General features: G+C 57.3%; 56 protein-coding genes and 2 tRNA genes (1 of these 58 cut by a window edge). 33 read left to right on the top strand and 25 right to left on the bottom strand.

What is annotated here, in order from left to right:
* Positions 1-55: 55 nt before the first annotated feature.
* A complete protein-coding gene (gene eno, locus L8V01_RS05295; RefSeq protein WP_269946096.1) occupies positions 56-1,333 on the top strand; it encodes a phosphopyruvate hydratase in 1,278 nt (425 codons plus the stop codon).
* Here eno and L8V01_RS05290 read toward each other — a convergent pair.
* Together L8V01_RS05290 and L8V01_RS05285 are read right to left on the bottom strand one after the other, a co-directional pair.
* Entirely contained in the window at positions 1,323-2,489 is a 1,167-nt protein-coding gene (locus tag L8V01_RS05290; RefSeq protein WP_269946095.1) for an HNH endonuclease signature motif containing protein, read from the bottom strand. The two genes, eno and L8V01_RS05290, sit on opposite strands and share 11 nt — an antisense overlap.
* Before the next feature lie 242 nt (positions 2,490-2,731).
* Complete coding sequence (locus L8V01_RS05285) at positions 2,732-3,259, bottom strand: ribonuclease (RefSeq protein ID WP_269946094.1); 528 nt, start codon at positions 3,257-3,259, stop codon at positions 2,732-2,734.
* Positions 3,260-3,357: 98 nt separating this feature from the next.
* Here L8V01_RS05285 and L8V01_RS05280 point away from each other — a divergent pair, with 98 nt between their 5' ends.
* The 7 genes from L8V01_RS05280 to L8V01_RS05250 all read left to right on the top strand — a co-directional run bounded on the left by L8V01_RS05280 (position 3,358) and on the right by L8V01_RS05250 (position 9,569).
* Complete coding sequence (locus L8V01_RS05280) at positions 3,358-3,918, top strand: FtsB family cell division protein (protein WP_269946093.1); 561 nt, start codon at positions 3,358-3,360, stop codon at positions 3,916-3,918.
* An 8-nt stretch (positions 3,919-3,926) separates the two neighbouring features.
* A complete protein-coding gene (locus L8V01_RS05275; RefSeq protein ID WP_269946092.1) occupies positions 3,927-4,475 on the top strand; it encodes a DUF501 domain-containing protein in 549 nt (182 codons plus the stop codon).
* 10 nt (positions 4,476-4,485) lie between these two features.
* Positions 4,486-5,451, top strand: coding sequence for a Ppx/GppA phosphatase family protein (locus L8V01_RS05270; RefSeq protein WP_269946091.1), 966 nt, complete (start codon positions 4,486-4,488; stop codon positions 5,449-5,451).
* Positions 5,452-5,487: 36 nt separating this feature from the next.
* A tRNA-Leu gene (locus tag L8V01_RS05265) sits at positions 5,488-5,561 on the top strand.
* A 283-nt stretch (positions 5,562-5,844) separates the two neighbouring features.
* Positions 5,845-6,612 carry a Bax inhibitor-1/YccA family protein gene (locus tag L8V01_RS05260; RefSeq protein WP_269946090.1) on the top strand — a complete coding sequence of 256 codons (768 nt, stop codon included), beginning with the start codon at positions 5,845-5,847 and terminating at the stop codon, positions 6,610-6,612.
* 364 nt (positions 6,613-6,976) lie between these two features.
* The gene (locus L8V01_RS05255) at positions 6,977-7,687 is read left to right on the top strand and encodes a DUF3558 family protein (RefSeq protein WP_269946089.1); all 711 of its coding nucleotides are present in this window, start codon (positions 6,977-6,979) and stop codon (positions 7,685-7,687) included.
* Positions 7,688-7,994: 307 nt separating this feature from the next.
* Positions 7,995-9,569 carry a hypothetical protein gene (locus L8V01_RS05250; protein ID WP_269946088.1) on the top strand — a complete coding sequence of 525 codons (1,575 nt, stop codon included), beginning with the start codon at positions 7,995-7,997 and terminating at the stop codon, positions 9,567-9,569.
* A 47-nt stretch (positions 9,570-9,616) separates the two neighbouring features.
* On the opposite strand, the gene L8V01_RS05245 is transcribed toward L8V01_RS05250, so the two are convergent.
* The 3 genes from L8V01_RS05245 to L8V01_RS05235 form a co-directional block, all read right to left on the bottom strand.
* The gene (locus tag L8V01_RS05245) at positions 9,617-9,892 is read right to left on the bottom strand and encodes a thiamine biosynthesis protein X (protein ID WP_269946087.1); all 276 of its coding nucleotides are present in this window, start codon (positions 9,890-9,892) and stop codon (positions 9,617-9,619) included.
* Positions 9,893-9,932: 40 nt separating this feature from the next.
* The gene (gene greA / locus L8V01_RS05240; RefSeq protein ID WP_259886391.1) at positions 9,933-10,454 is read right to left on the bottom strand and encodes a transcription elongation factor GreA; all 522 of its coding nucleotides are present in this window, start codon (positions 10,452-10,454) and stop codon (positions 9,933-9,935) included.
* A gap of 120 nt (positions 10,455-10,574) precedes the next feature.
* Positions 10,575-11,045 carry a DUF4307 domain-containing protein gene (locus L8V01_RS05235; protein WP_269946086.1) on the bottom strand — a complete coding sequence of 157 codons (471 nt, stop codon included), beginning with the start codon at positions 11,043-11,045 and terminating at the stop codon, positions 10,575-10,577.
* A 94-nt stretch (positions 11,046-11,139) separates the two neighbouring features.
* On the opposite strand from L8V01_RS05235, the gene mca reads away from it, so the two are divergent.
* Genes mca through L8V01_RS05220 form a run of 3 tightly spaced genes read left to right on the top strand, consistent with a single transcriptional unit; the run spans position 11,140 to position 13,134 of the window.
* Positions 11,140-12,030, top strand: coding sequence for a mycothiol conjugate amidase Mca (mca, locus tag L8V01_RS05230; RefSeq protein ID WP_269946085.1), 891 nt, complete (start codon positions 11,140-11,142; stop codon positions 12,028-12,030).
* Positions 12,031-12,033: 3 nt separating this feature from the next.
* Entirely contained in the window at positions 12,034-12,345 is a 312-nt protein-coding gene (locus L8V01_RS05225; RefSeq protein ID WP_259886387.1) for a hypothetical protein, read from the top strand.
* A gap of 12 nt (positions 12,346-12,357) precedes the next feature.
* Positions 12,358-13,134 (top strand): isoprenyl transferase, encoded by a 777-nt coding sequence (locus L8V01_RS05220; protein ID WP_274707317.1) that lies wholly within the window; start codon positions 12,358-12,360, stop codon positions 13,132-13,134.
* Between the two features lie 3 nt (positions 13,135-13,137).
* On the opposite strand, the gene coaA is transcribed toward L8V01_RS05220, so the two are convergent.
* Positions 13,138-14,064 carry a type I pantothenate kinase gene (gene coaA / locus L8V01_RS05215; protein ID WP_269946083.1) on the bottom strand — a complete coding sequence of 309 codons (927 nt, stop codon included), beginning with the start codon at positions 14,062-14,064 and terminating at the stop codon, positions 13,138-13,140.
* Positions 14,065-14,182: 118 nt separating this feature from the next.
* Between coaA and glyA the strand changes: the two genes are divergently transcribed.
* Positions 14,183-15,466: a serine hydroxymethyltransferase gene (glyA, locus tag L8V01_RS05210; RefSeq protein WP_269946082.1), complete on the top strand. Its 1,284-nt coding sequence runs from the start codon at positions 14,183-14,185 to the stop codon at positions 15,464-15,466.
* Here glyA and L8V01_RS05205 read toward each other — a convergent pair.
* The gene (locus tag L8V01_RS05205) at positions 15,463-15,792 is read right to left on the bottom strand and encodes a DUF5997 family protein (protein WP_274707334.1); all 330 of its coding nucleotides are present in this window, start codon (positions 15,790-15,792) and stop codon (positions 15,463-15,465) included. The two genes, glyA and L8V01_RS05205, sit on opposite strands and share 4 nt — an antisense overlap.
* Before the next feature lie 71 nt (positions 15,793-15,863).
* On the opposite strand from L8V01_RS05205, the gene L8V01_RS05200 reads away from it, so the two are divergent.
* The 5 genes from L8V01_RS05200 (at position 15,864) to L8V01_RS05180 (ending at position 20,703) form a co-directional block, all read left to right on the top strand.
* A complete protein-coding gene (locus tag L8V01_RS05200; RefSeq protein ID WP_269946080.1) occupies positions 15,864-16,538 on the top strand; it encodes a LysR family transcriptional regulator substrate-binding protein in 675 nt (224 codons plus the stop codon).
* Positions 16,539-16,685: 147 nt separating this feature from the next.
* On the top strand, positions 16,686-17,330 hold the full coding sequence (locus tag L8V01_RS05195; RefSeq protein WP_269946079.1) for an LGFP repeat-containing protein: 645 nt from the start codon (positions 16,686-16,688) through the stop codon (positions 17,328-17,330).
* 181 nt (positions 17,331-17,511) lie between these two features.
* A complete protein-coding gene (locus L8V01_RS05190; RefSeq protein WP_269946078.1) occupies positions 17,512-18,876 on the top strand; it encodes a PhoH family protein in 1,365 nt (454 codons plus the stop codon).
* 77 nt (positions 18,877-18,953) lie between these two features.
* Positions 18,954-19,523 (top strand): GNAT family N-acetyltransferase, encoded by a 570-nt coding sequence (locus L8V01_RS05185; RefSeq protein WP_269946077.1) that lies wholly within the window; start codon positions 18,954-18,956, stop codon positions 19,521-19,523.
* Between the two features lie 67 nt (positions 19,524-19,590).
* Positions 19,591-20,703 (top strand): CAP domain-containing protein, encoded by a 1,113-nt coding sequence (locus L8V01_RS05180; protein ID WP_269946076.1) that lies wholly within the window; start codon positions 19,591-19,593, stop codon positions 20,701-20,703.
* A gap of 33 nt (positions 20,704-20,736) precedes the next feature.
* On the opposite strand, the gene L8V01_RS05175 is transcribed toward L8V01_RS05180, so the two are convergent.
* The 5 genes from L8V01_RS05175 to glpX form a co-directional block, all read right to left on the bottom strand.
* The gene (locus L8V01_RS05175) at positions 20,737-21,030 is read right to left on the bottom strand and encodes a DUF2316 family protein (protein WP_269946075.1); all 294 of its coding nucleotides are present in this window, start codon (positions 21,028-21,030) and stop codon (positions 20,737-20,739) included.
* The gene (locus L8V01_RS05170) at positions 21,030-22,598 is read right to left on the bottom strand and encodes an MDR family MFS transporter (RefSeq protein ID WP_269946074.1); all 1,569 of its coding nucleotides are present in this window, start codon (positions 22,596-22,598) and stop codon (positions 21,030-21,032) included. The genes L8V01_RS05175 and L8V01_RS05170 overlap by 1 nt, the downstream gene beginning before the upstream one ends.
* On the bottom strand, positions 22,592-23,215 hold the full coding sequence (locus tag L8V01_RS05165; protein WP_269946073.1) for a TetR/AcrR family transcriptional regulator: 624 nt from the start codon (positions 23,213-23,215) through the stop codon (positions 22,592-22,594). Before L8V01_RS05165 ends, L8V01_RS05170 begins: the two co-directional genes overlap by 7 nt.
* A 173-nt stretch (positions 23,216-23,388) precedes the next feature.
* Complete coding sequence (locus L8V01_RS05160) at positions 23,389-24,789, bottom strand: class II fumarate hydratase (protein ID WP_269946072.1); 1,401 nt, start codon at positions 24,787-24,789, stop codon at positions 23,389-23,391.
* Positions 24,790-24,874: 85 nt separating this feature from the next.
* Positions 24,875-25,888, bottom strand: coding sequence for a class II fructose-bisphosphatase (gene glpX, locus L8V01_RS05155; protein WP_269946071.1), 1,014 nt, complete (start codon positions 25,886-25,888; stop codon positions 24,875-24,877).
* A gap of 188 nt (positions 25,889-26,076) precedes the next feature.
* Between glpX and L8V01_RS05150 the strand changes: the two genes are divergently transcribed.
* A complete protein-coding gene (locus L8V01_RS05150; protein ID WP_269946070.1) occupies positions 26,077-26,646 on the top strand; it encodes a DUF4245 domain-containing protein in 570 nt (189 codons plus the stop codon).
* On the opposite strand, the gene L8V01_RS05145 is transcribed toward L8V01_RS05150, so the two are convergent.
* The 3 genes from L8V01_RS05145 to xseA are packed head-to-tail and all read right to left on the bottom strand — an operon-like array spanning position 26,630 to position 28,530.
* Positions 26,630-26,998, bottom strand: a complete 369-nt coding sequence (locus L8V01_RS05145) for a hypothetical protein (protein WP_269946069.1) — start codon at positions 26,996-26,998, stop codon at positions 26,630-26,632. The genes L8V01_RS05150 and L8V01_RS05145 overlap by 17 nt on opposite strands.
* Entirely contained in the window at positions 26,998-27,267 is a 270-nt protein-coding gene (locus L8V01_RS05140; RefSeq protein WP_269946068.1) for an exodeoxyribonuclease VII small subunit, read from the bottom strand. The genes L8V01_RS05145 and L8V01_RS05140 overlap by 1 nt, the downstream gene beginning before the upstream one ends.
* Positions 27,268-27,288: 21 nt before the next feature.
* Positions 27,289-28,530 (bottom strand): exodeoxyribonuclease VII large subunit, encoded by a 1,242-nt coding sequence (xseA, locus tag L8V01_RS05135; protein ID WP_269946067.1) that lies wholly within the window; start codon positions 28,528-28,530, stop codon positions 27,289-27,291.
* Positions 28,531-28,671: 141 nt separating this feature from the next.
* Between xseA and L8V01_RS05130 the strand changes: the two genes are divergently transcribed.
* Entirely contained in the window at positions 28,672-29,622 is a 951-nt protein-coding gene (locus L8V01_RS05130; protein WP_269946066.1) for a 4-hydroxy-3-methylbut-2-enyl diphosphate reductase, read from the top strand.
* A 67-nt stretch (positions 29,623-29,689) separates the two neighbouring features.
* On the opposite strand, the gene L8V01_RS05125 is transcribed toward L8V01_RS05130, so the two are convergent.
* The 3 genes from L8V01_RS05125 to L8V01_RS05115 all read right to left on the bottom strand — a co-directional run bounded on the left by L8V01_RS05125 (position 29,690) and on the right by L8V01_RS05115 (position 33,132).
* Positions 29,690-30,493 carry a DUF6542 domain-containing protein gene (locus tag L8V01_RS05125; protein ID WP_269946065.1) on the bottom strand — a complete coding sequence of 268 codons (804 nt, stop codon included), beginning with the start codon at positions 30,491-30,493 and terminating at the stop codon, positions 29,690-29,692.
* A gap of 62 nt (positions 30,494-30,555) precedes the next feature.
* Entirely contained in the window at positions 30,556-31,626 is a 1,071-nt protein-coding gene (locus L8V01_RS05120; RefSeq protein ID WP_269946215.1) for a DNA recombination protein RmuC, read from the bottom strand.
* Positions 31,627-31,662: 36 nt separating this feature from the next.
* On the bottom strand, positions 31,663-33,132 hold the full coding sequence (locus L8V01_RS05115; protein ID WP_269946064.1) for an AI-2E family transporter: 1,470 nt from the start codon (positions 33,130-33,132) through the stop codon (positions 31,663-31,665).
* 47 nt (positions 33,133-33,179) lie between these two features.
* On the opposite strand from L8V01_RS05115, the gene ychF reads away from it, so the two are divergent.
* The 4 genes from ychF (at position 33,180) to L8V01_RS05095 (ending at position 37,504) form a co-directional block, all read left to right on the top strand.
* The gene (gene ychF, locus L8V01_RS05110) at positions 33,180-34,265 is read left to right on the top strand and encodes a redox-regulated ATPase YchF (protein ID WP_269946063.1); all 1,086 of its coding nucleotides are present in this window, start codon (positions 33,180-33,182) and stop codon (positions 34,263-34,265) included.
* A 129-nt stretch (positions 34,266-34,394) separates the two neighbouring features.
* A complete protein-coding gene (locus L8V01_RS05105) occupies positions 34,395-34,928 on the top strand; it encodes a type 1 glutamine amidotransferase domain-containing protein (protein WP_269946062.1) in 534 nt (177 codons plus the stop codon).
* Between the two features lie 226 nt (positions 34,929-35,154).
* Positions 35,155-36,066, top strand: a complete 912-nt coding sequence (locus tag L8V01_RS05100) for a cation diffusion facilitator family transporter (RefSeq protein WP_269946214.1) — start codon at positions 35,155-35,157, stop codon at positions 36,064-36,066.
* 517 nt (positions 36,067-36,583) lie between these two features.
* Positions 36,584-37,504, top strand: a complete 921-nt coding sequence (locus L8V01_RS05095) for a PRC and DUF2382 domain-containing protein (protein WP_269946061.1) — start codon at positions 36,584-36,586, stop codon at positions 37,502-37,504.
* 70 nt (positions 37,505-37,574) lie between these two features.
* Here L8V01_RS05095 and L8V01_RS05090 read toward each other — a convergent pair whose 3' ends face one another.
* Entirely contained in the window at positions 37,575-38,936 is a 1,362-nt protein-coding gene (locus L8V01_RS05090; protein ID WP_269946060.1) for a dicarboxylate/amino acid:cation symporter, read from the bottom strand.
* Positions 38,937-39,211: 275 nt separating this feature from the next.
* Between L8V01_RS05090 and L8V01_RS05085 the strand changes: the two genes are divergently transcribed.
* From L8V01_RS05085 to nrfD, 5 genes are all read left to right on the top strand, one after another.
* Complete coding sequence (locus tag L8V01_RS05085) at positions 39,212-40,297, top strand: thermonuclease family protein (protein WP_269946059.1); 1,086 nt, start codon at positions 39,212-39,214, stop codon at positions 40,295-40,297.
* Positions 40,298-40,482: 185 nt separating this feature from the next.
* Positions 40,483-41,070: a pyroglutamyl-peptidase I gene (gene pcp, locus L8V01_RS05080; protein ID WP_269946058.1), complete on the top strand. Its 588-nt coding sequence runs from the start codon at positions 40,483-40,485 to the stop codon at positions 41,068-41,070.
* A gap of 47 nt (positions 41,071-41,117) precedes the next feature.
* Complete coding sequence (fdnG, locus tag L8V01_RS05075) at positions 41,118-44,384, top strand: formate dehydrogenase-N subunit alpha (protein ID WP_269946057.1); 3,267 nt, start codon at positions 41,118-41,120, stop codon at positions 44,382-44,384.
* Entirely contained in the window at positions 44,385-45,443 is a 1,059-nt protein-coding gene (locus L8V01_RS05070) for a 4Fe-4S dicluster domain-containing protein (RefSeq protein ID WP_269946056.1), read from the top strand.
* The gene (gene nrfD / locus L8V01_RS05065; RefSeq protein ID WP_269946055.1) at positions 45,440-46,555 is read left to right on the top strand and encodes an NrfD/PsrC family molybdoenzyme membrane anchor subunit; all 1,116 of its coding nucleotides are present in this window, start codon (positions 45,440-45,442) and stop codon (positions 46,553-46,555) included. Before L8V01_RS05070 ends, nrfD begins: the two co-directional genes overlap by 4 nt.
* Here nrfD and L8V01_RS05060 read toward each other — a convergent pair.
* Positions 46,552-46,902 carry a hypothetical protein gene (locus L8V01_RS05060; protein ID WP_269946054.1) on the bottom strand — a complete coding sequence of 117 codons (351 nt, stop codon included), beginning with the start codon at positions 46,900-46,902 and terminating at the stop codon, positions 46,552-46,554. The genes nrfD and L8V01_RS05060 overlap by 4 nt on opposite strands.
* Before the next feature lie 240 nt (positions 46,903-47,142).
* Positions 47,143-48,126: a selenide, water dikinase SelD gene (gene selD / locus L8V01_RS05055; RefSeq protein WP_269946053.1), complete on the bottom strand. Its 984-nt coding sequence runs from the start codon at positions 48,124-48,126 to the stop codon at positions 47,143-47,145.
* Positions 48,127-48,296: 170 nt separating this feature from the next.
* Here selD and L8V01_RS05050 point away from each other — a divergent pair.
* From L8V01_RS05050 to selB, 3 genes are all read left to right on the top strand, one after another.
* A tRNA-Sec gene (locus tag L8V01_RS05050) sits at positions 48,297-48,391 on the top strand.
* A 25-nt stretch (positions 48,392-48,416) separates the two neighbouring features.
* A complete protein-coding gene (selA, locus tag L8V01_RS05045; protein ID WP_269946052.1) occupies positions 48,417-49,733 on the top strand; it encodes an L-seryl-tRNA(Sec) selenium transferase in 1,317 nt (438 codons plus the stop codon).
* Positions 49,734-51,506, top strand: a complete 1,773-nt coding sequence (gene selB, locus L8V01_RS05040; protein ID WP_269946051.1) for a selenocysteine-specific translation elongation factor — start codon at positions 49,734-49,736, stop codon at positions 51,504-51,506.
* Between the two features lie 17 nt (positions 51,507-51,523).
* Here selB and L8V01_RS05035 read toward each other — a convergent pair whose 3' ends face one another.
* Positions 51,524-52,585, bottom strand: a complete 1,062-nt coding sequence (locus L8V01_RS05035; RefSeq protein WP_269946050.1) for a hypothetical protein — start codon at positions 52,583-52,585, stop codon at positions 51,524-51,526.
* Positions 52,586-52,716: 131 nt separating this feature from the next.
* Entirely contained in the window at positions 52,717-52,851 is a 135-nt protein-coding gene (locus L8V01_RS05030; protein WP_269946049.1) for a hypothetical protein, read from the bottom strand.
* Between the two features lies 1 nt (position 52,852).
* Here L8V01_RS05030 and L8V01_RS05025 point away from each other — a divergent pair, with 1 nt between their 5' ends.
* Together L8V01_RS05025 and zupT are read left to right on the top strand one after the other, a co-directional pair.
* Positions 52,853-54,718, top strand: a complete 1,866-nt coding sequence (locus L8V01_RS05025) for a BCCT family transporter (RefSeq protein WP_269946048.1) — start codon at positions 52,853-52,855, stop codon at positions 54,716-54,718.
* 34 nt (positions 54,719-54,752) lie between these two features.
* Positions 54,753-55,550: a zinc transporter ZupT gene (zupT, locus tag L8V01_RS05020; protein ID WP_269946047.1), complete on the top strand. Its 798-nt coding sequence runs from the start codon at positions 54,753-54,755 to the stop codon at positions 55,548-55,550.
* Between the two features lie 18 nt (positions 55,551-55,568).
* Here the strand turns inward: zupT and L8V01_RS05015 are convergent, their stop codons facing one another.
* On the bottom strand, positions 55,569-56,516 hold the full coding sequence (locus tag L8V01_RS05015; protein ID WP_269946046.1) for a DUF808 domain-containing protein: 948 nt from the start codon (positions 56,514-56,516) through the stop codon (positions 55,569-55,571).
* Between the two features lie 3 nt (positions 56,517-56,519).
* On the bottom strand, positions 56,520-56,618 hold the end of the coding sequence (locus L8V01_RS05010) for a ribonuclease FAU-1 family protein (RefSeq protein WP_269946045.1). Its footprint extends 438 nt past the window's final position; 99 of the gene's 537 nt are visible here — the last part of the coding sequence; its start codon lies beyond the right edge, outside the window; its stop codon occupies positions 56,520-56,522.

Below are 56,618 nucleotides of genomic sequence, written 5' to 3'. Positions count from 1 at the left end.
CGTAGCTGGGCCAGCTGGTCCAGAGCGAACATTTTTATGAGGAGTGAAGAACAGCATGGCTGATATCATCCACACTTTCGCCCGCGAAATTCTCGATTCCCGTGGCAACCCCACCGTTGAAGCAGAGGTCTTCCTTGATGACGGTGCTCGCGGTGTTGCCGGCGTTCCTTCCGGCGCTTCCACCGGCGTGCACGAGGCTCACGAGCTGCGCGACGGCGGCGAGCGCTACCAAGGCAAGGGCGTTCTGAAGGCCGTGGAAAATATCAACGAGAAGATCGCCGATGAGATTGCTGGCTTCGAAGCTGATGACCAGCGCCTCATTGACCAAGCGTTGATTAAGTTGGACGGTACTGACAACAAGTCCGAACTCGGCGCCAACGCCATCTTGGGTGTATCCATCGCCGCAGCTAAGGCTGCCGCCGAGTCCGCTGCGCTGCCGCTATACCGCTACATCGGCGGCCCGAACGCACACGTACTGCCTGTGCCGATGATGAACATTCTCAACGGTGGTGCACACGCTGACTCCGGCGTTGACGTTCAAGAGTTCATGATTGCTCCGATTGGTGCTGAGTCCTTCGCCGAGGCCCTGCGTATGGGTGCTGAGGTGTACCACTCCCTGAAGGCCGTCCTAAAGGACAAGGGCCTGTCTACCGGTCTCGGTGATGAGGGTGGCTTTGCTCCTTCTGTCGACTCCACCAAGGCTGCCCTTGACGTCATCGTTGACGCCATCAAGAAGGCAGGCTTCGAGCCAGGCAAGGACGTAGCACTCGCACTCGACGTTGCTTCCTCTGAGTTCTTCAAGGACGGCAAGTATCACTTCGAGGGCGGCGAGCACACCGCTGAAGAAATGTCCAAGGTCTACGAGGAACTCATTGACGAGTACCCAATCGTCTCCATCGAGGACCCACTGCAGGAAGATGATTGGGATGGCTACACCACCCTGACCGCCGCTATCGGTGAGAAGGTACAGATCGTCGGCGATGACTTCTTCGTCACCAACCCTGCTCGCCTGCAGGAAGGCATTGACAAGAAGGCCGCTAACGCTCTGCTGGTAAAGGTCAACCAGATCGGCACCCTGACCGAGACCTTCGACGCTGTCGAGCTCGCACACCGCAATGGCTACCGCACCATGATGTCCCACCGCTCTGGCGAGACCGAGGACACCACCATTGCTGATTTGGCTGTGGCCCTGAACTGCGGCCAGATCAAGACTGGCGCACCTGCTCGCTCCGAGCGCGTAGCCAAGTACAACCAGTTGCTCCGCATCGAGCAGGAGCTTGGCGACGGTGCAGTTTACGCCGGCCGCTCCGCCTTCCCTCGCTTTAAGGCTTAATCGCCTTCTTCCTTAGCGCCCTCGCATCACTGCGGGGGCGCTTTCGCATGGCCAAATACTGTTCCCAGGTTTGCTTCCAATTTACGTTGCGCGGTGCCAAAGGACCTTCAGCTCGGTCAATCTCGAAGGTGCCGTCCGAAAAGAGCCAAGCAACATCCCCAGTGATAGGATCCATAATGTAGCGTGCGCGGCCATCAGTCTTAACGTTGTGATGGTGCTGGCATAAGCACACTAGATTATCGACACTCGTCGGTCCTCCGTCGGCGTACTCCACCCGATGATCGAGCTGGCAATAATGTGCCGGCATGGAGCACCCTGGCCATCGGCACGTGGCATCGCGGCCGTGGACCCACGTTCTGATTTGTTCGGTGGGAATGTAGGAAGACGATTCTTGCGGAGAAAGCTCGCGGGTTATTGAGTAGTTGCTCAAATGCTCGGTGAGAACACACCATCCAGCCGAAGGCATATACACCTGAGAAGCATCGCCGTAGGTGTTAATGACTACTTTTGTCTGGGTACGATTGAAGATCAACGCCTCCAATGCTTCTGGTTTGGAAATGTGCTCCTTTCGCGCTGCCTTATCAATATGTCGCGCAATGGCACCGGCGGTTGCCTTGTCCGTCTTTAGGGTTATCGTAGCTTGGCCTTTGGAGTAAGAAATGGACACGGCTCGCTCGATCTCTTTTTCAATATCTGGCTTGAGGATTCCATCGATGAAATCGCGTAAGAATCTGCGTATCTCGGACTCTGTAGGCACATGTTGAGCTGGTTCTTTTGGCGTGAGGAAATCTGCCAGAGCGGCGTCTACTAGTTGGATGTTGCCGGCTTCGTCGCCAAGCGGGGCAAGCTCAGCATCAATGACATGCAGGCGCGGAAGGTCTAGGATCCAATGCTCGGTTTGTACTGCGGTGGTAAGCGGTAACTCACGCATGCGCAGATGAGACCTCAAGGCGGATAGTACCCGCCAGTAGCTCAACCCCACGCGTTTAGCCAGAGCTGTGGTAGTGCATTCGACATCATCTTCTAACTTTGGGAGTACCGCTTGGTACATTTGCCAAGATTGAATTCGCTGGATCATGGCAAGGGCGCAAACGGTATCGTCGAGGTTATTGGTGGAAAAGTAGGCCTTCTTCGGTGGTGCGTCGCTGTTCGTCACGGAATGGTCCCCCTCTAAAATAAATCGCACACCCAATCGAATATATATCCCACAGCATAAACTACCCCGCCGACATCCACAAGGTCAATCTCGAATAAATGTGCGAATCTATTACTGGCATGGCGCGAAGACCTGAAAGTAGGAAGCGGTGACAGCCTTAAGCTCCTGCGCCTACAAAAGTGGCAAGTCGTGGCACCGCTGTTGCGCATAGAGGGCAGTTTGAGATGGGTGGAGTTAGTGCTCTAGCTTCCGTGAATGGTTTCAGAGACCTTATCTAGTTCTTCGTCGCTGAATTCATCGCCACAAGTCATGATGGCGCCCAATGGGGACATCGTGGCTGCCATATATTTGTCTTTATCAGGGGCGTCGTCTGGAACGCCCAGCTCATCAAGCACGTCGCCGAACTTTTCCTCGGGGCCGCTATCCGACATGAGTGCCTCTCCGAATTTCTCCGAATCGCCCACTAAGTAGCCTTTGGAGATCTCGAACAACTCGTCATTCTTGCAAGTAGCCTTGCCTGCCTTCTTTAGGTTCTCTGCGTTTATTTCGAAGCTTTCGGGCTTGTACTCGCTTTCGAGCTGTTCAACGTCGTGCTCCATGAAGTCATCGGGCAGGGTTTTATATTCCTTAAGGTATTCAGCCATGCCATCAGTGGTGCTTAAGTCGTAGTCATCGCCATAGACGGGATACTCGCCATCTTGGGCGGAGGGGCCGCATCCGGCAAGAAGTAGACCGGCGGTCAGGAGGGGGAAAATGCGCTTGAGGGTCATAAAATTTCCTTACTGAGAGGGAGATTTTGTTTTAGTGTATCCAACTTGCGCGTGCCACGCCGCTGTTACAGGAGTGACGGCGCTAGGATAAAAAGCCTATGGCACGCGAAAAGAAGACGCAGCGAAACCGGAGCCGCACTAGGGTTCCGGTAGCTTCGCGTGCTGCGGATATTCGCAAAGCTCAACGTGCTCAGCAGAAGAAGACACAGAAGCCGGATCGGATGAGCATCGCTGGGGTGGGCGTCATTGTGGTCATTGTGCTCATCGTCTTACTGGCTATCGCTGTACCGTTGCGCAACTATTACCACGGCCGTTCCGAAATAGCTCGTCTGCATGAGTCGATTGCTGCGAAGCAGGATGAAAAGGCGGCCTTGCTGGAAAAGATTGATCAATATAAATCCGATGAGTACATCAAGCAGGAAGCCCGACGCCGATTCGGCGTTGTGGACGAAGGTGAAACTGCGTACCGCATCATAGACCCGCAGATTAAGCCGGATAACCAGCTCACTACTGACGGCCAGGAGGAAGAAGATTCCCGTCAGTGGTACGAGGTGCTGTGGGATTCGGTGGCTGAACCGCCTGAGGAGGAAGCTCCTTCCGAACAGGTAAATCATCTTCCGATTGAGCCGCCGCCGGAAGAGAAGGCGGATGTGCGATAATTATCCGCATGACCGTCACTGATGCAGATATCGCTGTAGTAACTGAGCAATTGGGCCGCACCCCGCGAGGGGTGCTGGAAGTTTCCTATCGGACACCAGATGGGCAGCCCGCGGTGATTAAGACTGCACCCAAGCTTGCCGACGGCACTCCATTTCCCACCCTTTACTACCTCACTGACCCACGGCTTACGGCCGAGGCTTCCCGCTTGGAGGTTGCGCACGTCATGAAGTGGATGGAAGCCCGCTTGGGTGAGGATGAGGGATTGGCCGCCGACTACCAGCGTGCCCACGAGTACTTCTTGGCCAAGCGTAATGAAATAGAAGACTTAGGAACCGAGTTCTCCGGCGGCGGCATGCCGGACCGCGTGAAGTGTCTGCATGTCCTAATTGCCTATGCGCTTGCGGAAGGCCCAAAGCATTTCCAGCTAGGAACTGAAGCAGTGGCTATGGCCGCTGATCACGGCCAGCTGCGGGGAACTGCCATCCCTAAGGATTGGCCTACCGTAGAAGAGCTGGGGATTGACCTAGTGCAGTTCGACTTTTCTAACGCGGAGTAGGAGGAGAACGATGACTCGCGTTGCTGCTATTGATTGCGGTACCAATTCAATTCGCTTGCTTATTTCTGAAGTCCAGGATGATGGCAAGGTCCGCGATATTACTCGTACGATGGAGATTATCCGCTTAGGCGCGGGGGTGGATGCCACGGGTGAAATCGCTCCAGAGGCTTTGGAGCGGGCGCGTGTGGCATTGGAAGGCTACGTGCGGCAGATGAAGTTTGAGAAGGTCACCCGCGTACGGATGGTAGCTACTTCAGCTACGCGCGATGCGAAGAATCAGCAGGAATTTTTCAATATGACCGCTGAGCTGCTCGGCCAAATTCAGCTAGGTGCTCAGGCTGAGGTCGTCTCCGGTGAGGAAGAAGCACTGCTGTCCTTCAATGGGGCAGTAGCCGATCTTGAGCCAGACCGCGGCCCTTTCTGTGTGATTGACTTGGGCGGCGGCTCGACTGAGTTCGTGGTGGGCACTGCCGACGGAGAGATCTTGGGAACTCACTCGGCTCGCATGGGGTGCGTCAGACTCACAGAGCGCATTATGCGTACCGATCCGCCAACCGAATCCGAGATTGAGATCGCTACGGAGTACGTTGCTGAGCGCACAGCCGAAGTGGAAAAAATTGTGCCCATTGATAAGGCACGCACCATCGTCGGTTGTGCTGGCACTTTCACTACTTTGTCAGCGCTAGCGCAAGGCCTTGAGCGTTACGACGCCGATGCCATTCACGGCTCTGAACTTCGTTTTGAGGCATTGCGGGTGCTGTTGCAGCAGCTTATTGGCTTGCCTTCCGACGTCCGTGCCCTCAACCCGGTCATTCACCCCGGCCGTGCCGATGTCATCGGTGGCGGGGCAGTAGCTGTGGAAGGCATCATGCAGCTTATCGAGCGCAATGGCGATGCACGTAGCTTTTTCATTAGCGAAAAGGACATTCTCGATGGCATTATCGCTGGTCTAGCCGCGGAGGGTACCCCTCGTTAACTCTTGTGGGGTGCGGTGGCCTAATATATTTCTCGCGCCCCCATAGCCCAATCGGCAGAGGCAGTCGACTTAAAATCGATTCAGTGTGGGTTCGAGTCCCACTGGGGGCACTTTGTGAAGTCTCGAGACATCGTTCCGGTCGGTGTCTCGAGTTTCTTCGTTTTCAGTGGCAGCTCAAATATGGTGGTGCCGAAAGCATGAATATTTTCCGCATTTGCGTCATACATGCAGGTACTAAGGTCAAGGGCTCGAGGCAGGCATCCTCCACAGTGCCCTTGTGGGGGCTCCACACAGAATTTCTACTCAAAAGTAAAAATTGTGGAACTTAATGCTGGGCTATCTCGTTGATCGTATTGAGAAAGCTAATCTGCACCTCTCTTAGAAAGGACAACCGTGCGTTCAAGCAATCCGGTAATGAGTTCTCTGACTGAAAGCAGTAACCGCCAGAGCTCTGGTTACGGTGATGATTCCGCCCGCCCCATGACCGTTGATGATGTAGTCACCAAAACGGGAATTACCCTCGGCATTATCATTGTCGCCGCAGCTATTAACTTCTACCTTGGAACGGTAAACCCTGGTATTGCCATGGCTTTGACTTTGGTCGGTGGCATCGGTGGGTTCATCACTGTGCTTGTAGCCTCTTTTGGCAAGAAGTGGGGCTCCGCTGCAGTGACGTTGATTTACGCCGTGTTTGAAGGCCTGTTCGTCGGTGGTTTCTCCCTGATGTTCACCAACGTGAACTTCCAAGGTGAGGGAGGCTCAGCCATCATTGGCCAGGCCATCATCGGCACCATTGGTGTATTCATTGGCATGCTAATTGTGTACAAGACTGGCGCAGTGAAGGTGACTCCAAAGTTCACCAAGATTCTCTTTGGCCTAGTTGCCGGCGTCGCGGTTATGGCACTTGTTAACTTCTTGGGCGCGATTTTCTTTGACTTCAACCCGCTGCGTGATGGCGGCCCGATTGCCATTATCTTCTCGCTTGTGTGCATCGTACTCGGTGCATTGTCCTTCCTGACTGACTTTGATCAAGCTGACCGCATGATTCGCGCTGGTGCACCTGCTAAGCAGGCGTGGGGCGTGGCTCTCGGCCTTGCGGTGACCTTGGTCTGGCTCTATACCGAAATTCTGCGTCTGTTGAGCTACTTCCAGCGCGACTAACCTTTCTGTTTGTCCTTGGCCCGCATCTTGGTGCGGGCCTTTTTCATTGCCCAAAACTGCTTACATACCTGTAATTAATGGGGTAATGCTGGGGGATAAAGTAAGGGTTTAGCCTTGGGCTGGTGGACAAATCCGTCTCAGGTATGGCACAGCTAATGAGCAGGAAACTTCGCCTTTTGTCTGTTATGCGTGTGACGTATGGGACGAATAGTTTTGTTAAATCGCTGTTAACCTTCGTGGTTGCGTAGAAAATTCTTAGAGGATCATGCATGCTGTGTACCGGAACGGGAGATACGAAGTGAAAAGTTCTCTGTTTCACTCATCCTGTTCCTCTCGTCAGAAAGTGAGTGCGCGAAGGATTGTTGTGAAGCGTCAGGTCACCGTAGCAACGTTGATGGTCAGCAGTATCGTTATGCTGAGCAGCTGCGCTGCGGACATCGGTACGAGGAGCGCGTCAGAGGAAACCACGAAAGTGGATGTATCTGGCGGCAATAGTTCGGCCGACGGTGCAGGGGGAGCCAACGGTGATCCGGGGGATGATGCGGACGGCGATCGGGGGGAATCGGCACTTGCCGCTGACGAGAAAGATGCGGAAGGCGCCGGCCACTCGGGGGAGGCCGGCGCCACGGGGACGGGGAAATCATCCGGCGTCCTGCCGCCGTTGGGGGAATTTGATCCGGCTGATCCAAATTTCGAGCTTTTTGATCCTTGTACGGAGATCACCAACGTTCAATTGCAGCAGCATGGATTGGAGCGCTACGAGGGGCAAAGTGTCGCTAGGTCAGGACATAAGATATGTAGTTTCAAAAGAGTTTCCGAGGAGATAGTGCTGTCTATTGGCTCCACATATAAATCTTTTGACGTTTCACGGGTAAATCCAGATTTAGTGGTCGACAACTCGGATGAGGAATTGGATGGAGTTGTCATCCATCGAGGTGAAGTTTTCTCTGATTTAGCTTGTAGTGCGACGTTTTCTACCGTGAGGGGAGTAGTTACGATCTCGGCCAATAGTTTCGGCAAAACTAAGGGCAGTGCTTGCACACTCGCTAGCAATATGACGAAAGAATTAATTTAACTAAAATTCGGGGGAATAAATGAAAATTAATATTTTTAATGTTGGCAGGAATATAAATCAAATTGAGCAGATGAGCCAGTTTATTGGAGCGCCAGGCGTGGCAGCGCAAAGTCCTCTAACGAGCAGTTTTTCTCCTGTTACTGGGATTGACCATGTCGGAGCAATTCACGAGCGAGTATTGAGCTCAGACCCGGGATCAGCGCACAACTCTATCGCGAGCTTTGTCGAGCAGCTTGAGTGGCTATCTGATTCTCTGGCCCGAGAAGCACGCGGTTTTCAGGCTCAGGAGGACGCGAATAGCCGGGGAATGGAGATAGCAGATGCGGGTGGCGATATTGGTATCGAGTCGATGCCGATTATGAACCAGCCGGAGCCAGGGTATAGCCCGTTTGGCTTTTCTATGCCAGTGGTGAATGTGGGCACTGACATCGTGAAGCTAGCAACAGACTTGATGTCGACACAGATTTGGAGCGTCTCGGAGGCGAATGCTCGGTGGAGTTCGCTGGCGTCGGAAGTAAGCGAAATTGTCAGCGGGCTTGAGGCAGCAGCGGGGTCTTTGGAAAGCGAAAATGACAGTGAGGCCACGTCGCGGGCGGCGGCGAAGATTCGCGAAGTGGCGGCGTCGGGAAGCCATTTTGTGGCAAACGCTGAGGTTATGGGGGCAAAGCTGACTGGGTTTCACGCCAAGCTTATGGGAATGCAGCCTACCGCGATGGCAATGGCGATGGAGGTGATGGCCATCCCAGAACCGGTGGAACGGGAGATCGCGGAGAAGGCGGCCTTGGCCACGCTACAGCCGGACTTGCAGCGCTTTGCGGTAGAAGCCATGCCGTACCAGCATGCCTTAATGGAACAATCGCCGGCGTCGGGTGGCGGCGGAGTTGAAGCGGGCCTTGCTGGTGTCGAAGGCGATGGGCAGCGATATAACACCGAGGCAGTGGTATGGCCTAAGAAGATTGCAGAGGCGATTGCGCGAGGAGACCTGGGGCCAGGAAACTTTGACGTTGCTAATGGGAATGTGCAGGGGCTAGAAGCAGTGGGGATGAGCCCGCAGGAAATCAGCGATTTTCACGATGAGATGCGTACCAGCGGTAGGAATGAATTAGAGAAGCTGGCATTGGGGGACAAAGTCAATGTCGGAGGGCATGAAGTTGCGACCCAAGGAGCCTCGATGCCGGGCATGACTGGGCAGACTGGTGCGATGGGGCAGCTTCCTAGTGGTTTGTCGCATCCCGTTAATGCCAGCCTCAATGGTGGAGCCCTCAATGGTGGAGCCGTAAGCGGTAGCGGAACAGTTGCACCAGCAAGTACCGCGCAACCCGTTGTTGGAGGAATGGCTCCGACGATGGCAGCCGGAGGAACGGCAGAGCCGAGTCGCGGTGTCCAGGGAAGGCATACGGTCCGCGGTGGGTTTGCCCCAGCCACAGGTAGTCGAGGAAGCAGTGGCGAAATGATCCGGGGAGGAAGAAGAGGAACACACTTGGGACAAGGCCTCGGACGCGGAGCGAGAAGCGGAGTCCCCTTTGCCGGTGTTGGCTCAGGAGCAGGTGCGGGGATGCGCGCTGGTCTGAGCGGTGGCGCGGGTGCTGGTGGCGGTATGAGCTTTCGTAGCGGCGGGGGAATTGGGTCTGGTATAGGATCCGGTAGTAGCGAAGGCGCTACGGCATCCCGAGGCGGGAATTCCGGCCGTGCCATTGGTGGTGCTCGAGCATATGGGCCAATGATGGGTATGCGCGGCAAAGACAACGAGAAGAAGAGAGTAAAGTCCGTGACTACGCAGGTAGAGAGGGATCCGAATAAGCGTGACCTTCTGGGCGAGCCGCCGGCTGTGGTGCCCGGTGTTATCGGGGACTGGGTAAGGGAAGCAAACCCAGAAAAATAGCAACAAAAAGGGGCCGAGGAAATCCCTCGGCCCCTTAAATCAGCCTTTTACTGCTGCGGCAGCTCGGTGGCGGTACCGTTCAGATGCGGTTGAACCGGCTCTTCTGGAGCATCGGACTCAATCACAGGTGCTTCTTCAACGGCGTGATTGGGTGCAGAAGAGCTGGTCTCAGCATCCTTCTGCATTGGGGCTTCACCGGTGAAAGTGGAGGCGTTTTCTACCTTGGAATCAGAGTCCTGCTGATTCGGCGGGTGGCAGGCAGCGAGGGAAAGGCCAGCGGTGAATACGAGGCCGGCAGCGGCATAGCGGGAGAACTTTTTCATGGGGTTTGCTCTTTCTCCAGAGTGGTAAATGATTAAAGAATTAGGACTCGCGCGGAGTGGCGGCCTTAGCAGAATCGTACGGCGCAGCGGATTCGATGGTGACCGAAATGGTCTTGCCATTTGGGGCGGTGTACTCGCGAGTCTCTCCCTCTTGGGCGCCGAGGATGGCAGCGCCCAGCGGGGACTGTTCGGAGTAGGTCTCTAGATCCTTGTTATCGGAAGCAGCAGCTCGAGTACCGATGAGGAAGGTTTCCTTATCTTCCTTGTCACCGTTGTAGTAAACGTGGACTACGGAGCCGGTGTGTGCAACGCCTTCTTGAACAGCGCCGCGCTCGGTGGTGGCATTCGCAAGAACCTCAGAAATCTGCTTAATGCGAGCCTCTTCTTGGTCCTGCATTTCACGAGCGGCGTCGTAGCCGGCGTTCTCTTTGAGGTCGCCTTCCTCACGACGCTCGTTGATCTCTGCCGCGACAACCGGGCGGTGATCAATGAGCTCCTGCAGCTCGGCCTCGAGCTTCGCCTTAGTTTCTGGGGTGATGTACTGCTTTTGCTGCTCAGCCATTCTGCAACCTTCCGTAGATAGGAATTGTGGTCAAAGCCCCTGCTTTTATCTGGGGCCAAAAGTTAAAGTGGAACTTGGCAAATGCCCGGTTCTAGGCGCTACAAATCCTAGCACACGCGGCTAGCGGCTTTCCGCGTAGTCAGGATTATCCATATCCAAATATGCTGGAATATTGCCGGAGCAGCCGTAGGCACCCCCAGCGACGGCGCGAGCATTGGTGGGAACATCGACGGCGATGCGCTGGGTTTCATTTCCACCGGCGGGGACAGGAAACTCGCGGCGGCCTACTTCGGCTTTGGAATAGTCAAAGGCCTGGACAATGCAATAGGCATCTTCATCAGTGTGATTGCGGGTGACATCGACCCACACGCGAGTGGAATCATCGCTGAGGACTTTCTGGGTCACGATAGACACCTGTGCGTTGACACTTTCCTTTTGCTGGAAGTACCGGAAACCAAAGAAGATAAGCGCGATGAAAATGGCGACAAAGATGAGCACCAATGCTCTATTAGTCCAGCTACCAGAGTTCTTTTCAGAGGAGCCGCGGGAACCATAGCGGGCGGCTGAGCGAGATTTTCCGGCGGAAGTCATGTCCTCTACTCTAGTCGAGGACTACTGTTTTCCAATTATCTACTAGGATATTCATCTGTTCAAAGAACCTAGAAAATAAGGGGATGGATTTTCAGTGAGCGATTTTCGCCTACTAGCTATCCACGCGCACCCAGATGATGAGTCTTCCAAGGGTGCGGCAACCACCGCGCGCTACGCTGCTGAAGGTAACGACGTCTTGGTGCTGACCTGTACGGGCGGCGAGCGCGGCGATGTGATTAACCCCGCCATGGACCGCCCTGGGATTAAAGAAAATATGGGCGAGGTTCGCCGTGAAGAAATGGCTCAGGCGGCGCAGGCGCTGGGCGTAAAACATCGCTGGTTGGGCCACGTCGATTCGGGCTTGCCTGATCCGGTTGAAGGTAAGTCCATGGAGGAACTGCTTCCGCAAGGTTGTTTTGCCTTGCTGGGAGATGACGCCGTTGCCCAAGAATACGTGCAGGTAATCCGCGAGTTCCGTCCGCACGTTATCGTCACCTATGACGAGAATGGTGGCTACCCACACCCGGATCACCTGATGGTGCATCGTGCTTCGATGATCGCATGGGATAAGGCAGGAGACGCTGAATATCACCCTGAGTTGGGCGAGCCGTGGTCTCCATTGAAACTGTACTACTCGCATGGGTTTGTCTACCAGCGCATGAAGATGTTCCATGATTTGCTCCTTGAGGAAGGTAAAACCAGTCCCTATGGGCCGATGTTGGCGCGCTGGGATACCACTTTTGGCGATATCATGGCCCGTGTGACCAGTCAGGTGGAATGCGCGGAGTACTTCAGCAATCGCGAGGAGGCCCTGCGGGCTCATGCCACACAGATCGATCCGGCAGGCGCTTTCTTGGCTACACCGGTGGAGGTGCAGCAGCGCCTGTGGCCTACCGAAGAGTTTGAGCTGGCCAAGACTCGCGTTTCCACCTCATTGCCAGAAAACGATCTATTTGCAGGCATCGAAGAGAAAGAGGAGGCTTAGGACATGAGCATGTATAACTCTTTCGTCCTTGCCGCGAACGACGTATTTGTTCTCGCCCAAGGAACCGAGGGCGCGGAAGGCGGCCCAATGGGGCCAGAGTTTGGCAAGGCATCGCCCATCGGCTTGCTTATCTTGGCACTTATGGGCGTCGGCGTGCTAGTCGCAGGGTGGAACTTCCATCGCCGCTATTCGCGCTTTCGCCGCCGCATGATGTTTGCGGAGGACCACGGCATTGATCCCTTTGATGAGGAAGCCGTGGATGAGGCGATGAAGGAAGCCGGAATTTACGATAACCGCAAGAAGTCCATTTTCTAGGCGGATACACTGATGAGCGTGAGTTCTCTCAAACAGCTGGCCTACCCAGCCTATGAAGCCCGTCTAGCGCGCCTAATCAAAGGTAAGCCACAGCCCAAGCACGTGGCCATCATGGCCGATGGCAATCGCCGGTGGGCACGTGAGGCAGGTTTTACCGATATCAGCCACGGCCACCGCCAAGGCGCGAAAAAGATCGGCGAGATGATCTCATGGTGCCGCGATACCGATATTGAAGTAGTCACCATTTACCTCTTGTCCACGGAGAATTTGAAACGTAGCGAACAAGAGGTCAAACTTCTCTTTGACATCATTTCAGATGTGGTCACTCACTTATCCCACAGTGATGTGGGGTGCCAGGTGCGCCTAGTAGGGCACCTAGATTTGCTTCCGGATGATATTCGTCAACGCATGGTTACGGCAGCGGAAAAGACTAAAGACAACACCGGGGTCATCGTCAACGTGGCCGTGGGATACGGCGGGCGCCAAGAAATCGTGGACGCTGTGCAGAACTTGGTGCGTGCGGAAGCAGAAAAGGGAACATCCGCAGCGGAAATGGCGGATCGGGTCACCGCGGAATCAATTGGAGAACACCTCTATACCAAGGGGCTGCCGGACCCAGATCTGGTCATCCGAACCTCGGGTGAGCAGCGGCTATCTGGTTTCCTTCTGTGGCAGGCTGCTTACTCTGAAATTTGGTTTACTGATACCTACTGGCCTGCTTTCCGCAAGGTAGATTTCCTTCGCGCATTGCGCGACTACTCGCAGCGCTCGCGCCGCTTTGGTAAATAGGCGCTAAAGCTTGCGCATGCGCACCTGTTCTACTAAATGATGCGAGCCCTTCCTAAGCACGAGTGAGGCACGCACGCGGGTGGGAAGGATATTTTCCACCAAGTTGGGCAGGTTGATGGACTGCCAGATTTCACGGGCTTGAGCTCGGGCTTCATCATCGTCCATGTCTGCATAAGAAGAGAAGTGGGCATTTGGTTCACGGAAAGCGGTGTGGCGCAGGGTGAGGAAGCGATCGATATACCACTGCTCGATATCGTCTGTACGGGCATCGACGTAAACCGAAAAGTCAAAGAGATCCGCAACGGTCAGCGTAGGGCTGGTTTGTAAGACGTTAAGCCCCTCGAGAATGAGGATGTCTGGCTGATGAACCTCTTGATATTCCCCGTCCACGATGTCATAGGTGATGTGGGAGTAGAGCGGGGCCTTGACTAGTGGTTTGCCTGATTTAACGTCGGTAACGAAGCGGAGGAGAGCACGCTGATCATAGGATTCTGGGAAGCCTTTGCGCTGCATGAGGCCCCGTTCTTTAAGAGTCTTAGTGGGGAAGAGGAAGCCATCGGTAGTAACGAGCTCTACTTTGGGGTGGGAGTCCCAACGCTGCAGCAGCACTTGGAGGAGGCGCGCGGTGGTGGATTTTCCTACGGCCACTGATCCGGCTACGCCGATGACAAAGGGAACATGCGTAGCACGGTTGCCTAAAAAGGCTTCGGTAGCCGTAGTGAGCTGCTGGCGAGCGGTGACTTGCATATGGATGAGTCGGGAGAGGGGGAGGTACACGTCAGCTACCTCAGCGAGGTCAATGCGGTCGCCTAAGCCACGAAGCTGCTCCACCTCGTTTTCCGTAAGCACCTGTGGCATGGATTTACGCAGTGCACGCCAGGTCTCACGGTCAAAATCTAGGTAAGGACTGGAATCCAAAGTGCGCGCCATGGCTCTATTGTCGCACTTGTGTAATTAGAGGGTAAAAGTATGCCCCCTTAGGGCGCGTGGCACGATAAGATATGCAGCAGCCCATACCGCTTGATTTTGAGAAGGGGACCACACCTTTATGGCTTCTTTTACCTCTGACCTCCGCGATCTTGATCCGGATGTATTCGGCGCTATTCAGGGAGAAATCTCCCGCCAGCGCGAGACTCTGGAGATGATCGCCTCTGAGAACTTTGTGCCTCGCGCCGTGCTCCAAGCGCAGGGCTCTGTGCTGACGAATAAGTACGCGGAGGGCTATCCCGGCCGCCGCTACTACGGAGGCTGCGAGCATGTCGACGTCGTAGAGGACCTTGCCCGCAATCGCGCTAAGGAGCTTTTTGGCGCGGAATTTGCCAATGTCCAGCCGCACTCCGGTGCACAGGCAAACGCAGCCGTATTGTCCACAATTGCTGAGCCAGGCGATAAGATTTTGGGCCTGTCCTTGGCGCACGGCGGCCACCTAACCCACGGCATGAAGCTGAACTTCTCGGGCAAGCTTTATGACGTCGCTGCATATGAGGTCGACCCTGACACTATGCGCGTAGATATGGACAAGCTGCGCGAACAGGCATTGAAGGAAAAGCCGAAGGTCATTATTGGTGGATGGTCCGCCTACCCACGCACCATGGATTTCGCAGCCTTCCGTGAGATTGCTGATGAGGTTGGTGCCTATCTGTGGGTAGACATGGCCCACTTCGCCGGCCTTGTGGCTGCCGGCTTGCACCCGAGCCCAGTGCCTCACGCGGATATCGTTTCTACCACCGTGCACAAGACCTTGGGCGGCCCGCGTTCCGGAATGATTTTGGCAAAGCAGGATTATGCCAAGAAGATCAATTCCAACGTCTTCCCCGGCCAGCAGGGCGGTCCGCTGATGCACGTGGTCGCAGCCAAGGCTATCGCCATGAAGATTGCTGCAAGCGAGGAGTTTAAGGAGCGCCAAGAGCGCACCCTGGAAGGTGCCCGCATTCTGGCTGAGCGTCTCACCGCAGAGGACGCCAAAGCCGCAGGCGTCGATGTGCTTACCGGTGGCACCGATGTGCACTTGGTCCTGGCTGACCTGCGCAATTCCGAATTGGATGGACAGCAGGCAGAGGATTTGCTGCACGAGGTAGGCATTACCGTTAACCGCAATGCTGTGCCAAATGATCCCCGCCCGCCGATGGTCACCTCTGGCCTGCGCATTGGTACTTCTGCGCTGGCTACCCGCGGCTTGGATGCGGAGGCCTTTACCGAGGTCGCAGATATTATTGGCACCGCCCTAGTACAGGGCAAGAATGCCGATGTAGAGACCCTGCGCGCTCGTGTGGACAAGATCGCCCAGGATTATCCGCTTTATGAGGGGCTCGAGGACTGGAAGCTGGTCTAGTCCTTCACCTCATGGCCACGGGCCTGCGCCATGGTGGCGCGGGCCTGCTGGAGCCATGCCGGCTGCTCGTGGAGTAGCTGATTGATTTCCGCTGTAGTCAGCGGTTTATCCATATCATTCTTTTTCAGCGCATTGACGGAGATGCCTAGCTTATGGGCGACTTCCGGCCGTGGGTGGGGGCCTTCGCGGCGCAGAGTTTGTAGCCACTCGGGTGGGTTATGCTGCAATTCGCGCAGCTCTTCGTGGCTAACGGCACTGTTTTGAAACTCGTCGGGCGCGCCGGGCAAGTAGATGCCTAGCTTCTTCGCCGCGGTTTGGGCACGCATGGCGGTGCCGGATGGTTGCTTTTGTTCTTCAGTCACGCCTTTACCGTAGCACTTTCAGTAGACTGTCCTCCATGCTGCGCTTAGCTTTTGCCACCGGTACGGAGCCTGGAAAATGGTTTCGCCGGTTTGAAGAAAACACTGCTCATGGCGGCCTATTTACGGTTGATGCAGACGATGCGCTAGCCCCGCTCTTAGCCGGCGAAGTGGATGTGGCGCTTGCACGTTTGCCGGATGCGCGCGTAGATGACACTTTTCATGTGGTTCGCCTGTATAAGGAGGCGCCGGGCATTGCGGTGCCTAAAGACTCCGTATACGCGGAGGTGGGGGAAGAGCTTGCGCTTGCCGACGTCGCCGATGAGCACCTCAACTATCGCCTCGATGACTCCGGGCTTGTCGATGTCCCTGCGGTCCGAGACGCCCTTCAAGTAGTGGCGGCTAATGTCGGCATCGCCATCGCCCCGCGCCCCCTGCTCAAGGTCCTAAGCAAGAAGCAGGTAGTACCGCTGGGTCTTAATGATGAATCCATTCCGGTGACTGAGATTGCCTTAATCTGGCGCAAGGAGGATGACGGGGAGGCAATTCAGGATTTTGTTGGCGTTGCCAAGGGCCGGACGGCGCGCTCCTCGCGCCAAGAAAAGCCGAAGCGTAGCGCTCGGGAAAAGGCTAAAGCTAAGCAAGCTCGCAAAAACGTTAACAATTCGTTACAAAAGGCGAAGAAGGGCATTAAGCAGCGCAAAAGGCGGTAGTAGATTATTGCAAGCTGTCTAATTCCTGTCCGTGTGGGTGGCGCCGGCTGGGTAGCGTCGTTACGGTGGGCGTCATTCGCCACGAACGGCGATTTTAATCATGAATTTAGAATTAACTTACTTTCTCAATGAAAGGATGATGCAGTAATGCAGAAGATGACCCGTCGCATTGCAGGTGGCTTTGCAGCCGCAACCCTGTCCGTTGCCCTTGTTGCTTGCTCCGATGCTGAAGATGCAGCTAATGATGCTAAGGACAGTGCAGGCTCCGTAGCGGCAGACGCTACCGATGCTGCTGGTTCCGCAGCGGCTGAGGCTACTTCTGACAAGGACAAGGACGCAGATTCCTCCGAGTCCGAGGACGCAGATGATTCCGAGTCTGATGATGCAGATGACAAGGATGACGCTGACGACAAGGACGGTGCTACCAAGTCCATCGCTACCGCAAATGGTGACGTAGAAGTCCCAGCTGATTTTGCTTCCGCTATTGAAGAGAAGAAGGCCGAGTGGGGCGACGTACAGAGCATCGAGCAGGGCGACGATGACGAGTTCCTAGCTACTTTCGACGGCGGCAACCTGCTGACCTTTGACGATGACGAAGGCGCTCAGCCCATCGTTGGCAAGATTGCTGAGACCTGGAAGGAGCAGGGCGGCCTAGACGCTGAGGTAGGCCTGCCAAAGGCTCCCGAGGAGAAGGCTACCGAGGGCAAGGGCTGGACCCAGCAGTTCGATGATGGCGTTATCTCCTGGCTCCAGGACGAGAGTGGCAAGTTCACCTCTTCCGTAGAGAAGTAAATAGCTTTTTGAGCCCATCCCTTCGCAGCACATGCTGCGGAGGGATTTTTCGTTTTCTTAAAGTTCATCTTGCACCCATGTAATTTCAACCTTCGGTGCCTAGTTTGGGTGGCAACCCCGGTATTTGGGGTGATTCGGAAGAAGTCTGATCTACCGCACACTAAGGGAGAACCCTGCCACCATGACTCGTTCCTCTGTACTTTCTACTCCGCTTGCCACTACCGAAAACTCCGTCGCTACCAAGACCTATGTAGTGGATACCTCGGTCTTGCTCTCTGACCCCTGGGCCCTGCGCAAATTTGCAGAGCACGACGTCGTCCTTCCCGTTGTGGTTATTTCCGAGTTGGAAGGAAAACGTCATCACCCGGAGCTTGGCTGGTTCGCCCGCCAAGCTCTTCGCTTTTTGGAGGAGTTGCGCGCTACCTATGAAGCACTAGACCAGCCGGTACCGGTTAACGTGGATGGCGGCACCCTTCGCGTGGAGCTCAATCACCAAGACCAATCTTTGCTTCCCGCAGCATTCCGTGGGCCAGAGGGAGATCACCGCATATTGGCCTGTGCGCTCAACCTTGCGCATGAAGGAAAAGACACCGTGCTGGTGACCAAGGATGTGCCTTTGCGTGTCAAGGCCGGCGCGGTGGGCGTGCAGGCAGATGAGTACCACGCCCAAGACGTGGTCCTGACTGGTTATACCGGTATGGCTGCGGTGCACACCAGTTCCGATGTTATCGATGCGCTCTATCGTGATGGGGAAGTCATGCTAGACGGTGTCGAGACGGAAAAGGGTACTTGTGTTGATGAGCTGCCGGTGCATTGCGGCTTGACCTTGGTGGCCGGAGCCCAGTCTGCACTGGGGCGGATGAGCGCTGACGGAGTGGTGGAGCTAGTTCGCGGTGACGCGAACGCGTTTGGCCTCCAGGGACGCTCTGCGGAGCAGCGTATCGCCTTGGATCTGCTGATGGACCCAAACGTAGGGATTGTCTCCATCGGCGGCCGCGCTGGCACCGGCAAGTCGGCACTTGCGCTGTGCGCCGGGCTGGAAGCCGTACTGGAGCGCGGCGAACACCGCCGCATTGTAGTCTTCCGCCCGATGTATGCCGTAGGCGGGCAATCGCTGGGATATCTTCCTGGTACCGAATCAGACAAGATGAACCCGTGGGCGCAGGCGGTCTATGACACCCTGGAGGGCTTGGTATCTGAAAACGTCATGGAAGAGGTGCATGAGCGCGGCCTCATTGAAGTCTTGCCCTTGACGCATATTCGCGGCCGCTCCCTGCATGATGCCTTTGTTATCGTGGATGAGGCGCAGTCCCTTGAGCGAAATGTATTGCTTACCGTTCTTTCCCGTTTGGGCAAGGGCTCTCGTGTAGTACTAACTCATGACGTAGCGCAGCGCGATAACCTGCGCGTGGGCCGCCACGACGGAGTCCAGGCAGTGATTGAAAAGCTCAAGGGGCATGAGCTTTTTGCCCACATCACCCTGCAGCGCTCCGAGCGCTCAGCTATTGCTGAGCTGGTCACTGACCTGCTGGAAGGCGGAAACTAGAAGGAGTCGTTCGCGCTTGGCGATCTTTATGCGTACAGCGTGGCGAAGATGGGCAAAGCCCAGTAATAATGTTGTATATGAGCGAGAACGCCAAGCAGACGTCTTCGGACGAGAAGAAGAAAGATTTCCGCATTCGCCCCTTTACTGCGGCGGATTATCCCCAGATGCGCGAGATCTATGAACAGGGACTCAATACTGGGCACGCCACTTATGAGACCCGCTCCTTGACCTTTGAAGAGTTCAAATCCGGAAAGATTATGCCTTCGGTCCACGTGGCAGTGGAAGAAGATGATGATTCAAAGGTCCTAGGGTGGGTTTCTGCAGCGCCGGTATCTACTCGTACCGTCTTCCATGGAGTTGTAGAAGATTCCATCTACTTGGGCAGCGAGGCCCAAGGGCGTGGTATTGGCGGCGCCCTCTTGGATCGCCTTATTGAGGTTTGTGTAGACCTGCATAAGTGGGCTATCCATTCGTGGATCTTCCCTGAAAATACAGGGTCTGCAGGGCTGCATAAATCTCGCGGGTTCGTCAAAGTGGGCACCTACTCGCACATGGCCAAAATGACCTACGGTGAGCTTGCAGGGCAGTGGCGCGATACCGACGTCTATGAGCTGCTTTTGCCCAAACCGGAGGAAAAGAAGAAATAGCTTTTCCCAGCGCACAGGGATAAAGTTAAACCTACATTTGTTCTCTATCTCTCTTTAAGGTTTTTCCATGTCTGTGCGTACTCGCGCCCTTGCTTTATCTACTATTGCAGCTTTGACGGCAGGGGCGCTCTCTGTTCCCGCGGCCAGCACCGAATCCTATCCATCCGCTGGTGCGGTTCCAGTAGCCCAGCTGGACATCAACCAGGTTGATGGCGGGTTGGCCTATGTCTATGCCACCCCCGTGCTGCAATCCCATATCGACACGGTGACCCGGCAATTGCGCGAACTGCGGGCGCGGGCATGGGACGCCAATCTACCGCTTAATGGCGCTTCGCTTCGCGACGTCGCGCCGGACCGGACCGCTTATATCAACGGGATGTCGTGGAGCAGGGGCTTGGAGCATGTTGCTTTGCAGCGCGCTGCGGAAGAGAACTTCGACTTTGACCATCAGCGAGCAGGCGGTGCAGAAGCGTGGACCGCGAAACCCGGTGCCTTTTCGGCGGAAAATCTCACTAGCGCTACCATGAGCGAGGCCATTGCTAGCTGGTCTACCGATGGTGGTTCTAATAGTGAGTGGAATAAGCTCATTCGCTCGAACGGCTACTTCACTGATGGCACGGGCCACCTCCACAATATGCTCAACCCGGATAATCGCTACTTTGCTCAGGCACAAGTTGGCAATACGACTGCCGGCCATTATTCCACGGAGAGGGTTTCAGGTGCCCCAGAGCGCCTCGAAGGCCGGCACGCATTCCCTATAGCGGTTCCGGAGTCCGCGTTTTCCAGGGCCGATATCCGCTTTACTGGAGGTACCCATGTAGGTGACTCCGGCAGCATTGGCCTGAGCATTTCCGGTTGGGGAGGAGCCAGGTTGGCGGTTCCAGGGGCGTCGGTAAGTTCTTCCAATCCGGAGGTTCTCGCCGTGCACCCAGATGGCACCTACGAGGCATTGCAAGAAGGTACAGCAGAGCTGAGTATTACGCCGTTTCTTATGCGCAATGGTAAAACTCGCCCGTCTGGAGAAGCGATTAGCCAGACAGTGAAAGTTAGCAAAAAGCCGGCTATCGGCGGTGCTGCCGGCGGATCGAGTGCTGGTGCAGCCATCGGCATTATCGCCGTTATAGTTGCCGTCTTGGGTATCGGCACCCAAGTCCTACGGTACATGGGGCTCTGGCAATAAAAATGCCCCGCCTAAGGCGGGGCTTGTGGGCAGCTAGACTTCGGGTACATCCCAAGAGCCGAACCAATGCTGAGCTCGAGAGCGCATTGCGTCGCTCAGGCGGCTAAAGTGCGGAATCGGGGCGCCGTATGCGCGAGCCAGGGAAACCAGGTAGTCCCTGGTGCGCCACACCTCGATGGGGCTGGATTGAATATCCAGCGCCGCTTGCAGGCCGCCTGGGGCGTAGCCGAGGGCGGATTCTATGGGGGCGTCGGCAAGCGGGAGCGCATCGCGCAGGGCATGCAGCTCTCGGCTTGTAGCCTGTACTTCCGCAGGGGAAAGAGACATTATTTAATCGTTTCCTTCAGGCGCTCCTGGCGCAGTGGCAGAAGGAGCAGTAGTGCGACGATGGCTAGGGGGACCATCAGCGCGATGACTGGGGTCAGGCCGTCATTATAGGAATTGAGGATTGCCTCTTCGATCGGCTTGGGGAAGGACACAACCAGTTCCGGGGTGAGGTTATTGGCCCCACCGCTGGCATCGCCAAACTTCTCAGCATAGGCAGCACCTTCCGGGCCCATCTTCTGGAATGCCTCTGGCATGCGGGTGGCCATCTCATCCTTCATATTGTGGATGAACATGGAACCAACCAAAGAAGCGCCGAGGGCGGAGCCGATTTGGCGGAAGAAATTATTCGCCGCGGTAGCCGTACCCACCTGGGACAGCGGGAAGGAGTTCTGGACGATGAGCACGAGGACCTGCATAACCATGCCCAAGCCGATACCGAAGACGAGAAACTCGCAGCCCAACTGCATAAGTGAAGTCTCCACAGTGAGGTGGGACATCCAGAACAATGCGCCGGCGGTAATGGCCAAACCGATAATGGGGTAGATCTTGTAATTGCCGGTGCGGGAAATGATGAAGCCCACGCCGGTGGAAGTGCCGATAAGGCCCACCATCATCGGAATCATCATGAGACCCGCCTTGGTCGGGGTCAGGGTGTGAACCATCTGTAGGTAGGTAGGCATATAGCCCAGGACGCCGAACATCGCTAGGCCAAGAACCACGCCGGACAGGGTGGTCAGGGTCATATTGCGGTTCTTAAATAGGCGAACCGGAATGAGCGGCTCCTTAGCGCGCAGTTCCACCAGAACGGTGATGATGGCGCCAACGATGGTGATAGCGCCGAGCGTGAGGATCATCGACGAGCCCCACTCGTATTCGGTGCCGCCCCAAGTGGTCATGAGGATAAGGGAAGCTGTAGTGATCGCGATAAAGGTTGCGCCGAGCCAGTCGAAGCGCTTCATGTCGGCGTCGCCAACGCGCAGGTGCAGCACTAGGGTGCACACGATGATGGCCAGGATGCCGAGGGGGATATTCATCCACATGCCCCAGCGCCAGCCCGGGCCGTCGGTGAACCAACCACCGAGGACGGGGCCGAGGACAGAGGAGAGTCCAAAGACGCCGCCCATGATGCCCATGAACTTGCCGCGCTCGCGGGAGGAGGTCACCTCGGCGATGATGGACTGAGAAGAAATCATCATGAAGCCAGCACCAAAGCCCTGTACAGCGCGGGCGATGATGAGCAGCGTCATGGAGTTGGCAAAGCCGCCTAGCGTGGAGCCCACAACGAAGGTGGCGATACCGCCGATGTAGAGCCACTTGCGGCCCAGCATGTCACCCAACTTGCCGGAAATAGGCATAGCGATGGTCATGGTGACAAGGAAGGCGGAGATGACCCAGCTCATGTGGTCGACGCCGCCGAGCTCACCGACGATGGTGGGGAGAGCTGAGGAGAAAATCATTTGGCCGAGGGAGCTCATCAGCATGGTGAGCATCAAGGCCGAGAAAATGAGCCCGAGGTTATCGGCTCGGGACTGGCCCTGCGAAGGGGCCTTCGTGGCCGTATCTACCATCGCATTCCTTTCATAAAATCAGTTATAAGCGTGAGTGAAGTATCGAGACGTGCGTCGAGGTCTTCGCTGCAATCTGCATCGGGGGATGCCATCGCCAGCCACAAGGCCTCGCGGACGAGGCCGGCGATGAGCATCGCCTCGGTGCTGGAGGAACAGCTAGAGAGGACGCGAAGCTCCGGTTGTTGTACGAGGCGTTCTTCAATGAGATCGATGAGCTCGATGGATTTCGCCCGCTTCCGGCTTATCGCTGCAGCTGCTGCATCGGGATCATTAGCGATGCGCTTGCGGCGCTCCCGGATGGTCGGGTTGATGTGGTGGCCTTCCATGTGCTGCCTGACCAGCTGGAGAACAAGTTCCACCATGCTGGTTGTCGGCTCTTCGAGGAAGGACTCCCGCATCTTCTCCGTGAACTCGGTGCTTGGAGCTCCCAGTACAGCGGATTCTTTGGAGTCGAAATAATTGAAGAAGGTGCGCCGAGAAATACCGGCTACTTCGCAGATCCGCTCAATCGTGACCGCGCTAAAGGACTGCTCATCCACCAGCTTTGTGGCGGCATCCTCTATGCGAAGGCGCGTCTCAAGGCGCTTCTGCTCGCGTAGTGATAGTTCTTCTTGCACGCAATGCAACTTTACACTCGGTGCAAACTTACACCAAGTGCAAAAACGGTGATTTTAAAGGTGAGTTTCCGCTAATGTGTTCCGTATCATAGCTCTGGCCGACGCCTCCTTACTCCAGAAATGCGAAACCCCGCCCGAGTCCTACCCGGGCGGGGAAGCGGTGCGGCGATTACTTAGAAGTTATCGCGGTCGCGGTTGGTCATGCTCAATACATTGAGACGCTTATCCAGCTCTTCCTCGGTGAGGTTCTCGCCGTCGACAAAGCCTAAATCAATAACAGCCTGACGGACGGTGATCTTCTCATGCAGGGCATGCTTTGCCGCCTTAGCGGCGTTCTCGTAGCCGATGGCGGAGTTGAGCGGGGTCACGATGGAGGTGGAAGACTCCGCAAAGTGCTTCATGCGCTCCTCGTTGGCCTCGATGTGATCGATGCACTTATCGGCGAAGACGCGGGAGGCATTCGCCAGCAGGCGAGCGGACTCGAGCACGTTGCGTGCCATCATCGGGATGAAGACGTTGAGCTCGAAGTGGCCTTGGGCACCACCAAAGGCGACAGCGGCGTCGTTGCCCACCACTTGGCCGGCCACCATGGTGACGGCTTCTGGAATAACCGGGTTGACCTTACCCGGCATGATGGAGGAACCCGGCTGCAGGTCCTTTAGGTGAATCTCTGCCAGGCCGGTCAGAGGACCGGAGCCCATCATGCGCAGGTCATTAGCAATCTTATTGAGGGACACAGCAATCGAGCGCATAGCGCCGGAGAATTCTACCAGGCCATCGCGGGCAGCCTGGGCCTCGAAGTGATTTTCTGCTTCCTTCAGTTCCTTCACGCCCGTGAGCTTCTTAAGCTCCTCGGTGACCTTGGCACCGAAGTCAGCGGAGGTATTCAAGCCGGTGCCGGTGGCGGTGCCGCCAATGGCCAGCTCGCCCAAACGCGGCAGGGTGGCCTCAATGCGTTCGATGCCCAACTCGATCTGGCGGGCGTAGCCGCCGAATTCCTGGCCAAGGGTAACCGGGGTGGCATCCATCAAGTGGGTGCGGCCGGACTTGACTACATCGGCGAACTCCTTGGCCTTTTTGCTCAAGGACTCGTGGAGGACCTTCAGGCCCGGAATGAGGTCATTAACGGCAGCTTCCGTAGCAGCCACGTGGGTGGCGGTGGGGAAGGTGTCATTGGAAGACTGGCCCATGTTCACGTGATCATTCGGGTGAATTTCCACGCCGTTTTGGTGTGCCAAGGAGGCGATAACCTCATTGGTATTCATATTGGAAGAGGTGCCGGAGCCGGTCTGGAATACGTCGATTGGGAAGGCGTCGTTATGCTTGCCCTCGGCGATTTCGGTAGCGGCGGCGATGATGGCATCGGCCTTTTCTGCGTCCAGCTTGCCGGAGTCCTTATTTACCTGGGCGCAGGCTGCCTTAAGCAGGCCAAGAGCACGGATCTGTGCATTTTCTAGGCCACGGCCGGAGATGGGGAAATTGTCCACTGCGCGCTGGGTTTGTGCGCGCCAGAGGGCATCTGCGGGAACCTTTACTTCGCCCATAGTGTCATGTTCAATGCGGTATTCAGTCATGTGAAGATCACCTCAGTTACTTGTTTAGTGTGTGCCATCCAGTATGGCGGAGATTTGTGGGGAGGGCCGCCTTCGGGGGTGAACCCTACTTCTTGGTCGGGGTGTTGTAATCCACGACGGAATATTCCTGCAGCTTGGACAGCTTATGGATGGAGTCAATGTAGCGGATGGTGCCAGACTTGGAGCGCATGACTAGAGAGCGAGTGGTAGCGCCGGAATTGCGGTAGGAGACACCGCGCAGCATGTCACCATTGGTTACGCCGGTAGCGGCGAAGTAGCAATTCTCAGAGGAGACCAGGTCAGTGGTGGTGAGCACGCGGTCCAAATCGTGGCCGGCAGCGCGGGCCTTCTCGGCTTCCTCTTCGTCTTTAGGCCATAGCTTGCCCTGGATCTCTCCGCCCATGCAGCGCATAGCGCAAGCCGTGATGATGCCTTCTGGCGTGCCGCCGATGCCCATCATCATGTCAATGGAGTTGGTGTCCTGGCAGGTGGCAATGGCGCCGGCTACGTCGCCGTCCATAATGAGGCGCACCTTGGCTCCTGCGGCGCGAATTTCTGAGATGAGCTGCTCGTGGCGTGGGCGATCCAGAACCACAACGGTGAGGTCGGAGGGGCGAATCTTCTTCGCTTTGGCTACGGACTGGATATTCCACTCCACAGACTCATTGATGTCAATGGCACCTACGGCCTCTGGGCCGACAGCAATCTTTTCCATGTAGAAGACTGCGGAAGGGTCATACATGGTCCCGCGCTCGGCAGCGGCGATGACAGAGATGGCATTGGGGCGGCCTTCTGCCATCAAGCGGGTGCCGTCGACCGGGTCTACGGCGATATCCATGGCGGCGCCTTCTCCGGTGCCCACCTCTTCGCCGTTAAACAGCATCGGGGCCTCATCCTTTTCGCCCTCGCCGATGACAACGACGCCGTTCATTGCCACGGAATTTATGAGCTTGCGCATGGCGTCGACCGCCGCGCCATCGCCCTCATTCTTCTGGCCGCGGCCTACCCAACGGCCGGAAGCAAGCGCTGCTGCCTCGGTGACACGAACCAGTTCCATTGCCAGGTTGCGGTCGGGAAGATAAGACGTATTTTCGGACATGTGTAGTGGTTGCCTTCCATAGTTTTCTCATCAAGGGGTGTTCCCCTTGATGCTCTACCTTTCCATTCTCGCACTTTTTTGCTCTAATGGGTTCGGTTTTGCGCCCCATTTGTGGGGGATTATCCAAACTTGCGGGGAAGAAGGGGCCGTGTGGCTTTTTGCCAGCAGGGCGTGCGATACTAAGGCGCGTGGCTGCAGAACAAAGACCAAAGATTTTTGAAGGTGCGAAGGATATTTCTCTGTCCCTCGCCGTCGTGGTGATCATGATGCTGCTGGCCGTGGGGGCTACCGGCCTATGCTCAATTAATTCCGAAACGAAGCAGGGGGCGGTGCAGGAAGTAGATGAGCAAACTTTCCTTGAAACCCAAGCCCGCGCAGGCGTAGGCGCGATCCGTAACCCCGATATGCCAGAGGGCTGGGAGGCTAATGCCGCTCGCCGCGTTGATCTGGGCGGAGAAAACGCCACCGTGGTGAGCTGGGTGACCGCGGACCAAGGGTTTGTGGAATCTACCCAGACGCAGTTCGCGGCCGATAAAGCAGGGGAAGAATACGACGCCAATTACCGTGGCAATGCCTCCACCCGCGAGGTCGGGGGCAAAACGGTGCGGGTACTAGAAAGCGACGAGGAATCCGTGCGTCGCTTGTGGATCACGGATTTGGGCGATGCCCGCCTCATCATCTCCGGCGCCGCCAACGACAGCGATTTCGAGGCCGCCACTGCAGCGTTTATCGACGCCGCGCCTATAGCCGAAAAATAACCTCGCCCAATCCTTCTTCCGCGGGGGTGGCGATAAGGCCGCTTCCCGTGCGGGAAACGACCTCAGCTATACCATTCGCATCGAGGCCGCTAAGGCGCGTCTTTCCTACGAATACATCGATGCGCTCACGCTTGGAGCGCTGCGGGTAAAGGGCAATCTCGCGGACCTTGTCATCTTCAAAGCGCAGTACCACGGATCGGGAAAAGTAACTGATCTCGTCTTCGCTACGGGTATGCGCCGGGCCGAAGAATTCCTCTACGTACTCGCGTGAATCTCCTGCCATGATGGAACCGGCGGCTGCAGATTTTGATACGAAATCCACTCTTTCGTCGGGGTATCCATATATCTGCACTAGTCTTCTCCCTCAGTTTGTGCCTCTTCGGCCTTATCTAGAGCATCTTCCACGCGCTTTGCCGCGCCGTCTAGGTGCGCCTCGCATGCGCGGGCAAGGGCTTCACCGCGCTCCCAATACTTCAGTGATTCGTCCAAGCCCATTTGGCCGAGCTCTAGGATTTTGACGGTTTCAATGAGCTCATCGCGGGCTTGTTCATAGCTCAGTTCTTCTACTGGGGTAAAGGCATCCTGGCCCGGTTGGCCGGTGCCAATTGCGTCATCGGACATTATTTTCTCCTCGTATAGTAATTAATCGGCGGCCTGGGAGGCCATAGAAACAGCGGTGATAGACCCATCGCCCACGCGAATGCGCAATTGTGCGCCGGGAGGGGATTGCTCATAAGAGGTAACAACCTCGGGCCCGGAACCATCCTTGGGCACCACCTGCACGATGGAATACCCACGGGCCAGCGTTGCCGAAGGCCCCAACGCCGAAATCCGGGCGCGGAGAGATTCCACGTGGCGAACCTCGCGCTCGAGCATGACATCAATCTCTCGGCGCATTGTGGTGCGGGTGCGATCTACCTCTTCACGGCGAGTACGGATGGGTGTCATCGGGTCCGCCATGACGGGCCGAGAGCGGATATTGTCTAGACCCCGCCGTTCCCTTTCTACCCACCCGCGAAGGGCACCGGCCATGCGCGACCGGGCCTCGGCGACTATGGCGCGCTCCTCAACCACGGAGGGCACGACGCGCTTGGCAGCGTCCGTGGGCGTGGCCGCACGAAGGTCAGCCACGTTATCAAGCACCGGACTATCGGGCTCGTGACCAATGGCGGAGACCACCGGGGTACCAGCCGCGGACACAGCGCGTTGCAACGCTTCCTCAGAAAAAGGCAGGAGATCTTCCACAGATCCGCCACCTCGGGCGATGATGATGACATCTACCTCTGGATCGGCGTCGAGCTGCTGGAGACCATCAATAACTTCTGGGACGGTATTTGCACCCTGGACTGCGGTATTAATGATGCGGAATTGCACTGCCGGCCATCGGTCATGGGCGACTGACATCACATCGCGTTCCGCAGCTGAACCACGGCCGGTGATTAGTCCAATCTTGTGCGGCAGATAGGGAAGCGCCCGTTTGCGAGCAGGATCGAATAAGCCCTCGGCGGAAAGTTGCTGGCGTAATTTTTCAATTCGGGCTAATAAATCGCCGATTCCGACATGGCGAATCTCCGTGGTCCACAGCGAGAAGGAGCCACGACCGGCGTAGAAAGCCGGTTTGCCGTGAACAATGACGCGGTCTCCGTCTTTGAGCGGTGCCGATAAAGATTGCAGCATGGATGATGGGCAGGTTAGCTGGACGGACTTTTCCTGCTGCACGTCTCGCAGCGTGAGGTAGGACAGCTTCCACGTGGGTTTAAAGTTGATTTGGGTCAACTGTCCCTCTACCCACAGGTAACCTAGCCGCTCGATCCAGCCCTTGACTTGGTCATTGACCTTGCCAACGGGCCAGGGAGTCTCCGGGGTATTTGCCGGTTGATTCACACAGCCTCCCTTTCTTCAGTCTGCCGTGATCTTCTCCCTAGTTTAAGGGCCAGTGCACCCTTCCGTCCCTCTTGGGGTAGGCAGAATGGTGGCGTGTGGGTCCACTATTGTTTTGTGTAGTGTTTCGATACTCTGGGAGCCATGACTGATGGTAAAAATGTTCTCCTTGCGGCTCCGCGCGGATACTGCGCAGGTGTAGACCGCGCGGTCGAGACCGTGGAAAAGGCGCTAGAGAAGTACGGCGCGCCCATTTATGTACGCAAACAAATCGTGCACAACCGTTACGTCGTAGAATCTTTGGCAGAACGCGGCGTCATTTTTGTTAACGAGGCTTCTGAAGCGCCCGAAGGCGCTCATCTAGTATTCTCAGCCCACGGCATTTCCCCAGCCGTGCGCACGGAGGCTACGGAGCGTAAGCAACTTACATTGGACGCGACTTGTCCGTTGGTAACTAAGGTGCACAAGGAAGCCCAGCGATTCCAGCGCGATGGGTACCATATCCTCTTAGTTGGCCACGAGGGTCACGAGGAGGTGGAAGGAACCGCTGGTGAGGCCCCTGAGGTCACCCACCTTGTCGATGGTGTAGACGGCGTTGCTAAGCTGCCGGATTTCCTGCAGGATGAAAAGCTAATCTGGCTCTCCCAAACTACGCTTTCAGTAGATGAGACCATTACCATTGTCAACAAACTGCGCGAACGCTTCCCACACCTAGAGAACCCGCCTTCAGACGATATTTGTTACGCCACCCAAAACCGCCAGGAATCTGTAAAGGCCATCGCACCTAAGTGCGACCTGATGATTGTGGTGGGCTCAAAGAATTCCTCTAACTCGGTGCGCTTGGTAGAGGTAGCACTCGAGGCTGGCGCCAAGGCCTCTCACCTTGTCGATTTTGCCAAGGAAATCGATGATGCCTGGCTGGAAGGCGTCCGCACCGTCGGCGTTACTTGTGGCGCATCCGTTCCGGAATTGCTCGTACGTGAGGTATTGGAGTTCCTAGATGAGCGCGGGTACAGCGATGTAGAGCAGGTCACCACCTCCACCGAGACCATTACCTTTGCCCTTCCACGTGATTTGCGCCCAGCTCGCACCTAAGCGGTGCCTAGCACTGCGGCAAAGCAGTTAAAACGAAGGAAAGGCCCGGAAACGGGCCTTTTCGTTTTTAATCTTCGTCGTAGAGGTTATCGTCCCACCCTTGTTTGGGCTGTTCTTTCTGCGCTTTGGAAGCGGGGACCGAGTCGCCGGCGCGCCGGGATGGATCTGGGCGGCGTGGGTTCTCGCGCTCTTCTTGCTGCAGGCGGCGACGCTCCTCACGATCGCGGCCGCGCAGGCGGTCCTTCGGCGCGGGGCGAGATTTCTTCAGCGTGTGGGCGGCCCGAGCGCGCTGCGGAGTGGCTTTGGGGACCTTAGAATCTTTTACGGGTTTATCTCGCGCCATCAAGTCCGCTACAGAAAGGCGCTCTGCACGATTGCGGCGGTCTTGTTCCGCTTCAGTACGGCGCGAAGCAGCCTCTCGATCGACGATGCGCCGAGCAGTCTTGCGGTAGCGCACCCACCGTAGCCAGCCAATGATCCCCGCTCCTACCAACGCGATGAGGAGCCACAAAAAGTTTTGTACAAGGGGAAAAGCCGAAGTGACAATCGCGGTTTTGGAAAAGGATGAAGCTCCCTCGGGCAGGTTGGCCTTAGTGATAAAGAATCCGGCCAATACCACCGTGATGGCATAGAAAATGGGGATGGAAGCAACGGTAAGGAAAAGGCCGCGTTCTTCTACTACAAGGGCTACCAGTAGCGAGCCGATGACAAGGAACGCGAGATAGACCCATCCCAGGGCACCCATAAGGATGGAAATCAACGCGCCTGTGAGCAAGATTGCCGCGAGCAGCCCAAGGCCCTTGCCCAGCGTGATACTGGGGAGACCGGAGCTTTGGGCGGCGGAGGACTTTCTTTGCTTGGCTTGTGACACGTCGAAAGATCCTACCGGTTGGTACCTAGCCATGGCCATTTCCACGCACCAAAGCGCCAGATTTATGGTGCTGAATGCCCGCGGGGCCAGGTGTCAATGGGCAACGGCTCACGAGGAGTGCGGTCCGTGCGGCCCGGAATATCCATCTCATGCAATTTCCGGGCGGTAACACCCACGCGCGTATCGAGTGAGGACAGCGTGGCATTATAGGCCTCAACCGCCTTTTCTAGGTTGTGACCAACCTTTCCATAATGCGCAGAAAGGGTATTCAGGCGCGTATATAGTTCACGGCCTAAGCGCTGGACCTCCTTGGCTTTGGCAGAAATGTCCTCTTGCTGCCAGCCCATAGCCACTGTGCGCAAGAGTGCAAAAAGGGAGCTGGGGGTGGCGATCACCACGTTGCGTTCAAAGGCATACTCGATGAGCTCAGGATCTACCGAAAGGGCGGCATCGAGGAAAGGATCGGCAGGAACAAAAAGGATCACGAACTCCGGAGTGGGCTGAAAAGCTTCGATGTAGTCCTTTTGGGACAGTGCTTGAATATGTCCGCGCATCAAATGCGCATGACGGCGAAGGAAGCCAGAGTGTTCTTCTGGGTCCTCTGTTTCAAGGGCATCGAGGTAAGAAGTAAAAGGAACCTTGGCGTCCACGATGATATGGCGGCCACCGGCCAAGTTGATGAGCATGTCTGGACGAACGATTCGCCCGCCGAGCGGCGCAGAGACTTGGCAGTCAAAGTCCACATGCTTGGTCATGCCTCCAAGTTCGGCAACGCGCTCTAACTGCACCTCGCCCCAACGCCCACGAACATTCGGCGAGCGCAATGCGCTGACGAGTTTATCGGTGCGTTCATTAAGACGGGAAGAGGTACGGGTAACCGCCTGTACTTGGCTCGATAGGGATGCGAGCAGTGCGGTGCGATCTTCCTCAATTTCTTGGAGTTGAAATCCCAGGCGGTCCATGGCCTTTTCTAGCGGTTGGAGCTCGGCCTGGCGGCGCTGAGAGTCCTGTAGCGCGCGGTGTTCGGCGCTCGGCGCAGAACGAGTGGCGGAGTAGGAATGGGCAAGCCAGCCCATCACCGCGCCAAGGAGGAGGCCGATAAAAAGTAGCAGCACGGGCAAAGTGGAAGTCATAGCCTCCAGCATGGCACGTGCTACGGACACAACCTACTACTTTTTCGAATCTCCGTTCAAAAGCCCTTCGAAGGCATCGCGTGCACGCCGCAGGTTAACGCGCATGCTGGGCTTTCGATGATCTTGTGGGGTGGACTCTACGTTGAGGGCGGCGTCGAGGGAATCGGAGTCGCCGTCAGCAGAGACGTCGGCAAACGCGCCTTCTGGAGCAGCATAGTCTGGCATTTGTAGCCACGCCTCGCGCTTATAACGCCCTTGGTCTTCGGTGTAGCGGCCGATGAGATAGCCAGCCACAGTGGAAAAGTCCAGATCTGCTGCGGTCTTTTCGCCGGACTGGAGCTTCATCATGTCCTGCCCGTAGCGGTAGGCCACGGCAAACATAGCGGCGGCCGGAACCGCAAGGAAACCACCCACGAGGCCAAAGAGAGCGGAGCCGACCGTAACGGAGACCAAGACGATAACTGGGTGCAGGTCCATTGCCTTGGACTGCAGCCACGGCGAGAGCACATTGCCCTCTAGCTGTTGAACCAGCAGAACTAGGCCTAAAACCAGTAAGGCCTTGGTGATTCCAAGGGACACCAACGCAATGGTGACGGAAAGGGCGCCGGCCACGATGGCGCCTACAAAGGGGATAAACCCGGCGATAAAGGTGATAATCGCCAAGGCCATGGCCAAAGGGACGCCGATAAGGGCGAGGCCGATGCCGATAAAGATGGCGTCGACAAGCGAGACAACGGCCTGGGCGCGAATGAAACCGCCCAACGTATTCCAGGCGCGAGTAAGCAGCTCAGTGAGGTGCCAGCCGGCGCGCTTGCCGGTAGCATCGCGCAGCCAAGGCAAAAACTTGGCGCCGTCCTTGAGGAAGAAGAAGGTAAGCACCAACACAATAAAGAGGGTGACCAGGATTGATGTGGCCGTGCCGATGCCGGTGAAGACCGATCCGGCGATGGCACCGGCGCGCTGCTGCAGCCAGGAAGCCGCTTCATCGATATAGCTGCTCATATCCTCGCTATCGAGGTTGAGAGGCGGGCCCTGAGCCCATAATTGCAGGCTTTGGATGCCGGATACCGTCTGCAAATACAGCGAACGGGATTGTCGCATGAAGTCTGGCGCGACGAAGGCAATGAGCCCACCCACGGCCGTGAAAGAAACCAAAATGGTTACGGCGGCCGCCAAGGCGGCGGGAAGGCCTATACTGCGCAGCTTCTTAGCCACGGGCGCTAGTACGGTGCAGATGATAAGCGCCAAAAGTACCGGCAAGATGCCCTGCCAGAAATTACCGAGCAGGCGGTAGAGGGCATAGAGGAACACGCAGATGATGAGTAGGCGGACCGCCCACAGGGACGCAGACTTAACCACCTCGCCGGCGATGACCGAGCGGTCAACCTGATTGCCTGGCGGATGCGGCGATACATCCTCCAGCTTGCTGGTATCGAAGCTTTCATCAAACTTATCGCCCAAGCCCGTTTGGGGATCATCGGGCAGCGGTTGGCTATCAGAACTCACCCCACCATCTTGCCTTAAAAGAAGGCGGGTGCGTTAGGATTGGCACCGTGAGTCTTACACTAGGAATCGTCGGCCTGCCCAACGTGGGCAAGTCCACTTTGTTTAATGCCCTAACCCGTTCTGAGATCTTGGCGGCGAACTACCCGTTTGCCACCATCGAGCCCAACGTGGGCTTGGTGGAGCTGCCGGATGCCCGCCTGACCCGCTTGGCGGAAATGTTTAACTCTGAGCGCATTCTTCCTGCCACCGTATCCTTCGTGGATATCGCCGGCATCGTCTCCGGTGCCTCCCAGGGTGAGGGCATGGGCAATGCCTTCCTAGCTAATATCCGCGAGGCAGATGCTATTTGCCAGGTGGTGCGTGCATTCTCCGATGACAACGTCATCCACGTCGATGGCAAGGTTGATCCGCGCAACGATATCTCCGTTATTAATACCGAGCTCATCCTTGCGGACCTGCAGACCATCGAAAAGGCTTTGCCGCGTCTAGAAAAAGATGCGCGCAAGAATAAGGACCTGGCCGCCGAGGTGGAAGCGACCAAGAAGGCCCAGGAGATCCTGGAAGATGACCGCACCCTCTTCGCCGCAGCGAAGGAGGGCGAGATTGACCTCGCTCTCGTTCGTGACCTGCACCTGATGACGGCCAAGCCTTTCCTCTACGTCTTCAACTCGGACGAGGCCGTGCTAACCGACGACGCTAAGAAGGAAGAACTGCGCCAGCTCGTTGCCCCAGCCGAGGCTGTTTTCCTCGACGCACAGACCGAAACCGAGCTGCTCGAGCTGGAAGAAGACGAAGCGCGCGAATTGCTGGAGGCCGTAGGCCAAGATGAGCCCGGCCTGGCTACCTTGGCCAAGGCAGGCTTCGCCACCTTGGGTTTGCAGACTTACCTCACCGCAGGTGAGAAGGAAGCCCGCGCGTGGACCATCAAGCAGGGCTCTGCCGCCCCGCAGGCCGCCGGCGTTATTCACACTGACTTTGAGAAGAAGTTCATTAAGGCCGAGATCGTTTCCTACGATGACCTCGTGGCGGCGGGTTCCATGGCAGAGGCCCGCGCACATGGCAAGGTCCGCCAAGAAGGCAAGGACTACATCATGCAGGATGGCGATGTATGCGACTTTAAGATTGGCGGCTGATTCCACGCTGGTCTGAGCTTGGTTCTTGACGGTGGGCGAGGGTCTTGTCCACACAAGCGAAAAGAAGGTAGCGAATAGAATAGCTCCGCGTTACTGTGGGCGGCGTACCCGAACAAAGGAGGCCGCATTATGGCTGAACTAGAAAACAAGACCATTGCTATTATCGCCACCGATGGCTTCGAAGACTCTGAGCTAACCTCCCCGCTGGAGGCCGTGAAGAACGCCGGCGCTACCGTGCGTGTTATCGCCCCAGAGGCCGGCACCATCACCGGTAAGAAGGGTACGGAGATTTCCGTAGACGCCACTACCGCTGACTCCACAGGCGAGTCTTTCGATGGCATCATTCTGCCTGGCGGTACCAACAATGCTGACCTGCTGCGTTTGGATAAGTCCGCAGTAGAAATCGTGCGTAAGCACATGAGCAAGGATCTTCCGCTCGGCGCAATCTGCCACGGTGCATGGATCTTGACGGATGCTGATGTCCTCAAGGGCCGCACCCTTACTTCCTTCCCATCCCTGCAGACAGATTTGCGCAATGCTGGTGCCACTTGGGTGGACGAGGAAGTCCATTGCGATCAGGGCTTGGTTTCTTCCCGCACGCCGGATGATCTCCCAGCCTTTAACGCTAAGTTGGTTGAGGAATTTGCGGAGGGCCAGCACTAAAGCTCTTCTCGCACATAGCCACGGGTGTCTCCCGTGGCTTTTTTGATCTTGCGCCAGAAACAAAGCCCCTATAAGGTTGAAAGTTCCTGAAGGGGAGTAGTTCCCTCGGTTTAACCGAGATGCCTGGTCGACATACTGGCGTATAGCCCGGCCAGCCAGCGTCTGCGCTTGTCGTGGCCGTGAACGAGACCTTCGGTCCGCAATCGAACCGAAGGGAGAAGTGACTATGCCCCATCCAGGCTCTGAACAGCGCGTCTTAGAGCGCTTCATGCAGCTTTCCATTGCCGCCGCGGTGGCCACCATCGCTCTCAAGGCATTGGCCGCGTGGTTTACAGGCTCCGTGGGTTTTCTTTCCGATGCCCTCGAATCCGTAGTTAATTTGGTGGCAGCCGTCGCGGGTTTTTATGCGCTGCGTATTGCTGCCAAGCCGGCCGATGATAACCACCAATTTGGCCACGGTAAGGCCGAGTACGTTTCTGCCTTGGTAGAGGGCGCGATGATCTTCATCGCGGCAGGCATGATCATTTACACGGCTATTCAGCGCTTCTTTGTGCCTCAGCCCATTGCGGAACCCGGTTGGGGCTTGGCGATTTCCACGCTTTCTTCGGTTCTCAACTGCTTGGTGGGCATCGCCCTGATCCGTGCGGGTAAACACTACCGTTCCGCTACTTTGAATGCGGATGGGCATCACTTGCTTACCGACGTCTGGACTTCCGTCGGCGTCCTAGTCGGCATCGCCGCCGTTTATCTTACTGGATGGATGTGGCTGGACCCAGTGGTGGCTTTGGCCGTGGGTATCAACATTTTATGGACTGGCTATACCCTCCTACGTGATTCCGTAAGCCGACTGCTTTCTGAGGCCCTCCCAGAAGAGGAGCGGAAACAGATTCGCCAGCTGTTGTCACGATTGGAAAAGAAGCACGAGGTTAGCTTTACAGATCGCCGTACTGTTGCTTCCGGCCGGCAGCGTCTGGTGTATCTCACCATGGAAGTGCCAGGGGAGTGGAGCGTTATGCACTCCCATGAAGTTGCCGATGACGTGGAGATCGCCTTGGATGAGCTATTTCCAGGTTGCAGTGCCTTTATCCACGTGGAGCCAGCAGGTTTGGAACATCGGCGGCCATACCTGTTCCGCTAAACCTAAAACAATTCCGGGTTTTTCTCCGTTTTGAGGCTCGACCCGACTAGACCAATATGTGTGACAACCTGTTTGGGTGTATACACACTGTGTTCCTTCTGTAAATTTCCGGAAAGTAACTACCCCCTATTTGGAGAAACCTGAATGTTTCCTGTTGCCTCCGTTCGGGGGTGTGTTTGGCGTTGGGAAATTTGGTGATTGTTAAGTCTATTGGCTAATGGCACTGTGGGCTCACTTTCCGACATCCAGTCTTGTCATTACTGCCGTTTACGGTGCAATTATCCGGATGTTATCAAACCGTTATAGTGCTTTCTGAGCTGCATGAACTTTGTGATCGGTGAAGAAATTGCAGAAATTTTTCTGCTGGCGGTCGAAAAATCTCGAATTCTCCGTATGGTGGTTGTCACAGCAAACAAGAAGAGATTTTCACCCCCGCACTCCACGTGTTGGGGGTAAGAAAATGTCCTTTTGTTTGGTTGAAGATAGCTATACCAATAGCAGAAAGGATTTATTGACAATGGGTAAGAACATTAAGGACCTTTTTAACGCCACCGCATACGACAAGGACGGCGAGAAGCTCGGCGATGTCAACGAGGTATTCGTTGATGACCAGTCCGGCCAGCCGACCTTCGTTGAGGTTAACCACGGCCTGTTCGGCATGAACTCCAGCTTGGTCCCACTGCGTGGTCATGATTTCTCCGGTGATGACCTGAAGCTGGGCTTCTCCAAGGACCGCATCAAGGATGCACCAGACTTCGACTCCGATAAGCCGCTGACCCCAGAAGCACAATCCGATATCTTCAAGCACTACGGCTTGGAAAGTGCACACGACGTTACCGACTACAAGGATTCCAACCTCGACGCTAAGCGCGACGTGCAGGCTGGCGCTGACAAGGATCACAACCTGACCGCTGGTGCAGGTGCAGCTGGTGCTGGCGCAGGCGCTGCAGGTGCAGGTGTTGCTGGTGCACGCGCCGATGAAAATAAGGCAGCTACCGAGGCCGCTCACACCGAGCGTAAGACTGGCGTTGCAGACGATGCTGCTGCGCGCACCAATAACGACGGTGAGCTCATCCGCTCTGAGGAGCAGCTCAACGTCAACAAGGAACGCGTAGCTACCGGTGAGGCTCGCCTCCGTAAGTATGTCGTGACCGACACTGAGACCGTTGAGGTACCCGTTGACCGCGAGGAAGTTCGTGTTGAGCGTACCCCGATCAACGCTGAGGACGCCAAAAACTACAACGGCGCTATCTCCGGCGACTCTGAGGAAGCTTCCGTTACTCTGCACGAGGAGCGCGTGAACATCGACAAGGAAACCGTCCCAGTCGAGAAGGTCAACCTGAAGAAGGATACCGTCCGCGATACCGAGACCCGCACTGAGGAGCTGCGCAAGGAGCAGATCGACACCGATGGTGTTGATGGCTTCAAGAACAAGTAAAAGCGCATAGCCAAAAGCCCGCAAGGTTAACCTTGCGGGCCTTTCTTTTTGCTTGAACTAGGAGACTGGCTTAAGCCTTGACTCCGATGGACTCGGCCGAGTCAGAGTCCATAATGTCCCTGACGCCGCTTTCTGCAGCATCCCAGGTTGCTTTGTCTTGGATTCCGGCGCGCTTGGCGACGATGGTCGCGCACAGTACTTGTCCAGTGACGTTAAGTGCGGTGCGGCCCATATCGATAATCGGCTCGATGGCTAGCAAGAGGCCGACGCCCGCCAGTGGCAGGCCCAGCGTAGACAAGGTTAGCGTGAGCATGACCGTTGCACCTGTCGTACCTGCGGTAGCTGCAGAACCGATGACGGAAACGAAGATGATGAGGAGATACTGCGAGAAGTCGAGGTCAACTCCGTAGAATTGGGCAACGAAGATGGCTGCGATGGCCGGGTAGACGGAAGCGCAGCCGTCCATCTTTGTGGTTGCACCCAGCGGCACGGCAAAGGATGCATATTCGGACGGAACACCCATCGCTTTCTCGCTGAACCGCTCGGTGGCTGGCATAACGCCCATAGAGGAACGGGTGACAAAGCCCAACGAAGTGACTGGCCATACGCGCTTATAAAAGCCCATAACCGGAATCTTGTTGAACTTCAGTACGGCCGGATAGATGACAACGAATACCAAACCAAGGCCCACGTACATAGCTAGAACGAATTTGCCCAGCGAGCCCAGTGCGTCCCAGCCGTAGGTAGCTACGGCCTTGCCAATAAGCGCGGCGGTGCCAATCGGCGCTAGGCGGATGATCCACCACAAGATAACCTGGATGACCTTGAGGAAGGACTCGGTAAAGCGCAGGAAAGGCTCGGCAGACTTGCCGGTCTTGACCGCGGCGATTCCAATAGCCAGCGAGATGACAAGGAGCTGGAGGGCGCCGAAGCTGAGGGAAACTTCGCCGTCGGAAAGCGAGGCAGAAAGGCCGAGGAAGTTTTGCGGCAGCAGCTGCTCAAAGAACGCGGTCCACGAGCCAACGTGGGAAGGATCTTGTGCGGTAGCTGCGTCAACGCTTGTGCCGACGCCCGGTTTCATTACCACGGCGACAATGATGCCCGTCAGAACGGAGAAGAAAGCGGTGATTGCGAACCACACCAACGTGGAAATGGCTAGGGAAGCGGCGTTGGCTACCTTGCGCAGGTTGGCGACAGAGGTGACGACGGCCGCGAAAATCAGCGGCGGGATCATCACCTTGAGCAGCTGCACGTAGGCGCCACCGACGCCGGTAAGCAGGGTGGTTAACCAGCCGGGGTTATCTGGATCAGTATCCATGCCGGAGGCAATGAAGCCCAGGATGAGGCCGATAATAAGGCCCGCGATGACCTGCGCACCGAATCCCGTGGCCCAGCCGGGAAGCTTGGAGCGCGAAGACTCTTGTTGAGACATAAAGATTCCTTTGAAAATAAAAATGGACAGATCGGACTATTTGCCAGATACTGTTCGGTTCAACTTCAATACTGCTCACCTTATTCCCTGAACGCCCGCAGGTACAAGATGTGGCATCACTATCAGCTTTCCTCTCCGCCCTTTGCGCTCACGCACTGAGATTTTTTGAGGTGGTTTTCTATTGCCGGTGAGCGCGGAGGGAGGGTATGAATAATCACCTTGCGCCTCACTGCTAACTTTAAGTATCTATTTTCTCTATCTCAGGAGGCGCATTTATGGGTTGGGTCAAACCCCTCGTCGGTATATTCGCGGTTGGAGCTGTTGCTTCCGTTGCCTTGGGCGGCGATGATGAAGACACGGTTGTGGTTAATCGGGTGATCGACGGTGACACCATTGACGTTGATATTGACGGCGAAAATACCCGGGTCCGACTGCTCAACATCGATACGCCTGAAATCGGCCATAACGGGGTGCCCAGCGAATGTCTCGCGGAAGAGGCGAAGCATTATTTGGAAGGGCGGTTGCCGCAGGGGACTGAAGTCCGGTTGGAGTATGACTCAGAAAGGACGGATAAATACGGCCGCACCCTTGCTGGGGTTTTCCTTGAGGACGACTTTATTAACGCCGATATTGCAGCAGAAGGATTAGCCGCTGCCGTTGTATTCGGAGGAAATGACAAGTTTTACGAAGAAGTGCAAAAGGCCGAGCGTGCACCTAAAGATGCCGGCGAGGGAATCTTTGGGGTTTCGGATGAATGCAAGGTTTCCAGTGATGAAGAAATGGCCGAAGCACTTAGTAGCGCCGAAGCTGCAGCCGCAGCATTTGCAGGAATTGAGGCAGGGGACATCCCAGCTTATGAGGACTCCATAGATAAATCTGTTGCTGCAAAGGCGGGTTTGGTAGCCCTGACTCGCTCTAAGGACGGTCGGAGCACCTTCCAAAAGGCCGCTTATCCGGATGCTCCGAAAGAGATTGCTGCCAGCAAAGAACGCGAGCTTGGGGGAAATGAGAAACAGGCTCGAGAAAAGATTAACGAGCTAGAAGCACAAGAGCGAGAGGAAGAAAAGCGCGAGAAGGAACGCCAGGAGGAAGAGCGCCGAGTAGAAGAGCAACGGCAAGAAGAGCCCCGGCAAGCCGAGGAAAGTGCACCCGAGGTGGAGGTAGCGGAACAACCAACGCAGGATTACGAGAGCTCGGTGTCTCAGCCGGCCGAGCAACAAGCGGCTCCTCAACCGGCGCCGGTGGTTGATACATATACCGGCTGCCGCGCATATAACGGAAACTACGCACTGACGTCCGTGGATAAGAAGGGTCGGCCCTATGCGAAGATCGACTGCACTACGAAGCAGCAGATCGGATAGGGGCCTGCCCTTCGCGCTCACGGTTAAGAGTAAAACGCCTCGAAGGACTGTTTCTGGTGAGCGCGAAGGGGAAGGGATGAGTTTTTGAGCCCCTTCCCGCTCACTAGAGCAGGGCCGCAACACCAGAACTCCTTCGCCGGTGAGCGCGAAGGGCGCGCCTCCAGAGAATCTGGAATACTGGCGGCATGAAAATCCTCGTGACTGCATTCGATGCTTTTGACGGAGAGAGTATAAATCCTACGGAGCAAGTGTTGAATCACTTACCTGGGCGCATCGGGCGCGTGGAGATTTCACAATTGGTTGTTCCAACGAAGTTCGGGGAATCGCTGCGCAGGGTGACTGAGGCCGTCGAAGAAGAATCAGCGGATGTAGTTGTCTGCCTCGGTCAAGCCGGCGGACGGGAGCACATAACCCCAGAGCGGGTCGCGATCAATGTCATGGATGCCGAAATTCCAGACAACGCGGGGTACCAACCGGTGGATGTACCGGTTGTGGAAGGAGGCCCAGCGGCGTACTTTTCCACGTTGCCGGTTAAAGCAATGGTTAAGGCGTTGGGAGATATTCCGGCGCAACTGTCCAATACGGCTGGGACCTTTGTCTGCAATCAGTTGTTGTATGGGCTGCTGCACCATTTTGCAGGAACGGATGTACGGGTGGGATTTGTGCACGTTCCCTACATTAGGGAGCAGAACAAGACAGATAAGCCGATGATGGAGCTGGAGGAGATCGCCGAGGGGATCAAGCGGGCACTATGGGCGGTGCAGGCTAGTTAGGGTAGCCTTTCTGGCTTTTTGGCTCGGGTAAATATAGATTTAGGGATATGTCTCGCTTTAGCCCTCTCAACTGGCCGGTTGTGCGCCAGCTGCGCAGCGGTGATCCCTTTGGTAGGGATGTCAACACGCAGTCGCAAAAGAGCAAAGATAAGCATGGACGCACGGTGGAAGCAGACCGCGTGGTGCAATCGGTGTGCCCGTATTGTGCCGTTGGCTGTTCGCAGCGTGTGTACGTCAAAGATGACCGCGTCATTCAAGTGGAGGGCGATCCGGATTCGCCTATTTCTCGCGGGCGCCTGTGCCCAAAGGGCTCTGCGTCGGAGCAGCTGATTAATTCCGCTACGCGTCTGACCAAGATTAAGTACCGTGCCCCGCACTCAACGGAGTGGCAGGAACTTGATGAAGATACCGCGATGGAGATGATTGCGGATCGTTTCTTGGAGGCCCGCCGCAATGGCTGGCAGGACGTGGACGATGAGGGACGCAGCCTTAATCGCACGATGGGTATCGCCGGTTTGGGCGGTGCGACCTTGGATAATGAGGAAAATTACCTCATCAAGAAATTGTTTACCGCCGCCGGCGCGATACAGCTTGAGAACCAGGCACGCATATGACACTCCGCCACCGTTCCTAGTCTAGGAACTTCGTTTGGCCGCGGCGGCGCAACCCAACCGCTGCAGGATATGGCGAATGCGGACTGCATCGTCATTGAGGGTTCTAATATGGCCGAGTGTCACCCAGTGGGATTCCAGTGGGTGGTTGAGGCCAAGAAGCGTGGTGCACGCATCATTCACGTGGATCCGCGGTATACGCGCACGTCTGCGTTTGCGAACCGCCACATCGGCATTCGCGGCGGCACGGACGTGGTGCTTTTGGGTGCGGTTATTAATTACCTACTGGAAAATGAGCTGTATTTCCATGATTATGTGGTGGCGTATACCAATGCGCCGATGATCATCTCGGAGGACTATCAGGACACCGAGGACTTGGATGGTTTGTTCTCTGGTTATGATCCGGAAACCGGAAAGTATGTCACGGATTCGTGGCAGTACGTGCAAAAGCCGGAGGGTGCGTCGTGGAATGTGGAACGCGATGAATCGCTGGAGCATCCGAATTCCGTCTTCCAGATCCTCAAGCGGCATTACGCGCGCTATACGCCTGAGGTAGTGGAGGAGACCTGTGGTATTGCGCAAGAGGACTTCTTCTATCTAGCCGAGTCGATAGCACAGAACTCTACGCCGGAACGCACTACCTGCTTTGCTTATGCGTTGGGCTTTACCCAGCACACCCTGGGCGCGCAGTTCATCCGCACCGCAGCTATCTTGCAGCTGCTGACCGGCAATGTGGGCCGTCCTGGCTCAGGCATTATGGCGCTGCGCGGTCACGCTTCGATTCAGGGTTCTACTGATATTCCGACGTTGTTCCATTCGCTGCCGGGCTATTTGCCCATGCCGAGCGTCGATAAGCAAAGCTGGCCAGAGTTCGTCGATGGTATCCGTAACGAGTCGCAGAAGGGCTTTTGGCAGATCGGTGAGAATTACGCAGTCTCGCTGATGAAGTCTTATTGGGGCGATGCGGCAACCAAGGACAATGGTTGGGGCTATGACCTCATGCCGCGCATCTCTGGCGCGCATTCGACCTATGAAACGCTCATGGCAATGCTGGATGAGCAGGTGGAAGGCTATTTTGTCTTCGGCCAGAATCCGGCCGTGGCGCAGTCCAATGGCGGAATGCAGCGCCGCGGTTTGGCCGCGCTGAAGTGGCTGGTGGTGCGCGATTTCCAGGAGATTGAGACCGCCTCCTTCTGGAAGGATTCGCCGGAAATCAAGAACGGCGAGCTCAAGACCGAAGATATTGGCACCGAAGTTTTCTTGATGCCAGCGGCAACCCATGTGGAAAAGGCTGGCACCTTTACCCAGACGCAGCGCATGCTGCAGTGGCGCTTCCAGGCAGCGCCGCCGCCGGGTGAGGCCAAGAGTGACCTGTGGTTCTTCTACCAGTTGGGCAAGAAGATTAAGGAGCGCCTGCGCGATTCCACCGATCCGCGTGACCTGCCTTTGCAAAAGATTACGTGGGACTATGTGGAAACCGAGGAGGGCGAACCGGATTCTGAGGATATCCTCAAGGAGATAAACGGCTACTACCTTGACGGCCCGAAGAAGGGCGAGCTTTTGCCTGCCTTCGTAGAGATGAAAAATGACGGCACCACTTCCGGTGGCTGCTGGATCTACACCGGTGTGTTTAAGGACGGCATTAATCAGTCCGCGCGCAAGGTGCCAGGTTCGGAGCAAAATGAGGTGGCTCCGGAGTGGGGTTGGGTCTGGCCGGCAAACCGCCGTTTGCTCTACAACCGCGCATCGGCGAAGCCGGATGGCACTCCGTGGTCCGAGCGCAAGAAGTATGTCTGGTGGGACGCTGACCTAGGAAAGTGGGTTGGCGATGATGTGCCGGACTTCCCAGTGACTAAGGCGCCGGATTATAAGGCTCCTGTCGACGCCGTCGGGCCAGATGCGCTTGATGGCACCGATGCCTTCATCATGCAGGCAGATGGCCGTGGTTGGCTGTTTGCGCCGTCGGGGCTTTCCGACGGCCCGTTGCCCACCCACTATGAGCCGCACGAGTCCCCAGTGAACAATGTGCTGTACAAGCAGCAGCAATCGCCGACGCGCCTGACTATTAAGCGCCCGGATAACCTGTCGCGCCCAGAACCAGGCGAGCCCGGTTCGGAGGTGTTCCCGTTCGTATTTTCCACCTATCGCCTCACCGAGATGTATACCTCGGGCGCGATGTCGCGCCGCCTGCCGTATTTGGCGGAGCTGCAGCCTGGCCTATTCTGCGAGGTTGATAAGGCCTTGGCGGAAAAGCGCGGGCTGGAAAATGGTAAGTGGGCCACCATCGTCTCGCCCCGCGGCGTGATTGAGGCGCAGGTCTTGGTTACCGATCGCATGCAGATGATGAAGATTAATGGCGAGGAATTCCACCAGATCGGTTTGCCGTATCACTACGGCGAGTCTGATTCCACGGCCGTTGCTGGCGATGGTGCCAATGATTTGCTGGGTCTTACGCTAGAGCCGAACGTGTTCATTCAGAATTCGAAGATCGGCGCCTGCGATATCCAGCCGGGGCGTCGCCCGCGTGGTGAGGCCCGTGTGGAGATGCTCAAGGAGTACCAGAAGCGCGCGCACCTGAACCTGGATTCCGGCAATGATCTACTCACCGTGGATGATTCCTTCACCTATAACCCAGAAGTGCAGCAGCCCGCGGATGCGGACGAACCCGGCGAGAACGGCGAGGAAAGCGAAGAGGGTAAGTAAATGACCAATCTACTAACCGAGGACGCCCGCCGGCACGGCTACGATAAGTACCGCCGCATGGCCTTTTTCACCGATACTTCTATCTGCATTGGTTGTAAGGCCTGTGAGGTGGCGTGCAAGGAGTGGAACCGCAACCCGGTTGAAGGCTACGGCGTCACTGGTGATTCCTACGACAACACGGGGGCACTTGGTGCTAATACCTGGCGGCATGTGGCCTTTGTAGAGCAAAACAATGAGCGCATCGAGCATGCCCGCGAGGAAGGAAAGAAAATCATTTCCTTGGGCATGCCATCGGTAGGGGCGCAAGCCCCAGAGGTTGATACCACCCCTCCGGATACCGATACATTCCGGTGGCTCATGTCCTCGGACGTGTGCAAGCACTGTACGCATGCAGGATGCCTAGATGTGTGCCCCACGGGTGCGCTTTTCCGCACCGAGTTCGGCACCGTCGTGGTCCAGGATGATGTGTGCAATGGTTGCGGCACGTGTGTGGCAGGTTGCCCCTTCGGGGTCATTGAGCGCCGCGATGATGGTGGCGTGGCGCTGAAATACGATAAAACCGCCACCGTGGACCACGTGGATAATTCCCATGCGGGTGTCAATGTGCTGAAAAAGCTCAAGCAGCTGGCGCCTCAGGGCCCAGACCATACTCCGGGCGAGGCGATGCCGATTAAGAATCTGGGCGTCGCCCAGAAGTGCACCATGTGCTATGACCGCCTCAAGCAGGGTGAGCAGCCCGCCTGCTCCAAAACGTGCCCCACGGATTCCATTCAGTTTGGCCCGTATGAAGAGATGTTAGCTGCGGCCAAAGAACGCGTGCGGGTGTTGCATGAGCAGGGATTGACCGAGGCTCGGCTGTACGGCGCGAATCAGGATGATGGTGTCGGTGGAACCGGATCCATCTTCTTGCTCTTGGATTCTCCGGAGGTCTACGGTCTGCCGCCAGACCCGCGGGTACCGACGGCGGATTTGCCACAGATGTATAAGACCGCAGCAAAGGCTATCGGCGGCATGGCTCTAGCTGTGGCGGGTTCCTTTTTGATTGGGGGACGCAAATGAGCAGCTTTGATGAATATCGCCCGCCGCAGCCGGAGCGACGCAATCGCTACCGCAAGTTCGATGGCACAAAGCCGAAGAAGAAACGTAAGCGACTAGGCGCGGGCGCGCAGGATGGTTCGAAAGAAGAGCGCATGGCGCAGGACTTCGAGTTCTCGTCCTACTACGGCCGCCCGGTGGTCAAGGCTCCGCCGTGGGAATGGCCGATTGGTGCCTACCTTTTCTTAGGCGGTGTTAGCGGCGGTTCGGGGCTCTTGGCAGCGGGTGCGCAGGCTGTTGGAAATGCGCCGCTGCGTCGTACCACCCGCATTTCTGCCTTCGGTGCCGCGGCCGTGGGATCGGTCTTTTTGATTCTGGATTTGGGCCGGCCGGAGCGGGCTTTGAACATGTTCCGCGTCTTTAAGGTGACTTCACCGATGTCCATGGGATCCTGGATCCTCTCTGGTTTCGCGAGCGCGGCCGCTCTTCCTGCCGCGGCAGAAGTGGACGCCCTGACGGGCCATAAGCTGCCGCTACCAAAGATGGTGCGCACGGCGCTGAAGAAGTCGGCCGCCCCGGCAGGGGTGGTAGCTGGCGTGCTCGGTGGCCCGCTAGCCGGCTACACGGCAGTGCTGCTGTCGAATACCTCGAACCCGGTGTGGAATGACATGAAAAAGCACTTGCCGTACGTATTCGTGTCTTCAGCAGCGGCGGCGTCATCAGGCATGGCTATGGTGACCACCCCAGTCGAGCACGCCGGTCCGGCCCGCGCGCTAGGTATGGCGGCTGCGGCTAGCGATGTGGCGGCGACGAAGGTGCTGGAAGGTGGCATGGAGCCGGAACCGCGGGAGGCGCTGCACGAGGGCAAGCCGGGCGCGTTGATGAAGGCCTCGGAATACCTCATTGCAGCCGGTGGCGTAGGTAGCACGCTCGCGGCAGCCACGAAATCCCGCGCGGTGTCGGTGGCTGCAGGCTTATCGCTTTTGGCAGGATCTGCATGCACGCGTTTTGGCGTGCTCAACGCGGGCTTAGAAGCAGTGAAGAATCCGGAGACTACCATCGGGCCGCAAAAGCGCCGTGCGGAAAAGCGCCGGCGCGAGCAAGGTCTCGACCACGATGTGGTGAGCCCGGACTAGTCCAAGTTCTGCAGGGAGGGCGAGAGCTTGGTGCCGATGTCTTCCATGCGTTGCTGTTCGGCAGTGGAGTCGTGGCCATCGCGGTGGAGGTAGTAGTTCAGCGCTACATCGCCCACGGTGGTCACGCAGGTGGTAGATACCGAATCCTTCACCGGCCAAGCGCTGCAATAAAAGTGCCGGTCAGCGGAGGTGAATTCGAAGGGTGAGTAGTCATTGGCTGGGCGCTGCTGGGCGGCGTTTTGTGCGTTGAGGTCATCTTGTAGCAGCTCCAAATAGCGCCGAGCGGCTTCATCGGGGTCAGCGGGACAAATGGGTTTACCATCGGCCTCATACTTGGTTCCCAGCAAGCTGACCTGCTCCTTATCCTCTGCTCGGTAGAGCGCGGAAAAGAATGATCATCCTTTTCAGCTGACTGGGGATCGAGCTTGGCTTCACCGAGCGAATCCGGCAGAGCCTCGCGCACCGTGGCGGGATCGACCGGGGAGCACTCGCTTGTCGATGCCCCCTCAGAGGAACATCCCGCCATCCCCGCTGCGGCGAGGGCGGTTGCGGTGAGGGCGAAAAGATAGGGAATCTGTCGCTGCATCTTAGGCCTTGATATAGGCATCGCCGGTGCGCTCGGTGGTGTAACCGATAACTGGGTAGCCGGGGACCTCGCCGATGAGGAGGAGGCCGCCGGAAGTTTGGGCGTCGGCAAGCAGCACTAGCTCTTCCTCGCTCAAAGAGGAATCGAGGTGTGGGCGCACCCAGTCCAGGTTGCGGCGGGAACCGCCAGGTATGAAGCCTTCCGTCAGCGCCTCCTTTGCGCCCTCGATGGTGGGCACGGCGGAGAAATCCAGCTCGGCGGCGATGCCAGAGGCGCGGCACATTTTGTATAAGTGGCCGAGCAGCCCGAAGCCGGTGACATCGGTGGCCGCACGTACGCCCGCCTCCACCGCGGCGCGGGCGGCCTCGCGGTTCAAGGTGGTCATGGAATCGACCGCGGCCTGGGATACCTCGCCGGTGGCCTTGTGCTTGTTATTGAGGATGCCTACGCCGATGGGCTTGGTCAGCGTGATAGGCAGGCCAGCCTTAGCGGCGTCATTTCGCATGAGCTTTTCGGGGGCGACGATACCGGTGGCGGCCATACCGTAGAGCGGCTCAGGGGCGGTGATGGAATGGCCACCGGTAACGGAGATGCCGGCTTCGGTGGCTACGTCCATGCCGCCGCGCAGAACCTCGCGCAGGACATCCAGGCCAAGCTTTTCATTGGGCCAGCCCACGAGGTTGATGGCGGTAACCGGGCTGCCGCCCATGGCATAGACATCAGAAAGTGCATTGGCTGCGGCCACGCGTCCCCAGTCATAGGGATCATTGAGCATGGGAGTAAAAAAGTCAGCGGTGGAGATAACCGCTAAACCATCTTGAATCTTGACGGCCGCAGCATCGTCGCCATCGTCCAAGCCAACCAGCACGTTGGGGTCGGCCTTGCCAATGAGTCCCTCGACGGCGGATTCTAGCTGGCCAGCGGGGATCTTACAAGCGCAGCCGCCGCCGGCGGCAAAAGAGGTGAGCTTAATATCTTCGGTCATACGGCTATTTTACTAGTTCCGTGGGACCCCCTTGCCGCGTATAAACGGGGAGTAGTGCGGAGCAAAGGAATCTCTTCGGGCGGCGCAGTAGCCACCGTGGCGCACCGCGGTGAATGCAGCGGCTGGTAGGTGTCTCGGTAGCGAGGAATGCCCGTGTAAGGTGAGCATACGGAGGCGTACGTGTCCTGGTGGGCGCCCCGGTCTTCAAAACCGGTGAGGCCGAGCATCTCGGTCTGGCAGGTTCGATTCCTGTCCGTCTCCGCCATTCGCGCGCAAGGAGGAATGCCATAGTGCCCACGCCCACGCCGGCTGCCAGCCCCGATCCCCGCAGGAATATTCCGCGCATGGACGAGCTGCTCCAGCTGCCAGAAGTAGCTGCCGCACGCGAGTGCCTTGCCGAGCACACCATCCGCGCGATTATCCAAGACACAGTCAGCCAAGCCCGCCGTGGCGGAGTGCCCATTAGTGAGCTTCCCGCAGCTATCGCGCAGCGGCTAGGGGAGAAGAATTCGCATTCCCTGCGGCCGGTCATCAACGCCACCGGTGTCATCATCCATACCAACCTAGGGCGCGCCCCGCTTCCCAGCGCCGCAGTAGAAGCCCTCCACGATGCCGCCTCCTATACCGATGTGGAAATGGACCTTGAATCCGGCAAGCGCTCCAAGAACCGGGGAGCTGGCGCTACGGCTGCGCTGCTTGCGGCCTGCCCCGGTGCAGAAGATGCGCTGGTGGTAAATAACGGCGCCAGCGCCTTGCTGCTGGCCACCGCCGCGCTTGCCCCTGGTAAAGAGGTCATCATCTCGCGCGGCGAGCTTATCGAAATCGGTGCTGGTTTTCGCCTGCCCGAGCTCATCGAATCCACCGCCACCCGCTTGAAGGAAGTCGGCGCTACCAACCGCACCCACGTGGCGGACTATGAGCGTGCGCTGGGGGATAATACGGGCGCAATCTTGAAGGTACACCCCTCCAATTTCCGCATCGAGGGCTTTACCTCAGCGGTAGGAGTAGACGAGCTGCACCGCCTAGCTGCGCGCCATGGCACCCGGCTCATTGTAGATTTGGGCTCTGGCCTGCTCACCCATGACCCAGCCCTGCCTGAGGAACCGGATATTCATGCTCAGTTGCGCGCTGGTGCCGATATCGTCATTGCCTCCGGGGACAAGCTGCTCGGCGGACCGCAAGCAGGCATCCTATTGGGCACTAAAGACGCGATTTCTGCGGTGAAAAAGCACCCGCTAGCGCGCGCCGTGCGCATAGATAAGCTGCGCCTCAACGCCTTGGAGGCCGCTATTTCCACTCCTTCGAATGCGGTGCAAGACGCACTGCACTTGGACCACGAGAACCATCGCGCGCGCACGGAGGCGATTGCGGAGGCGGTCGGCGCGCACGTGGTGGCTCATGATGGCCGCGTGGGCGGTGGCGGGGCGCCCGAATACCCCCTGCCGGGCTTTGCCGTCAGCCTGCCCGAGCACTTTGCGGACGCGCTGCGCCGCCAGGAGCCATCCGTCGTAAGCCGCGTGCATCAAGGGCGCTGCTTGGTGGATATTCGCTGCGTTCCCGCGCACCAAGACGCGGCAGTAATAGCCGCGATCAAGGCGGTGGGATAGGTGTACGTCGTTGCCACTGCCGGCCATGTGGATCATGGAAAATCCACCCTGGTTCGCGCGCTTACGGAGATGGACCCAGACCGTTGGGAGGAAGAAAAGCGCCGCGGGCTAACCATTGACCTAGGCTTTGTCTGGACCACTTTGCCCTCGGGGGCGGACGTAGCCTTTGTTGATGTGCCTGGCCATGAGAAATTCCTGGGCAATATGCTTGCCGGCGTGGGCCCAGCGCCAGTGGTGCTATTCGTGGTTGCGGCCGACGAGGGGTGGCAAGCCCAGTCCACCGACCACCGCGATGCCTTGCGCGCGTTGGGCGTGGAGCATGGCATTATTGCGCTTACCCGCAGTGACCGCGCCACCGTGGATCGCACCGCCGAGATCCGGGGGCAGCTGGCAGATACCCCGCTTGCCGACGCCCCCATTATCCCCGTAGCCGCCCCTACCGGTGACGGCCTTGAGCAGCTGCGCCAGGCACTGGATGACTTACTGGCAGGTCTGCCTGCCCCCGATGCACAAGCGCCAGTGCGGATGTGGGTGGACCGCGCCTTTAGCGTTAAGGGTGCGGGCACCGTGGTCACCGGAACGCTTGCTGCAGGCAGCCTGCGCGTGGGCGATAGTCTGCTGGCAGCCACGGCAGATGGCGAAAAGGAAGTAGAAATCCGGGGACTGCACAGTGAGAATACCGCGCATAAAAGCCTTGGTCCGGTAACCCGTGCGGCCGTCAACCTGCGAGGGGTGGATGCCTCCGATATTCACCGCGGCGATGCCCTACTTACCCCGGGTGCCTGGCGCATGGTGGAATCCTTCGATGTCCGCCGCACATTTGGCGCCGAGCTCGATGGGCTGCCGGATAACCTCGTAATCCACACCGGCACCGCCGGGGTAGAGGCCCACCTGCGCCCCCTTTCGGCCGATTTCGCGCGCCTTAGCCTGGCTCATCCATTGCCCCTTCGGCTCCTAGATCGCTTCGTCGTTCGCAGCCCCGGCGGTCGGCACGTCGTTGCCGGGGTGGAGACAGTAGATTTGCGCCCGCCCGAGCTTAACCGGCGCGGGGCAGCACGCCACCGCGCCGAAGCGCTAGGTGCTCAGGAATCATTCCGCGATCCAGCCACCTACTTGCGCCGTGTCGGCTACGCCCGCTTGGAAGAACTCGTACGCGATGGCTTCGATACCGCCGCGCCACCCGCAGGCATCATCTCCTTCCGCGACTGGTGGATTGCGGCTGGCCAGGTAATGCGGTGGAAGCAAGCGCTTACCGACGCCCTGCATTCCCACGCCGCCGCACATCCCCTGGCACCAGGAATGCCGCGTAAGGCAGCAATGGATGCCCTCGACCTGCGAGAGGAACGCTTACTCAGCCTCGCCATCGCTGCGGCGAAGACAGAAAGCAGCGACGGAGTGTTGCGATTGCCTGGGCAGAGCGTGGACCTAGGCGCCGCCGAGCGTGGGGTTGCTGCCATTGAATCGAAACTCAAAGCGGACCCCTTTGCAGCACCGGAGGCGGATGAACTAGCGGAACTGGGGCTTAGTACCAAGGAGCTCGCTGCCGCCGAACGCGCTGGGCGCCTATTGCGACTCAAACAAGGCATCATTCTTTTGCCCTCGGCCCGTGATGAGGCTCGCCGCCGCCTAGCCGAGCTAGAACAGCCCTTTACGCTTTCTGCTGCCCGCCAGGCGCTGGGGACCACGCGCCGGGTGGCCATCCCGTTGCTCGAATATCTCGACTCCCAACGGATTACCCGCCGCGGCGAGGGAGGCCAAAGAACCCTGCGGTAGCTCATAGCCGATCCCGGCTACTTGCGGTGATTGCCCCCACGGTGGTGGGAGGCCTCGCGGGCAACGCGCCGGGCTCGCACGCGGGCGGATTCGGACGAAAACCGGCCAGGTTCATCGGCTACCGGCAGCGCGCGCCAGCTGAAGTTCTGCTCGCCGGGAACGGATGAAACTAGTTTCGCAAGCTCTGCACTGGCTTGTGGCGGTGCGTCCTCAACGGCAGCCTCAGTCTGCGGTTCGGCCCGGCGCGGTCCAACCGGTCGACGGGAACCGGCGGGAAGCGCGGTGACAATAGAGTCAGCGTTAAGGGTGTGCTCCCACGCCTCGGGTTGGGCTGGTGCGGCCGTCGGTGAGGCAGATGGGATTGCGGGGTGGTCAGCAGGAACGCGCAATGGTGGGACAGCGGGGGAGAACACCTCGGCGGCGGTGGCCGCATCAGCAGGAAAGTCAACGGCAAGCATTCCGTGGCTGGAATATGCGCGGGCCGAGATTCCAGCACCAGAGCCACGAACCGCAGCAAGTGCGGCGCGCAGACCGGGAAGCTCGGCGATAGTGCCGCAGGGGCCAAGTACAACCTCCCCGCAGGTGGCCACCGCAGTATCGTCTAGGACGTCAACGGTGACGAAGAATTGCTGCGCACCCATCCGATCGAGCTGTGCGGCAGCAAGGTCCCCGGCCGCGGTATCGATCAGCATGCCCTTTCCGCCGGCCAACAAAGCCGTGCCCTGGGGCTGATCATTGACCGGAACCATCCACGGCCACAAGCCGAGCGATACAGCAACGTCCACCTCGCCATCTACTACTTCCACGGTGGCGATAGTCTGCGGCTGGGCAGAAGAAAGTTTCAGCCGCTCCAAAGCGGGATACTCAGCAGCTTCTACCTCATCTAGGAAGCCGAGGAAGCCAAATTCAGAGCGGATGCGCCAGCCGTTGGTGTAGGTATCGGGTTCTAGGGAGACGTCGACAAGCGCTGCCTGCTGTGCAACGCCGGGGATGCTCAACGCAGTGCCCACTACCGGGTGCTCGAGCACCGCCACGTGCTCCACGCCGAAGTAACTAGTAGCGAGCGGGTATAGCGCCATAGAAAGTCACTCCCAAGGTTTAATGCCGGCAATTTTGTGTGTATTTCATCTTACGCATATGGGGTAAATAGCTGGCTCAGCTTTATATCCTGCGAGTTTTTATTAGAGTTTATACAGCTCTCTAAAAGTTGCTAGCCCGGAAAACAGAATAGGAGTAGAACCATCTCTTCTTCATCGTCTTCCTCACCGCACTCCGCACGCGGGGTCAATAACTCGGAGGAAAGCAAAAAGCGTACTCGAAACGCCAAGCGCATCTTGAAGGACATTATGTACCCGCATAATATCCACCCGGCGCTGGTACCAGGCGTATCCATTGAGGATCAGAAGGTGAAATATGGCGTAGACAAACCGATTCTATTTGTAGTCGGTGGATTAATCATTGCCTTCGTCATTTGGGGCGTTATTGCACCTGAGCAGGTCTTTAATTCCTCCTCGGCGGCGCTGGATTGGGTAATGCGCAACCTAGGCTGGATTTTTACTGCCCTGGCGACCTTCCTGATGTTCTTGCTCATCATCCTGGCCTTTTCCAAATACGGCAAGATTCCGCTGGGCTTAGACGGAGAAAAGCCGGAATTTTCCACGCTGAGCTGGGCGGCCATGCTTTTTGGTGCTGGCATTGGCATCGGCATCATCTTCTTTGGTCCTTTCGAGCCGCTGAGCTATTACCTTTCCCCGCGTCCGGGCTCCTATGAGGCGGCCAGCGATGAGGCTGTACTGGGGGCCATGGCCCAAGCCGCTATGCACTGGGGCATTAATGCCTGGGCGATCTATGCCATCGTGGGGTTGTGTGTGGCCTATGTGTCCTTCCGTCGCGGCCGGGTGCCGCTAATGAGCTCTATTTTGATGCCGCTTTTTGGTAACCGTTCCAGCGACTCCCTGCCCGCGCGAATCATTGATGGTTTGGCCATTATTGCCACTCTTTTTGGCACCGCCGCCACCTTGGGTATTGGTGCCCTACAGATTGGTCGCGGCGTGGAGCTGGTCAGTGGCTGGTCTACTACCGGTAATGCGGCGGCGCTGGTAATTATCGTCGTGCTTTCCATCGGCACGATCTTCTCGGCTGTCTCCGGTGTGGCCAAGGGCATTCGATGGCTTTCTAATATCAACCTTGTATTGGCCATGGCCTTGGCGCTTTTCTTCTTCGTTGTCGGGCCAACTGCCTTTTTGGCCAATATGCTGCCGGCCGTGGTTATTGAGTACCTCGACGAGATGCCGCAGATGCTCTCGGCCAATATGGGCGAAGGAGAGGACATGGTGGCCTTCTTGTCCTCCTGGACCACCTTCTACTGGGCCTGGTGGGTATCGTGGTCACCGTTCGTCGGCGTATTCGTGGCCAAGATTTCGCGCGGCCGCACCATTCGTCAGTTCGTGCTCGGCGTGCTGTTGATCCCTTCTGCCATTATCGTCGGCGCCTTTACCATTTTGGGTGGCACCACCATCTGGTTGCAGCGCCGTGATGGCGATATAGCGCCGGACGGGACCATCGATTCCATGCCGGCGGCCGAGGATATCTTCTTCAAGGTGCTCGACCACTTCCCGGGAGCGGAATGGATGGCGCCTATCGTCATCGTCATGCTGGTGGTCTTCTTCATCACGACTGCAGACTCCGCTTCGATTGTGAACTCCCAGCTCACCCAGCGCGGAAACCCCAAGCCGAACCCTGTGGTTACGGTCTTTTGGGTGGTATGCATGGCTGGCATCGCCGTAGTCATCTTGCTCGCTGGCGGCCGCAACGCCCTACAGGGCCTGCAGAATCTTATTACGGTGACGGCGCTACCGTTTGCCGTCATCATTGTTCTCATGTGTATTGCGCTGGTGCGCGAGCTGCGCCACGATCCCGCCTCCATCCGCCATTTCTACGAGGATGAGGCAGTCTCCAACGCAATTGTGCGCGGCGTGCGCGACTATGGAGATAACTTTGCCCTGTCCATCGAGCCGACAGAGGGGGACTACGCTACGGGTGCGCACTTTAACTCCACTGCAGCCGAGGTGACCGATTGGTACGCACGCACGGACGAGGAGGGCCGTGCTGTGGGGTATGACTATGAAGCAGGCGAGTACGTGGACAATGACCCTTCCATTGAAAATGGTGAGTTTATCTCGCCCGTAACAGAGGAAAAGAACGAAGGTTAATACCTGATAATCATTGTCAGGTAGGGTGCCAGATATGACCTTTAGTACCTTCGCTTTTGCCTTCGCCTTGGTGCTGCTGTCAGGGCTGTCGACCTCGATAGGCGGTGGCCTAGCGGTGGGAAAGCGCCAGCCTGGGCCGGCTTTTATGGCCGCAGCCTTGGGGCTTTCGGCCGGGGTGATGCTCTATGTCTCCTTTATGGAGATTCTTCCGGAGGGCATTTCGCAGCTTGCCGACGCCCTCGGTGGCCAGACCCCCGGCACTTGGGCCGCCGTCGGCGCCTTCTTTGCCGGCATCGCGGTCATTGCCATTATTGACCGGCTCGTGCCGGAGGAAATTAATCCGCATGAACCAGCAACCACCGCCGAGGAAGCCCGACGCAAAAAGCTGATGAAAACTGGCGTCTTTACCGCCTGTGCGCTAGGGCTGCACAACTTCCCAGAGGGATTTGCCACCTTTCTATCCGGCTTGGAATCCAAGGAAATTGCGGTGCCGGTGGCGGTGGCGATTGCCATTCATAATATCCCAGAAGGCATCGCGGTAGCCGTACCGCTGCGGGAGGCCACCGGCTCCCGCAAGAAGGCTTTTTGGTGGGCCACCTTATCTGGCCTAGCGGAGCCGGTAGGCGCGCTCATTGGCTTCGGCCTTCTCATGCCGGTTATTGGGCCGGCAACCATGGGCATTAGCTTTGCCGCCATCGCCGGCATTATGGTCTTTATTTCCCTCGATGAGCTTTTGCCCACCGCGGAGGAAACGGGCGAGCACCACTACGCCATATATGGCTTGATTGCCGGAATGGCCGTGATGGCGGTTTCGCTCATGCTCTTTATGTAGAGCTGGACCGCCGTCCTCTTAAGCCTCGGCCGGCGTGGCGGAGGTGGCCGAGGTCTTGCCAAAGGAGGCCTTGACCGCCATGACGATCGAGGCGATGACTGCGCCAAGCACCAAGCCGCAGACCATGGACATGCCGGTTTCTGCCAGCCAGGCCAAAGCGCCATTGGAAATCTTTTCGGTCACAGATGCTATAAACTCGCGTGGCTGATCCATGCCGAATTCGTGCACGCCCTTGATCACGATATGGCCGCCTACCCACAGCATGGCGGCGGTGCCGATGACGCCGATGATATCGAGTACGATAGGCATGCCCTTGACCAGAGCGGTGCCGATGGTGGAGTTGCCATCGTGGCGCTTAATAAGTGCCATGCCGATATCATCCATCTTGACCAGCAGGCCTACCGCGCCGTAGACACCCAAAGTCAAGAGGATGCCGACCAAAATGAGGGCCCCGAGTCGCATCCAGAACGGCTCATTGATGACTTCGTTCAAGGAGATGATCATGATCTCCGAGGATAAGATGAGGTCAGTGGTGATAGCGGATCTGACCAAGCTATCCTCGGCGTCAGCGCCCTTTTCCTGAACCGGCTCGGTTTCTTTTTCCCGGTGGGGAAGTACGTGGTGCAGGATCTTTTCCGCGCCCTCGAAACACAAATAGGTGCCGCCGCACATCAAGATGGGCGTAAGTGCCCACGGCGCGATCCACGAGAGGATCATGGCGATGGGTAAGATTATGACCAGCTTATTGACGAGCGAGCCCTTGGTGATGCGCCAGATCATCGGCAGCTCACGCTGCGGCTTAATGCCCTCGACGTATTGCGGGGTTACCGCGGCATCATCGACCACCACGCCTGCGGCCTTCACAGAGGTTTTGCCCGCGAGCGCGGCCACGTCGTCAACGCTGGAAGCGGCGGAGCGGGCGATCAGGGCGACGTCGTCAAGCAGGGCAAATAGGCCGCCGGCCATAAATTATCCTTCTGGGGTTAGGGTGATGTTATCGGACCACGACAAGTTTATCCCTTGGTGTGCCAACCAAGCCATCGCATCATCGCCGCTGCGAGTAATGCC

It is taken from the genome of Corynebacterium curieae (assembly GCF_027570035.1).
GTDB lineage: Bacteria > Actinomycetota > Actinomycetes > Mycobacteriales > Mycobacteriaceae > Corynebacterium > Corynebacterium curieae.
The sequence above is the reverse complement of the archived record's forward strand: the minus strand, read 5'-3'. Positions and strand labels throughout refer to the sequence as shown.

Bases quoted from the DNA above. Each gene is read 5' to 3' on its own strand.
- L8V01_RS05185 (WP_269946077.1), top strand. From the start codon at position 18,954: ATGAGCGAGAACGCCAAGCAGACGTCTTCGGACGAGAAGAAGAAAGAT.
- L8V01_RS05250 (WP_269946088.1), top strand. From the start codon at position 7,995: ATGGAGATAGCAGATGCGGGTGGCGATATTGGTATCGAGTCGATGCCG.
- zupT (WP_269946047.1), top strand. From the start codon at position 54,753: ATGACCTTTAGTACCTTCGCTTTTGCCTTCGCCTTGGTGCTGCTGTCA.
- pcp (WP_269946058.1), top strand. From the start codon at position 40,483: ATGAAAATCCTCGTGACTGCATTCGATGCTTTTGACGGAGAGAGTATA.
- L8V01_RS05190 (WP_269946078.1), top strand. From the start codon at position 17,512: ATGACTCGTTCCTCTGTACTTTCTACTCCGCTTGCCACTACCGAAAAC.
- L8V01_RS05030 (WP_269946049.1), bottom strand. From the start codon at position 52,851: ATGTCCTTCAAGATGCGCTTGGCGTTTCGAGTACGCTTTTTGCTTTCC.
- greA (WP_259886391.1), bottom strand. From the start codon at position 10,454: ATGGCTGAGCAGCAAAAGCAGTACATCACCCCAGAAACTAAGGCGAAG.
- L8V01_RS05095 (WP_269946061.1), top strand. From the start codon at position 36,584: ATGGGTAAGAACATTAAGGACCTTTTTAACGCCACCGCATACGACAAG.
- L8V01_RS05105 (WP_269946062.1), top strand. From the start codon at position 34,395: ATGGCTGAACTAGAAAACAAGACCATTGCTATTATCGCCACCGATGGC.
- coaA (WP_269946083.1), bottom strand. From the start codon at position 14,064: ATGGCGCGCACTTTGGATTCCAGTCCTTACCTAGATTTTGACCGTGAG.
- L8V01_RS05285 (WP_269946094.1), bottom strand. From the start codon at position 3,259: ATGACCCTCAAGCGCATTTTCCCCCTCCTGACCGCCGGTCTACTTCTT.
- L8V01_RS05270 (WP_269946091.1), top strand. From the start codon at position 4,486: ATGACTCGCGTTGCTGCTATTGATTGCGGTACCAATTCAATTCGCTTG.
- L8V01_RS05130 (WP_269946066.1), top strand. From the start codon at position 28,672: ATGACTGATGGTAAAAATGTTCTCCTTGCGGCTCCGCGCGGATACTGC.
- L8V01_RS05280 (WP_269946093.1), top strand. From the start codon at position 3,358: ATGGCACGCGAAAAGAAGACGCAGCGAAACCGGAGCCGCACTAGGGTT.
- L8V01_RS05015 (WP_269946046.1), bottom strand. From the start codon at position 56,516: ATGGCCGGCGGCCTATTTGCCCTGCTTGACGACGTCGCCCTGATCGCC.
- glpX (WP_269946071.1), bottom strand. From the start codon at position 25,888: ATGTCCGAAAATACGTCTTATCTTCCCGACCGCAACCTGGCAATGGAA.
- L8V01_RS05140 (WP_269946068.1), bottom strand. From the start codon at position 27,267: ATGTCCGATGACGCAATTGGCACCGGCCAACCGGGCCAGGATGCCTTT.
- L8V01_RS05180 (WP_269946076.1), top strand. From the start codon at position 19,591: ATGTCTGTGCGTACTCGCGCCCTTGCTTTATCTACTATTGCAGCTTTG.
- nrfD (WP_269946055.1), top strand. From the start codon at position 45,440: ATGAGCAGCTTTGATGAATATCGCCCGCCGCAGCCGGAGCGACGCAAT.
- L8V01_RS05275 (WP_269946092.1), top strand. From the start codon at position 3,927: ATGACCGTCACTGATGCAGATATCGCTGTAGTAACTGAGCAATTGGGC.
- L8V01_RS05200 (WP_269946080.1), top strand. From the start codon at position 15,864: ATGCTGCGCTTAGCTTTTGCCACCGGTACGGAGCCTGGAAAATGGTTT.
- eno (WP_269946096.1), top strand. From the start codon at position 56: ATGGCTGATATCATCCACACTTTCGCCCGCGAAATTCTCGATTCCCGT.
- L8V01_RS05090 (WP_269946060.1), bottom strand. From the start codon at position 38,936: ATGTCTCAACAAGAGTCTTCGCGCTCCAAGCTTCCCGGCTGGGCCACG.
- L8V01_RS05025 (WP_269946048.1), top strand. From the start codon at position 52,853: ATGTACCCGCATAATATCCACCCGGCGCTGGTACCAGGCGTATCCATT.
- L8V01_RS05035 (WP_269946050.1), bottom strand. From the start codon at position 52,585: ATGGCGCTATACCCGCTCGCTACTAGTTACTTCGGCGTGGAGCACGTG.
- L8V01_RS05170 (WP_269946074.1), bottom strand. From the start codon at position 22,598: ATGGTAGATACGGCCACGAAGGCCCCTTCGCAGGGCCAGTCCCGAGCC.
- glyA (WP_269946082.1), top strand. From the start codon at position 14,183: ATGGCTTCTTTTACCTCTGACCTCCGCGATCTTGATCCGGATGTATTC.
- L8V01_RS05085 (WP_269946059.1), top strand. From the start codon at position 39,212: ATGGGTTGGGTCAAACCCCTCGTCGGTATATTCGCGGTTGGAGCTGTT.
- L8V01_RS05070 (WP_269946056.1), top strand. From the start codon at position 44,385: ATGACCAATCTACTAACCGAGGACGCCCGCCGGCACGGCTACGATAAG.
- L8V01_RS05245 (WP_269946087.1), bottom strand. From the start codon at position 9,892: ATGAAAAAGTTCTCCCGCTATGCCGCTGCCGGCCTCGTATTCACCGCT.
- L8V01_RS05220 (WP_274707317.1), top strand. From the start codon at position 12,358: ATGAGCGTGAGTTCTCTCAAACAGCTGGCCTACCCAGCCTATGAAGCC.
- L8V01_RS05160 (WP_269946072.1), bottom strand. From the start codon at position 24,789: ATGACTGAATACCGCATTGAACATGACACTATGGGCGAAGTAAAGGTT.
- L8V01_RS05235 (WP_269946086.1), bottom strand. From the start codon at position 11,045: ATGACTTCCGCCGGAAAATCTCGCTCAGCCGCCCGCTATGGTTCCCGC.
- L8V01_RS05195 (WP_269946079.1), top strand. From the start codon at position 16,686: ATGCAGAAGATGACCCGTCGCATTGCAGGTGGCTTTGCAGCCGCAACC.
- L8V01_RS05205 (WP_274707334.1), bottom strand. From the start codon at position 15,792: ATGCGTGCCCAAACCGCGGCGAAGAAGCTAGGCATCTACTTGCCCGGC.
- selD (WP_269946053.1), bottom strand. From the start codon at position 48,126: ATGACCGAAGATATTAAGCTCACCTCTTTTGCCGCCGGCGGCGGCTGC.
- L8V01_RS05225 (WP_259886387.1), top strand. From the start codon at position 12,034: ATGAGCATGTATAACTCTTTCGTCCTTGCCGCGAACGACGTATTTGTT.
- L8V01_RS05175 (WP_269946075.1), bottom strand. From the start codon at position 21,030: ATGTCTCTTTCCCCTGCGGAAGTACAGGCTACAAGCCGAGAGCTGCAT.
- L8V01_RS05120 (WP_269946215.1), bottom strand. From the start codon at position 31,626: ATGACTTCCACTTTGCCCGTGCTGCTACTTTTTATCGGCCTCCTCCTT.
- L8V01_RS05100 (WP_269946214.1), top strand. From the start codon at position 35,155: ATGCCCCATCCAGGCTCTGAACAGCGCGTCTTAGAGCGCTTCATGCAG.